The sequence below is a fragment of the Amycolatopsis sp. WAC 01375 genome (assembly GCF_003947325.1).
Classification (GTDB): Bacteria; Actinomycetota; Actinomycetes; order Mycobacteriales; family Pseudonocardiaceae; genus Amycolatopsis.
In genome coordinates this window covers 168,551-224,818 of the sequence record NZ_QHHW01000025.1, presented here as the reverse complement: position 1 = coordinate 224,818, position 56,268 = coordinate 168,551, and the positions used below count along the sequence as shown (strand labels likewise).

The 56,268-nt window shown below is 68.7% G+C and carries 53 protein-coding genes, 2 tRNA genes and 1 other RNA gene (2 of these 56 only partly in view); 30 read left to right on the top strand and 26 right to left on the bottom strand.

Annotated elements, in window-relative coordinates; genetic code table 11:
- Positions 1-691, bottom strand: the 5' portion of a protein-coding gene (locus tag DL991_RS15305; protein WP_125784959.1) for a glycosyltransferase family A protein. The gene continues 326 nt to the left of window position 1, outside the view; only the first 691 of its 1,017 coding nucleotides appear in the window; the start codon lies at positions 689-691; the stop codon falls past the left edge of the window.
- Between the two features lie 61 nt (positions 692-752).
- Between DL991_RS15305 and DL991_RS15300 the strand changes: the two genes are divergently transcribed.
- Positions 753-1,865, top strand: coding sequence for a UDP-N-acetylglucosamine 2-epimerase (locus DL991_RS15300; protein ID WP_125784958.1), 1,113 nt, complete (start codon positions 753-755; stop codon positions 1,863-1,865).
- Positions 1,866-2,043: 178 nt separating this feature from the next.
- On the opposite strand, the gene recR is transcribed toward DL991_RS15300, so the two are convergent.
- Positions 2,044-2,640, bottom strand: a complete 597-nt coding sequence (gene recR / locus DL991_RS15295) for a recombination mediator RecR (protein WP_125784957.1) — start codon at positions 2,638-2,640, stop codon at positions 2,044-2,046.
- A 1-nt stretch (position 2,641) separates the two neighbouring features.
- On the bottom strand, positions 2,642-2,998 hold the full coding sequence (locus tag DL991_RS15290; protein ID WP_125784956.1) for a YbaB/EbfC family nucleoid-associated protein: 357 nt from the start codon (positions 2,996-2,998) through the stop codon (positions 2,642-2,644).
- A gap of 89 nt (positions 2,999-3,087) precedes the next feature.
- Between DL991_RS15290 and DL991_RS15285 the strand changes: the two genes are divergently transcribed.
- On the top strand, positions 3,088-3,930 hold the full coding sequence (locus DL991_RS15285; RefSeq protein WP_125785022.1) for an N-acetylmuramoyl-L-alanine amidase: 843 nt from the start codon (positions 3,088-3,090) through the stop codon (positions 3,928-3,930).
- On the opposite strand, the gene DL991_RS15280 is transcribed toward DL991_RS15285, so the two are convergent.
- Positions 3,927-4,280, bottom strand: coding sequence for a helix-turn-helix transcriptional regulator (locus DL991_RS15280; RefSeq protein ID WP_125784955.1), 354 nt, complete (start codon positions 4,278-4,280; stop codon positions 3,927-3,929). The genes DL991_RS15285 and DL991_RS15280 overlap by 4 nt on opposite strands.
- Before the next feature lie 247 nt (positions 4,281-4,527).
- Here DL991_RS15280 and DL991_RS15275 point away from each other — a divergent pair, with 247 nt between their 5' ends.
- Both DL991_RS15275 and DL991_RS15270 read left to right on the top strand, forming a co-directional pair.
- Positions 4,528-5,508 carry a helix-turn-helix transcriptional regulator gene (locus DL991_RS15275; protein WP_125784954.1) on the top strand — a complete coding sequence of 327 codons (981 nt, stop codon included), beginning with the start codon at positions 4,528-4,530 and terminating at the stop codon, positions 5,506-5,508.
- A complete protein-coding gene (locus DL991_RS15270) occupies positions 5,505-6,266 on the top strand; it encodes an endonuclease/exonuclease/phosphatase family protein (protein ID WP_125784953.1) in 762 nt (253 codons plus the stop codon). Before DL991_RS15275 ends, DL991_RS15270 begins: the two co-directional genes overlap by 4 nt.
- A gap of 17 nt (positions 6,267-6,283) precedes the next feature.
- Here the strand turns inward: DL991_RS15270 and DL991_RS15265 are convergent, their stop codons facing one another.
- Positions 6,284-8,341, bottom strand: a complete 2,058-nt coding sequence (locus tag DL991_RS15265; RefSeq protein WP_125784952.1) for a DNA polymerase III subunit gamma and tau — start codon at positions 8,339-8,341, stop codon at positions 6,284-6,286.
- A gap of 29 nt (positions 8,342-8,370) precedes the next feature.
- Here DL991_RS15265 and DL991_RS15260 point away from each other — a divergent pair, with 29 nt between their 5' ends.
- A complete protein-coding gene (locus tag DL991_RS15260; protein WP_125784951.1) occupies positions 8,371-9,204 on the top strand; it encodes a spermidine synthase in 834 nt (277 codons plus the stop codon).
- A 502-nt stretch (positions 9,205-9,706) separates the two neighbouring features.
- Here the strand turns inward: DL991_RS15260 and ffs are convergent.
- Positions 9,707-9,801: signal recognition particle sRNA small type (gene ffs, locus DL991_RS15255), an RNA gene on the bottom strand.
- A 46-nt stretch (positions 9,802-9,847) separates the two neighbouring features.
- Between ffs and DL991_RS15250 the strand changes: the two genes are divergently transcribed.
- Positions 9,848-10,744: a serine/threonine dehydratase gene (locus DL991_RS15250; RefSeq protein WP_125784950.1), complete on the top strand. Its 897-nt coding sequence runs from the start codon at positions 9,848-9,850 to the stop codon at positions 10,742-10,744.
- Here the strand turns inward: DL991_RS15250 and DL991_RS15245 are convergent.
- Both DL991_RS15245 and DL991_RS15240 read right to left on the bottom strand, forming a co-directional pair.
- Positions 10,716-12,197 carry a HAMP domain-containing sensor histidine kinase gene (locus DL991_RS15245; RefSeq protein WP_125784949.1) on the bottom strand — a complete coding sequence of 494 codons (1,482 nt, stop codon included), beginning with the start codon at positions 12,195-12,197 and terminating at the stop codon, positions 10,716-10,718. The two genes, DL991_RS15250 and DL991_RS15245, sit on opposite strands and share 29 nt — an antisense overlap.
- Entirely contained in the window at positions 12,175-12,924 is a 750-nt protein-coding gene (locus tag DL991_RS15240; RefSeq protein WP_125784948.1) for a response regulator transcription factor, read from the bottom strand. The genes DL991_RS15245 and DL991_RS15240 overlap by 23 nt, the downstream gene beginning before the upstream one ends.
- A 170-nt stretch (positions 12,925-13,094) precedes the next feature.
- On the opposite strand from DL991_RS15240, the gene DL991_RS15235 reads away from it, so the two are divergent.
- Positions 13,095-13,679: a hypothetical protein gene (locus DL991_RS15235; protein ID WP_125784947.1), complete on the top strand. Its 585-nt coding sequence runs from the start codon at positions 13,095-13,097 to the stop codon at positions 13,677-13,679.
- Here DL991_RS15235 and DL991_RS15230 read toward each other — a convergent pair.
- Positions 13,673-14,659: a hypothetical protein gene (locus tag DL991_RS15230; protein ID WP_125784946.1), complete on the bottom strand. Its 987-nt coding sequence runs from the start codon at positions 14,657-14,659 to the stop codon at positions 13,673-13,675. The two genes, DL991_RS15235 and DL991_RS15230, sit on opposite strands and share 7 nt — an antisense overlap.
- A gap of 53 nt (positions 14,660-14,712) precedes the next feature.
- On the opposite strand from DL991_RS15230, the gene DL991_RS15225 reads away from it, so the two are divergent.
- From DL991_RS15225 to DL991_RS15215, 3 genes are all read left to right on the top strand, one after another.
- Positions 14,713-15,882 (top strand): sensor histidine kinase, encoded by a 1,170-nt coding sequence (locus tag DL991_RS15225; RefSeq protein WP_125784945.1) that lies wholly within the window; start codon positions 14,713-14,715, stop codon positions 15,880-15,882.
- Positions 15,879-16,535, top strand: a complete 657-nt coding sequence (locus DL991_RS15220; RefSeq protein WP_125784944.1) for a response regulator transcription factor — start codon at positions 15,879-15,881, stop codon at positions 16,533-16,535. Before DL991_RS15225 ends, DL991_RS15220 begins: the two co-directional genes overlap by 4 nt.
- A gap of 67 nt (positions 16,536-16,602) precedes the next feature.
- Positions 16,603-16,809, top strand: a complete 207-nt coding sequence (locus tag DL991_RS15215) for a hypothetical protein (RefSeq protein ID WP_125784943.1) — start codon at positions 16,603-16,605, stop codon at positions 16,807-16,809.
- 262 nt (positions 16,810-17,071) lie between these two features.
- Here DL991_RS15215 and DL991_RS15210 read toward each other — a convergent pair whose 3' ends face one another.
- Positions 17,072-17,590, bottom strand: coding sequence for a nitroreductase/quinone reductase family protein (locus DL991_RS15210; RefSeq protein WP_233598857.1), 519 nt, complete (start codon positions 17,588-17,590; stop codon positions 17,072-17,074).
- 117 nt (positions 17,591-17,707) lie between these two features.
- On the opposite strand from DL991_RS15210, the gene DL991_RS15200 reads away from it, so the two are divergent.
- Entirely contained in the window at positions 17,708-18,397 is a 690-nt protein-coding gene (locus DL991_RS15200; RefSeq protein WP_199753958.1) for a TetR/AcrR family transcriptional regulator, read from the top strand.
- On the opposite strand, the gene DL991_RS15195 is transcribed toward DL991_RS15200, so the two are convergent.
- Positions 18,381-19,004 carry a TetR/AcrR family transcriptional regulator gene (locus DL991_RS15195; protein ID WP_125784941.1) on the bottom strand — a complete coding sequence of 208 codons (624 nt, stop codon included), beginning with the start codon at positions 19,002-19,004 and terminating at the stop codon, positions 18,381-18,383. The genes DL991_RS15200 and DL991_RS15195 overlap by 17 nt on opposite strands.
- A 25-nt stretch (positions 19,005-19,029) precedes the next feature.
- Positions 19,030-19,233, bottom strand: coding sequence for a hypothetical protein (locus tag DL991_RS15190; RefSeq protein WP_125784940.1), 204 nt, complete (start codon positions 19,231-19,233; stop codon positions 19,030-19,032).
- A 143-nt stretch (positions 19,234-19,376) separates the two neighbouring features.
- Between DL991_RS15190 and DL991_RS15185 the strand changes: the two genes are divergently transcribed.
- Positions 19,377-20,927 carry a 3-hydroxyacyl-CoA dehydrogenase gene (locus tag DL991_RS15185; RefSeq protein WP_370306326.1) on the top strand — a complete coding sequence of 517 codons (1,551 nt, stop codon included), beginning with the start codon at positions 19,377-19,379 and terminating at the stop codon, positions 20,925-20,927.
- A gap of 220 nt (positions 20,928-21,147) precedes the next feature.
- On the opposite strand, the gene DL991_RS15180 is transcribed toward DL991_RS15185, so the two are convergent.
- The 5 genes from DL991_RS15180 to DL991_RS15160 all read right to left on the bottom strand — a co-directional run bounded on the left by DL991_RS15180 (position 21,148) and on the right by DL991_RS15160 (position 30,190).
- On the bottom strand, positions 21,148-23,970 hold the full coding sequence (locus DL991_RS15180; RefSeq protein WP_125784939.1) for a PQQ-dependent sugar dehydrogenase: 2,823 nt from the start codon (positions 23,968-23,970) through the stop codon (positions 21,148-21,150).
- Positions 23,971-24,056: 86 nt separating this feature from the next.
- Positions 24,057-26,714, bottom strand: coding sequence for a PQQ-dependent sugar dehydrogenase (locus DL991_RS15175; protein WP_125784938.1), 2,658 nt, complete (start codon positions 26,712-26,714; stop codon positions 24,057-24,059).
- Positions 26,715-26,907: 193 nt separating this feature from the next.
- Positions 26,908-27,558, bottom strand: a complete 651-nt coding sequence (locus DL991_RS15170; protein ID WP_125784937.1) for a L,D-transpeptidase — start codon at positions 27,556-27,558, stop codon at positions 26,908-26,910.
- Positions 27,559-27,652: 94 nt separating this feature from the next.
- A complete protein-coding gene (locus DL991_RS15165) occupies positions 27,653-28,537 on the bottom strand; it encodes a serine/threonine-protein kinase (RefSeq protein WP_125784936.1) in 885 nt (294 codons plus the stop codon).
- Positions 28,538-30,190: an N-6 DNA methylase gene (locus DL991_RS15160; RefSeq protein WP_125784935.1), complete on the bottom strand. Its 1,653-nt coding sequence runs from the start codon at positions 30,188-30,190 to the stop codon at positions 28,538-28,540.
- Between the two features lie 77 nt (positions 30,191-30,267).
- Here DL991_RS15160 and DL991_RS15155 point away from each other — a divergent pair, with 77 nt between their 5' ends.
- Entirely contained in the window at positions 30,268-31,014 is a 747-nt protein-coding gene (locus DL991_RS15155) for a PP2C family serine/threonine-protein phosphatase (protein ID WP_125784934.1), read from the top strand.
- A gap of 72 nt (positions 31,015-31,086) precedes the next feature.
- Positions 31,087-31,171 (top strand) — tRNA-Ser (locus tag DL991_RS15150).
- Positions 31,172-31,263: 92 nt separating this feature from the next.
- Here DL991_RS15150 and DL991_RS15145 read toward each other — a convergent pair.
- Positions 31,264-32,337 carry a tyrosine-type recombinase/integrase gene (locus DL991_RS15145; RefSeq protein ID WP_233598856.1) on the bottom strand — a complete coding sequence of 358 codons (1,074 nt, stop codon included), beginning with the start codon at positions 32,335-32,337 and terminating at the stop codon, positions 31,264-31,266.
- Between the two features lie 334 nt (positions 32,338-32,671).
- Positions 32,672-33,544, bottom strand: coding sequence for a TIR domain-containing protein (locus DL991_RS15140; protein ID WP_158634426.1), 873 nt, complete (start codon positions 33,542-33,544; stop codon positions 32,672-32,674).
- A 683-nt stretch (positions 33,545-34,227) separates the two neighbouring features.
- On the opposite strand from DL991_RS15140, the gene DL991_RS15135 reads away from it, so the two are divergent.
- Genes DL991_RS15135 through DL991_RS15120 form a run of 4 tightly spaced genes read left to right on the top strand, consistent with a single transcriptional unit; the run spans position 34,228 to position 37,858 of the window.
- Complete coding sequence (locus tag DL991_RS15135) at positions 34,228-34,488, top strand: hypothetical protein (protein ID WP_005167132.1); 261 nt, start codon at positions 34,228-34,230, stop codon at positions 34,486-34,488.
- Positions 34,489-34,491: 3 nt separating this feature from the next.
- The gene (locus tag DL991_RS15130; protein WP_125784931.1) at positions 34,492-34,737 is read left to right on the top strand and encodes a hypothetical protein; all 246 of its coding nucleotides are present in this window, start codon (positions 34,492-34,494) and stop codon (positions 34,735-34,737) included.
- Between the two features lie 15 nt (positions 34,738-34,752).
- Positions 34,753-37,494: an FtsK/SpoIIIE domain-containing protein gene (locus tag DL991_RS15125; protein WP_125784930.1), complete on the top strand. Its 2,742-nt coding sequence runs from the start codon at positions 34,753-34,755 to the stop codon at positions 37,492-37,494.
- Positions 37,487-37,858 carry a hypothetical protein gene (locus tag DL991_RS15120; protein WP_125784929.1) on the top strand — a complete coding sequence of 124 codons (372 nt, stop codon included), beginning with the start codon at positions 37,487-37,489 and terminating at the stop codon, positions 37,856-37,858. The genes DL991_RS15125 and DL991_RS15120 overlap by 8 nt, the downstream gene beginning before the upstream one ends.
- Before the next feature lie 358 nt (positions 37,859-38,216).
- On the opposite strand, the gene DL991_RS15115 is transcribed toward DL991_RS15120, so the two are convergent.
- Entirely contained in the window at positions 38,217-40,640 is a 2,424-nt protein-coding gene (locus DL991_RS15115) for an endonuclease/exonuclease/phosphatase family protein (RefSeq protein WP_199753956.1), read from the bottom strand.
- A 385-nt stretch (positions 40,641-41,025) separates the two neighbouring features.
- On the opposite strand from DL991_RS15115, the gene DL991_RS15110 reads away from it, so the two are divergent.
- Positions 41,026-42,354, top strand: a complete 1,329-nt coding sequence (locus tag DL991_RS15110; protein WP_125784928.1) for a BNR-4 repeat-containing protein — start codon at positions 41,026-41,028, stop codon at positions 42,352-42,354.
- A gap of 127 nt (positions 42,355-42,481) precedes the next feature.
- Positions 42,482-42,607, top strand: coding sequence for a hypothetical protein (locus DL991_RS43750; RefSeq protein WP_255431296.1), 126 nt, complete (start codon positions 42,482-42,484; stop codon positions 42,605-42,607).
- An 81-nt stretch (positions 42,608-42,688) separates the two neighbouring features.
- On the opposite strand, the gene DL991_RS15105 is transcribed toward DL991_RS43750, so the two are convergent.
- The gene (locus tag DL991_RS15105; RefSeq protein WP_199746176.1) at positions 42,689-43,147 is read right to left on the bottom strand and encodes a limonene-1,2-epoxide hydrolase family protein; all 459 of its coding nucleotides are present in this window, start codon (positions 43,145-43,147) and stop codon (positions 42,689-42,691) included.
- A gap of 94 nt (positions 43,148-43,241) precedes the next feature.
- Here DL991_RS15105 and DL991_RS15100 point away from each other — a divergent pair, with 94 nt between their 5' ends.
- Positions 43,242-43,787 carry a DUF305 domain-containing protein gene (locus DL991_RS15100; RefSeq protein ID WP_125784927.1) on the top strand — a complete coding sequence of 182 codons (546 nt, stop codon included), beginning with the start codon at positions 43,242-43,244 and terminating at the stop codon, positions 43,785-43,787.
- A gap of 42 nt (positions 43,788-43,829) precedes the next feature.
- Positions 43,830-43,917: transfer RNA gene (locus DL991_RS15095), tRNA-Ser, on the top strand.
- A 46-nt stretch (positions 43,918-43,963) separates the two neighbouring features.
- On the opposite strand, the gene DL991_RS15090 is transcribed toward DL991_RS15095, so the two are convergent.
- From DL991_RS15090 to DL991_RS15080, 3 genes are all read right to left on the bottom strand, one after another.
- Positions 43,964-44,170: a CsbD family protein gene (locus tag DL991_RS15090; RefSeq protein ID WP_125784926.1), complete on the bottom strand. Its 207-nt coding sequence runs from the start codon at positions 44,168-44,170 to the stop codon at positions 43,964-43,966.
- Positions 44,171-44,254: 84 nt separating this feature from the next.
- Positions 44,255-44,707 (bottom strand): nucleoside deaminase, encoded by a 453-nt coding sequence (locus DL991_RS15085; RefSeq protein ID WP_125785017.1) that lies wholly within the window; start codon positions 44,705-44,707, stop codon positions 44,255-44,257.
- Positions 44,708-44,730: 23 nt separating this feature from the next.
- Complete coding sequence (locus tag DL991_RS15080) at positions 44,731-45,213, bottom strand: tRNA adenosine deaminase-associated protein (RefSeq protein WP_199746177.1); 483 nt, start codon at positions 45,211-45,213, stop codon at positions 44,731-44,733.
- 76 nt (positions 45,214-45,289) lie between these two features.
- Here DL991_RS15080 and DL991_RS15075 point away from each other — a divergent pair, with 76 nt between their 5' ends.
- The 8 genes from DL991_RS15075 (at position 45,290) to DL991_RS15045 (ending at position 52,317) form a co-directional block, all read left to right on the top strand.
- The gene (locus tag DL991_RS15075; RefSeq protein WP_125784924.1) at positions 45,290-46,519 is read left to right on the top strand and encodes a M20 family metallopeptidase; all 1,230 of its coding nucleotides are present in this window, start codon (positions 45,290-45,292) and stop codon (positions 46,517-46,519) included.
- Between the two features lie 33 nt (positions 46,520-46,552).
- Positions 46,553-47,023 (top strand): heme-degrading domain-containing protein, encoded by a 471-nt coding sequence (locus DL991_RS15070; protein ID WP_199753954.1) that lies wholly within the window; start codon positions 46,553-46,555, stop codon positions 47,021-47,023.
- A gap of 306 nt (positions 47,024-47,329) precedes the next feature.
- Entirely contained in the window at positions 47,330-48,250 is a 921-nt protein-coding gene (locus tag DL991_RS15065) for a dihydrodipicolinate synthase family protein (protein ID WP_125784922.1), read from the top strand.
- Between the two features lie 450 nt (positions 48,251-48,700).
- Positions 48,701-49,726: an acyl-CoA desaturase gene (locus DL991_RS15060; RefSeq protein WP_199753952.1), complete on the top strand. Its 1,026-nt coding sequence runs from the start codon at positions 48,701-48,703 to the stop codon at positions 49,724-49,726.
- Positions 49,723-49,905 carry an RGCVC family protein gene (locus tag DL991_RS15055; RefSeq protein ID WP_125784920.1) on the top strand — a complete coding sequence of 61 codons (183 nt, stop codon included), beginning with the start codon at positions 49,723-49,725 and terminating at the stop codon, positions 49,903-49,905. Before DL991_RS15060 ends, DL991_RS15055 begins: the two co-directional genes overlap by 4 nt.
- A 9-nt stretch (positions 49,906-49,914) precedes the next feature.
- Positions 49,915-50,073 carry a DUF6307 family protein gene (locus tag DL991_RS42935; protein WP_199753951.1) on the top strand — a complete coding sequence of 53 codons (159 nt, stop codon included), beginning with the start codon at positions 49,915-49,917 and terminating at the stop codon, positions 50,071-50,073.
- Positions 50,074-50,310: 237 nt separating this feature from the next.
- The gene (lysA, locus tag DL991_RS15050) at positions 50,311-51,654 is read left to right on the top strand and encodes a diaminopimelate decarboxylase (RefSeq protein ID WP_125784919.1); all 1,344 of its coding nucleotides are present in this window, start codon (positions 50,311-50,313) and stop codon (positions 51,652-51,654) included.
- 168 nt (positions 51,655-51,822) lie between these two features.
- Positions 51,823-52,317, top strand: a complete 495-nt coding sequence (locus tag DL991_RS15045) for an Lrp/AsnC family transcriptional regulator (protein ID WP_125784918.1) — start codon at positions 51,823-51,825, stop codon at positions 52,315-52,317.
- Between the two features lie 383 nt (positions 52,318-52,700).
- Here DL991_RS15045 and helR read toward each other — a convergent pair whose 3' ends face one another.
- Complete coding sequence (gene helR / locus DL991_RS15040; RefSeq protein ID WP_305016687.1) at positions 52,701-54,905, bottom strand: RNA polymerase recycling motor ATPase HelR; 2,205 nt, start codon at positions 54,903-54,905, stop codon at positions 52,701-52,703.
- 177 nt (positions 54,906-55,082) lie between these two features.
- Positions 55,083-56,268, bottom strand: partial view of a LamG-like jellyroll fold domain-containing protein gene (locus tag DL991_RS15035; protein WP_125784917.1) — the 3' portion only. 629 nt of this gene lie beyond the right edge of the window; only the last 1,186 of its 1,815 coding nucleotides appear in the window; its start codon lies beyond the right edge, outside the window — the gene reads right to left on this strand; it ends in the stop codon at positions 55,083-55,085.

Sequence of the window (56,268 nt, the reverse complement as noted above, 5' to 3'; positions counted from 1 at the left end):
ACGAATCCCGGCCGTGGTAGGTCGCGGAGAAGCCGGGCGCGAGGAAGATGCGGTGACGTTCGGCGATCCAGCGCAGAACACCCGTGTCGTCACTGGCGAAACGGACGTCTTCGAAGAGCGACTCGAACGCGTTGGACGAATCCTCGAGAACGTCCTTCGGCGCGGAAAAGAATCCCGTGCCTTTAGGGAAGACGTCGAACTCTTCGATACCGAAGGACATCAACCGCGGGTTCGCGCAATAACGGCGCCACGGGATCTTGACCAGCCCGGCCATGAATCCCGCATACGGATTGTGTTCGGACGCGACGTTGACGTGACCGTTCCACACCGTGCGTTCGGGATGGTCCACGAGCTGGTCGCGGAGGAAGGTGAGCGAGCCGGAGTCCACGATCACGCGGCTGTCGAGCAGCAGGATCTGCCGCCCGGACGCCTTCGCGATCCCCGCCCGGCGTGCCTCGAACCGGCCGCTGTTCGGCTGGGTGAGCACGGTGATGCCGTACAGCTCCTGCAGCTTGGCGAGCTTGTCGCCGGTGCCGTCGGTGCTGCCGTCGTCGACCACGACGACCTCGACCGGCCAGTTCGCCGCCTGTGCCGACGCGATCAGCGCCCCCACACTGCGGTCGATCCAGTTCTGCTCGTTGTAGACCGGGATCACCACGGACAGGGCCGGGAGGAGCGAATTCGCACTCACCCCGGCGAGGCTACCTTGCGCGGCCCACCAGTATCCTTCGGGCACCGCAGACCCCGACAGAATGGCTGTTCCGGTGATTTCCTTCATTCTCGGCACCACGGCGGAACTGATCAAAATCGCGCCGGTCTACCACGGCATCCTCGAACGCGGGGTCCGGCCGAAGATCTGGTTCACCGCCCAGCACGTCGACGAGGTCTCGGACGTTCTCGCCGATCTGAACCTCCCCGAGCCCGACGTCTGGCTGGTGCCGAAGGAGAAGGCGCACAACCTGGAGTCGCCCGCGCAGGTGCCGGGCTGGGCCGCGCAGGTGCTGCGCACCGCGTGGAGCCGCCGCGCCGAACTGAAGGCCGCGCTGGTCGAGGACGGCCGTCCGCCGCTGGTGCTGGTGCACGGTGACACGTTCACCACGCCGTACGGCTCGCTCATCGGGAAGCGGATCCTCAAGTCGCGGGTCGGGCACGTCGAGGCGGGCGCGCGGTCGGGCAGCATCATGTCGCCGCTGCCGGAGGAGCTGAACCGGAAGATCGCCGCGAAGATCGTCGACATGCACTTCGCGCCGAGCGCGCGCGAGGTGAACAACCTCCGCAACGCGCGCGGTGTCGTCGTCGACACCGAGGCGAACACCGCGATCGACGCGATGCGGATGGCCATCAACGGCCCGCTCGACGTCGAGGGCCTGCCGGAGAAGTTCGGCCTCGCCACCCTGCACCGGTTCGAACTGGTCTCGCGCGCGGACAAGTACCGCGAGGCGCTGGAGATCCTGCGCGAGCAGAGCAAGCAGATGCCGATCCTCTACATGGCGGGCGCGCCCGAGCGCGAGAAGATCCGCTCGCTCGGCCTGGCGAACCTCTTCGACGAGAAGAACTTCATCCTCCAGCCGAAGATGCGGTACCTGAAGTTCCTGCCGCTGGTCGCGCGCGCCGAATACGTCGTCACCGACTCGGGCGGCCTGTCGGCCGAGTGCTACTACCTCGGCCTGCCGTGCGCCGTGCACCGCGAGCGCACCGAGACGCCGCAGCACCTCGGCGAGACCGTCGTGCTGACCGAGATGCGCGGGGACAAGCTGCAGAACTTCCTCGACACCTACCAGAACCGCCGCGGCGAGTCCTGGGTCGACAAGTTCCACCCGTCGGAGATCATCGTCGACACCCTGGCCCGCCTGGGCTACTGCTGACGCTTCGCGCGGCCTTCACGGACGCTATGAAAGGTCCTTTCCTCGCAAAATTTGCGAGGAAAGGACCTTTCATAGCGTCGGGACCTGCTAGCCCGCCGACCGTGTCGCGAAAGCGGCCCAAGTACATGAAGGCCCCCTTCCTCGCGCCTAGCGCAAGGAAGGGGGCCTTCATGTACTTCTAGAGAGCCCGCCTGCCGGAGAGAGCGCGCCCCAGCGTCAGCTCGTCCGCGAACTCCAGGTCACCGCCCATCGGCAGCCCCGACGCCAGCCGCGTCACGGTCAGGCCGGGGAAGTCGCGAAGCATCCGCACGAGGTACGTCGCGGTCGCCTCGCCTTCGGTGTTCGGGTCGGTCGCGATGATGATCTCGCTGATCTCCGCGCCGCCGATCCGCGCGAGCAGCTCACGCATGCGCAACTGCTCCGGCCCGATGCCGGACAACGGGTCCAGCGCGCCGCCGAGTACGTGGTAGCGGCCCTTGAACTCGCGCGTCCGCTCGACGGCGAGGACGTCCTTCGGCTCCTCGACCACGCAGATGACCGTGAGATCGCGGCGGGTGTCGCGGCAGATCCGGCAGGTCTCCTGCTCCGAGACGTTGCCGCAGACCTCGCAGAACTGCACGCCTTCCTTGACCTTGCCGAGCACTTCCTGCAAGCGCGAGATATCCGCGGGATCGGCCGCCAGCAGGTGGAAGGCGATCCGTTGCGCGCTCTTGGGGCCGACGCCGGGCAGCCGCCCGAGCTCGTCGATCAGATCCTGGACGACACCCTCGTACAAGCTAGCCGCCGAGCCCGGGGAAGCCGCCGAGGTCCGGCATTCCGCCGCCGAGGCCGCCGGCGAGCGGGCCGAGTTTCTGTTCGGTGAGCTTCTGCGCGTTGGCAGAGGCGTCCCGCACGGCCGCGACGACCAGGTCGGACAGGGTCTCGACGTCGTCGGGGTCGACCACCTTGGGGTCGATGGCCAGCGCTTTGAGCTGACTGTCGCCGGACACGGTCGCGGTGACCAGGCCGCCGCCGGAAGTGCCGGTCACCTCCGTGTTGGCCAGCTCTTCCTGGGCCTCGACGAGCTTCTGCTGCATCTGCTGTGCCTGCTGCATGATCTGCGACAGGTCGAAGCCGCCACCGGGTTGCACCATGATCCGATCGGTCCTCTCCTGGAAAATCCCGTGCCGCCTACCAGCCTAGCCGTCACCCGTGTGGCACCGTGGGCGCCGTGCGACGACGGATGGGCCTCATGGTGGCGATCGGCTTGACGCTGTTCACGGCGTGCGGGGTGGACACCCCCGCGTCCTCGCCGTCGAGTCCGTCCGCTCCGGGGACCACCACGGTCTTCACCACGCTTCCGCGGCCGAGTCCCACGACGAGCGCGCCGCCTTCGAGCGCGCCTCAGCCGCCTCCGAGCACCCGGCAGCCGAAGACGGGCAAGGTCGTCGTGCTCGATCCCGGCCACAACGGCGGCAACTCCGGCAAGCCCGGCGAGATCAACAAGCAGGTCCCGGCGGGACGCGGCAAGACGAAACCGTGCAACACCACCGGAACCTCGACGAATTCCGGCTATTCCGAGCACGCGTTCACCTGGGATGTGTCGCAGCGGATCTCGCAGGCCTTGGCGGCCAAGGGAATCCGCGTCATCCTCACCCGGCAGAACGACACCGGGGTCGGGCCGTGCGTGAACGAACGCGCCGCGATCGGGAACGACGCCGAGGCGGACGCCGTCGTGTCGATCCACGCGGACGGCTCGAATTCCGCCGGAGCGCACGGTTTCCACGTCGCCTATTCCGCCCCGCCCCTGAACGCCCAGCAGGGCGAGCCCTCGGTGAAACTCGCGACGGCGTTGCGGGACGGCATCCGCGCGGGCGGCTTCCCGACGTCGACGTACCTCGGTTCGAACGGGCTCGCCCCGCGCGGCGACCTCGGTGGTCTCAACCTCTCGACCCGCCCGGCCGCGCTCGTCGAATGCGGGAACATGCGCAACGCCGCCGAGGCGGCGGCGATGGCGAGCGAAGAAGGACGTCAGCAGTACGCGGCCGTCATCGCGAAGGCCATCGAGGACTACCTAGCGGGCTAGGGCTCGGCTAGGCGCTTCCACCGCAGGCGCCGAGGCCACCAGCCCGTCCGGTTCCGTTTCCCGGGCGCCGGAACGGAAGGCGCGGACGCGGCGTCCCTCCCCCTTGCCGCGTCCGCGCCTTCCCACAACCGGAAGAGCTTCGCCCGCTCGTCGCGCCCGGCCCGGCAGACCGTCGCGATCCGTTCCAGCGGACCGAAGGCGACCGGAACGGTGGCACCGCTGCAGTAGCGATGCACCGTCGACCGGCTCAGCCGCGCCTTGGCGCCGATCCGTTCGTAGCTGTGGCCACTACGCCGTTTCAGCTCCACGAGCAGTTCCGCCAGGGCGCGGCCGTGCTCTCCAGCTGTCATGGACCCTCCCCGAATGGTGCCTACGAAGCGTCACCGATGGCCGCGCACGGGGACACACCTTTTCGCCCCAGCGAAAACCCTGCCGCCGCCTGCCGTCCCAGAGACGTCTCAGGCGTCCACGTTCCCGCAGGTCAGCGCCGCGTTTTCGTCTCACTCTCCCGGATCGGGGCGAACTGCTTGCCGGGCGGCGTCAGGCACGTTTGAGTTACCGCCGGGGAATGAAATGCCGTCTTGAGGGGGACATGGCATGACACTGCGCATGATCTTCGACCGGGAGGATCTCCAAGCGATCCGGATCGCCGAAGCACCCGACCCGTTGTGGGAACTGGTTCTCGGTTCACATCAACTGCGGGAGAACCACCCGTCGGCCTGGCGTCAGCGAGTCCAGCTGGACGCGCGGCAGAACGAAGAAGCGGCACGATCACTGAAGACGCTGTTCACGCTGGTTCCGCCGAAGGGGAACTTTCCCGACTTCCTGACCCCACCCAGCTCGGCGGGATCGTTCGAAAGCGGGCTCGAAGCGGTGGCGTGCACACCCCGCCGCCGGTTGAGCGCCGATCTCCGGACCGTGTTCACCGGCGCCGCGCCGCACTGGGTGAAACGGCTCGCCGACGGCGATCGCGAGGAGGTGCATGGGGTCGTCGGCGCCCTGCGCGACTCCTACGAACTGGTGATCGCGCCGTTCTGGCACGGCATGCGCGAGACCGTCGCCGCCGATCGCGCCCGCCGCGTCCGCACGTTGGCCACCGAGGGGGCGGGAGCGATGATGCGGGGCATCCCCGGCGTGCGCGGCTGGGACGGCGAGGTGCTGGAGATCGCGTACCCCCGGGAGCGGACCGTCCACCTCGGCGGCCGGGGGCTGACCTTGATCCCGAGCCGGTTCTGCGCGAACACACCGGTCACCTTCATCGATCCGGCGCTGCCGCCGGTGCTGCTCTACCCCGCCCGCGTGACGAGTGCCCGTCCGGCGGACACGTCCCCCGAACTGGTGGCGCTCCTCGGCCGGACCCGTGCCGAGAGCCTCGGCGCGCTGCGCGTACCGCGTACGACCAGCAAGCTGGCCACCTGCCTCGGCACCTCGATCGGCACGGCCAGCAAACAGGCCGCCGTGCTGCGCGAGGCCGGGCTCGTCTCCAGCGCCAGGCAGGGCGGCGCCATCCTGCACCACCTCACCCGCCTCGGCACGGCACTGCTCACCGGGGAACTCCACGAAGGGACCTCTCCATGAAATCGGTACTCGCCGTCGTCGCCCTGCTCCTCGGCACGGCCGCCCCCGCCGCCGCGGCGACGGACTTCCCGGTGTTGCAGATGAACCTGTGCCGCAGCGGCGTCGCGAAATGCTTCGACCAGGGCGGGACGAACCCGATGGCGAAGGCCGCGAGCACGATCGTCGCGGTGAACCCGGCCGTCGTGACGGTGAACGAGGCCTGCTCGTCGGAAACGACGAAGCTGGCCGCCGACGTCAAGGCGCGGTCGGGCCGGGTCTACACGGTCGTGTGGCAGCCCGTCGGCAAGAAGGAGAACGGCCGGACGACGCCGTATCCGTGCACGTCAGGGCGTGGCGAGTACGGCATCGCGGTGCTGGCCAGACAGGACCTCGGCGCGGTGAAGGCGCGCGAAGGCGGCTACTACGGGCCTCAGGACGGCGGGGCGGAACAGCGCGCCTACCTGTGCGCGAAGTTCGGCACGGTCAACGCGTGCACCACGCACCTGTCGACGAAGCGGCCCGCGGTCGAACAGCAGTGTCAGGACCTGAAGGGGCTGCTGGCGAAATACGGCACCGGCACCGTGTTCGGCGGTGACCTGAACCTGCGCTACCCGGGTGATCCGAGCGCGCAGGCGTGCGTTCCCGCCGGGTCGTTCCGGAAGGGCGACGGCAGCGTGCAGCACATCATCGCCGGGGGCGCCTTCGGCTTCGGCAGCTCCGGGAAGACGTCGATCCCCGGCACCGATCACCCGGCCTGGCGGGTCACCCTGACCCGCTGACCCCCGCATCCAGGTGACTACTTGCGTTCGTCGAGGGGGCGGGCGTTGAGGTGGTCGGCGAGGAGTTTCCGGGCGATCTCTTCCGGATCCTTCTCCGGCGGGAGCGGCGGAGGCGGCGGCGCGGGGCTCGCGTCCTCGTTGTAGAGGTCCTCGTCCTCCTCCGCCGGCTCGGGCGGGAGCGGGATGTCGGGCTCGGTCGTGACCACCTTCGACCGCTGGGGCTCCGGCTTCGGCACGGAAGGCGCCGGAGCGGCGGAGGGCGCTTCGGCTGACCGGCGGGTGAAGGAGCGCTCAGGCGCGGACGGCGGCGGCGCGGCCTTGGGAGCGGCGGCCTGCCTGGGCTGCGCGGCGCCGTGGACGCACCGGATCTGCCAGTCGTCTTCGAAGACCGCCTTGAACGCGGCCGCGATGCGCTCCGTGTGCAGCGGTTCGGAAAGCCTGCGGACCACCGGTTCCGCGTTGTGCGTGAGCGTGACGGCGTTGCCTTCGACACTCACCACACTCGCCTGCGTGAGCATCGCGCCGGTGACGGTGCCGCCCGGGATCTTGCGGATCGCGGCCTGCACCTGCGGCCACCGGGCGCGGATCCCGTCCACGTCCGTCGAGCCACCCGAAGGCGCTGCCGCCGCCGCGGGCGCGGCCGGCGGCGGGGTGGGCGCGGACGGGCGTTGCGGGGCCGGCCGTTCGGCGACCGGTTCCGGCCGCGTGACGGGCTGGGATGCCGGTGCGGCCTGCGGGGACGGCGCGGGCTGCTGAGCGGGTGCGGCGGGGCGTTGCGACGGCCGTTGGAACTCGCGGACGGGTTCACCCGAAGTCGCGGCCGGGACGGGCGCGGACTGCGCCACCGGAGCAGCCTGAGGGGCTTGCGCGGCCGGAGCAGCCTGTGCCGGAGCACTGGCGACGGGCGCCGGGGCCGAGGCGGCACGCCGCTCGAGCCGTTCGAGACGGGCGAGCAGCGCGTCGGTGCCCTCGGCGACCGACGGCAGCAGCATCCGCGCCGTCAGCAGTTCCAGCACCAGCCGCGGCGAGGTCGCGCCCCGCATCTCCAAGAGTCCATTGTGGACGATGTCGGCGTAGCGCGAGAGCGTGGCGGGCTCCAGTTTGCCCGCCTGCTCCTTCATCTTCTTGAGTTCGTCGTCCGGCGCGGCGACCAGCCCGCGCTCGCCCGCGTCCGGCACCGAGCGCAGCATCACCAGATCGCGCAGGCGGTCGAGCAGGTCGGTGGCGAACCGGCGCGGATCGTGCCCGGCCTCGGCGAGGCTCTCGACCGTGCCGAACACGGCCGCCGCGTCGTCCGCGGCCAGCGCGTCGACCATGCCGTCGATGAGCGCGACGTCGGTGACACCCAGCAGCGACACCGCGCGCGAGTAGTCGACGCCGTCCGGCCCGGCCCCCGCCAGCAGCTGGTCCAGCACCGATTGCGTGTCCCGCGCCGAACCACCGCCCGCGCGGATGACCAGCGGATACACCGCGGGCTCGACCTGCGCGCCCTCGGCGGCGACGTTGCGTTCCAGCAGTTCACGCATGGAGCTGGGCGGGATCAGCCGGAAGGGGTAGTGGTGCGTCCGCGACCGGATGGTGGGCAGCACCTTGTCCGGTTCGGTGGTCGCGAAGATGAAGATCAGGTGCTCCGGCGGCTCTTCCACGATCTTCAGCAGGGCGTTGAAGCCCTGCGTGGTGACCATGTGCGCCTCGTCGATGATGAAGACGCGGTAGCGCGAGTCCGCCGGGGCGTAGAAGGCCCTGTCCCGCAGCTCGCGGGCGTCGTCGACGCCACCGTGGCTGGCGGCGTCGAGTTCGGTGACGTCGACGCTGCCGGGGCCTTCGGGCGCGAGGTTGCGGCACGAGTTGCACTCGCCGCACGGATCCGGCGTCGGGCCCTTCGCGCAGTTCAGTGAACGCGCCATGATGCGGGCGCTCGACGTCTTGCCGCAGCCGCGCGGGCCGGAGAAGAGGTAGGCGTGGTTGATGCGCCCGGCGGCGAGCGCCGTACGCAGCGGATCGGTCACATGCTCCTGCCCGACGACCTCGGCGAAGGTAGCCGGACGGTACTTTCGGTATAGAGCTAGAGCCACGCGGCGAGACTACCGGGAGGGCACGACAGGTGAGACCGGCACCGACCCCCGGCAAGTATCCGGTCCGCTTCGGCACGGCCGAGCTGCTCCGGGACGCCGACCGCCCGAACGCCTGGATGATCTCGGTCGACGGCGTCGCCCAGTCGCACGTCAACCTCGACGACCCCACGGATCTCGAGTTCGACTACATCCGCCGTATCGCCGACGTCGTCGACTGCCTCGGCGAGGGCCCGCTCGACGTACTGCACGTCGGCGGGGCGGCCTGCACGCTTCCGCGCTACATCGCCGCCGCGCGGGCGCGCTCGCGGCAGCTGGTCTTCGACGCCGACGGCGAGCTCGTCGCGCTCATCCGCGAGCAACTGGGTCTGAAGGGCCTGAAGGTCCGAGTCGGCGACGGCCGCGAAGGCGTCTCCAGCAGGTACGACGCTTCGGCCGACCTGGTGATCGTGGACGCTTTCGAGCGCGGAGTCCTGGCCGGTGGACTCGCGACCGTCGAGTTCACGAACGAGGCCGCGCGCGTCCTCCGGCCGGCCGGGACCTACCTCGCCAACGTCTCCGACGGCCCGAACCTGCCGTTCCTCCGCCGGTTCCTGGCGACACTGGCGACGTCGTTCCCGCACCTCGCGCTGCTCGCGGAGCCGGGTGTCCTGCGGGGCCGCCGGTTCGGGAACATCGTCGTCGCCGCTTCCCGCGTCGAACTGCCGGTGACCGAGATGACCCGCCGGGCCGCGTCGTCCGCCTATCCGGCCCGCTGCGTCGCTGGTGAAGACCTCCGCGACCTGCAAGGCAAAGCGAAACCCATCACCGACGCGGACGCCCTGCCGTCACCTGTGCCGCCGAAGGACGTCTTCGGGATCTTCTAGAACGCACGTGAAGGTCAACCGTGTCGTGTTCGCGGACTGGCCGGCAGTGCTCGAGCGGCTGGCAAGTCCGGAGTCGCCGGGCCGCGAAGACCCCTTCTCGCACCTGGCGCAGGGCCCCGGAAGAGTCGCATAACCACTGATCAAGCGGGCAGCGAGGCGGCGGCGGGCTTGTCACGGTGACCTGGCGCCTCCTCGACTGTCCACAGGGGACAGTTCCGGGGTGGCAGTGCCCGATTCGAGCGTTTTGCGGAGGGTCGCGAGTGTTTGGGAGGGTTAGAACCCTCTCTTGGATACCTGCGCGTGGCTTGCGGCTTTGCTCGCGTGCAGTACATGAAGGTGTGAAGGTCGAGTTCCCTCGGCTGAGCCGAGGCAAGGAGTCCTTCACGCGCCGCCGTTCGCTGCTGAGGCTCGTGATGGCCTTCCGGGTCGCCCCAGCGACCGACCGTGGGGGTCCGGGGGGGCGAAGCCCCGCCGGGCGGGCGTGGGGTTGCACCCCACAAAAATGAGGGGATCCCGCGCACCCGTCAGAGCTTGCTTATCCTTGCTGCCTTCCGGCCCTGGGGAGGTTCACAAGATGGACGCCGCGCGGGATCCGAGGACCAGTGTAGTCACTCCCGTCCACGCATGGAGGACAGTGGGGGGTATGAGTACTCCGACCTGGGTAGATGTCCTCAAGGCCGCCGATGCCGTCCACCCGTTCGTGCGACACACGCCGCTGCTGCGCGCCGAGGTCGACGGGCGGCCGCTGGTGCTCAAGCTGGAGCATCTGCAGCGGAGCGGGTCGTTCAAACTGCGGGGCGCGGTGAACGCGCTGCTGAGCGGGCCGTTGCCGGAGCGGGTGCTGACGGCGTCCGGCGGCAACCACGGGCTGGGCGTGGCGACGGCGGCTTCGCTGCTGAATCTGCCCGCGACGGTGTACGTGCCGGAGTCGGCTCCGCAGGCGAAGGCGGCCAGGATCGAGGCCGCGGGCGCGAAGCTCATCCGTCACGGAGCGACGTACGCCGAGGCCGCCGCGAAGGCGCTCGAAGCCGCCTCTGAGCCGGGTACGCGGTATCTGCACGCGTACGACGATCCCACCGTCGTCGCCGGTCAGGGCACTGTGGCGGCCGAAGTGGTCCAGGACGCGCCGGACGTCGACGCGTTCTTGGTCGCGGTCGGCGGTGGCGGACTGGTCGCGGGCACGTCGCTGGCCGGGTTGCCGACGTACGCCGTCGAGCCGGAGCGGTGCCGCGCGCTCGACGCGGCGCTGGCGGCGGGCGAGCCGGTGGACGTGGAGATCGACTCGGTGGCGGCGTCGGCGCTGGGCGCGACCAGGATCGGGAACGTCCCGTTCGCCGTGCTCCGCGAGCGGGTGACCTCCGTGCTGGTCAGCGACGCGGAACTGCTCGCCGCGCGGGACCGGCTCTGGGAGGAGTTCCGCCTCGCCGTCGAACCGGCCGCGGCCGTCCCGTTCGCCGCGTGGCTGGCCGGACGGACCGAAGGCGAGCTGCCCTGCGTGATCCTGTGCGGCGCTAACAGTGACTGGACACCCGGAGCCTGACTCGGAACTCTGTCCGCCCCGGACGGCTGGCGACCCCGACCTGTCCACCGTGCGCGGAGACGACGGCCGCGACGATGGCCAGCCCGAGTCCGGTGCTGCCCGCCGCCCGTGACCTCGAATCGTCGCCGCGGGCGAAGCGTTCGAAGACGTCCGGGAGGATCGACGGCGGAATACCCGGACCACTGTCGGCAATGGACAGTGTCACCACCGAGTCCACTATGGATAGAGAGGTGGCGACCTCGGTGCCGGCCGGGGTGTGCGTGCGCGCGTTGCCGAGCAGGTTGATCACCACCTGGTGCAGTTGATCCGCGTCGCCGAGTACGGTGATCGGCTCCGGCGGCACCTCCAGCAGCCACTTGTGCTCCGGCCCGGCGACGTGCGCGTCGGCGACGGCGTCCGCGACCAGCCGCGACAGATCGACCGGCTGGTGCACCACCGGACGGCCGGAGTCGAGCCGCGCGAGCAGCAGCAGATCCTCGACAAGGCCGGTCATCCGCGTCGATTCCGACTCGACCCTGCCCATCGCGAACGCGATGTCCGGCGGCACCTCGGAGCCGGACCGCCGGGTGAGTTCCGCGTAGCCGCGGATGGCCGCGAGCGGGGTCCGCAGTTCGTGGCTGGCGTCCGCGACGAACCGGCGCACCCGGCTCTCGCTGGCCTGCCGGGCGGACAAGGCGCTCGCGATATGGCCGAGCATGCGGTTGAGCGCGAAGCCGACCTTGCCGACCTCGGTGCGCGGATCGGTGTCCACTTCGGACACTCGCTCGGACAGCGCGACCTCGCCGCGATCCAACGGGAGTTCGGCGACCCTGGTCGCGGTGGCGGCCAGGCGGTCGAGAGGTTTCATGGTGCGCCGCACGGTCACCGCGCCGAGCGCACCCGCGAGCACGATGCCGCCGATGGCCACTCCGCCGAAGATGAAACCCAGGTTCCACAACGTGTCCGTGACGTCCTTTGTGGGCAGTCCGGTGATCGCGACGCTGCCGTTGGCCGCCGATTTGGCCACCACGCGGTACTCCCCGAGTGCCCCGAGGTCCACGTCGGTGGGCTTGTCGGTCGGCGTCGACCGCAGGAGCACGGACATCTGGGCCGGGCCGAGCGGGTCGTGGGGGAACGGATCGGCGATCTTCGCGTCGTAGCTGGACCGCAGCACCGCCGCGATCACCCGCCCGTCCGGGAGGATGTTCACGAACAACGAACCGGTGCTCTGCCCGTACGCGCGCAGGCCCTCGGGAACCCGTTCCCCGCCGGGACGGCCCGGTGGCGGCGGACGGCTCGCGCGTTCACTCGTCTCGGCGAGCCGGGCGTCGAGCTGGTCGAACAGGAAGTCGCGCAACGCCAGTTCGGTCACCACGCCGACCACCAGGCAGACGAGCGCGAGAAGCCCCGCGACCTGCGCGATCAACCGCCGTCGCAGCGACCACGGCCGCCTACCCCGCGGGTTTGAGGACATACCCGGCGCCGCGCATCGTGTGGATCATCGGTTCCCTGTCGGCGTCGATCTTCTTGCGGAGGTAGGAAATGTACAGCTCGACGATGTTGGCCTGGCCGCCGAAGTCGTAGCTCCACACCCGGTCGAGGATCTGCGCCTTCGACAGCACCCGCTTCGGATTCCGCATGAGGTAACGCAGCAGCTCGAACTCGGTCGCGGTCAACGGCACCAGATCGCCGCCGCGGTGCACTTCGCGGCTGTCCTCGTCCAGGGTCAGGTCTCCGACGACGAGCGTCGAACCGCTCGGCCCGGCCACCCCGCCCGCGCGCCGCAGCAGCGCGCGCAGCCGCAACGCGACCTCCTCCAGGCTGAACGGTTTGGTGACGTAGTCGTCGCCGCCCGCGGTGAGCCCGGCGATCCGGTCCTCCACCGCGTCCTTCGCGGTCAGGAACAGCACCGGCAGGTTCGGCACCTCGGAACGCAGGCGCCGCAACACGTCCAGGCCGCTCATATCCGGCAGCATGACGTCCAGCACCACCGCGTCCGGCCGGAATTCCCTGGCGACGCGGACCGCCTCGATACCGTCGGCGGCGGTACGGATGTCCCAGCCCTCCATGCGCAGCGCCATCGACACGAGCTCGGACAGGGTCGCCTCGTCGTCGACGACCAGCACCCGCACGGCGCTGCCGTCGGCACGGCGCAGGCCCGCCTTGCCGGAACCGGACGAAGGGACGTTCACACTGGTCATGCTGCCATCGTGGGCGGCCCCGATGAGGCTTCTCTGTGTCCCGCCTGTGCGTTTCCTGTGAACGATCACCCTGCCGGGGAGCGAAACACAGCGCGTGCCCACCGACGGCACAGCTTCCGCACAGCGACGGCGCCGACCATGGCCGCAACCGACCACACGGAGGCGACCAGATGACCGAACCGACCAAACCCGCCGAACCCCCGGCGGACGAGACCGCCACCTGGGGCGCGCCTGCCCCGGCGGGTGAACCGAAGAAGACCTGGTCGGGCCGCAAGACCGCGATCGCGGCCGTGGTGGCGGTGGTGATCGCCGCCGGCGGCGGAGCCGCGATCTGGGCCGGAACCGCCGCGAACGGCGCCGAACAGGGCGGCATGATGGGCGGCCCCGGCGGCGGCCGGGTGCTCGTCGGCCCTGGCGGGGGTATGCCGCGCGACACGCTGCACGGCGACTTCGTCGTCTCCGACGGCAAGGGCGGCTACCGCACCGAACGGACGCAGACCGGCGAGATCACCGGGATCAGCGCGACGTCCATCAGCCTGACCAGCAAGGACGGCTACAAGCAGGTCTACACGATCGACGCGTCGACACGGAAGACCGGCGATCCCAAGACCGGCGAGACGGTGATGGTGAACGCCACGGTCACCGGAGACACCGCGACGGCGACGACCATCGGCAAACCGGGGCAGAACCAGCGCGGCGGACCCGGTCAGGGGCAACAGGGTCAGCAGGGGCAGGACGGCCCGCGCCGCTACTGAGCCACGACGGCGAGCAGCGCGGCGGCCGTCTCGGCGGGCTCCTGCCCGGTGGTGTCCAGGACGACGCGGTCGGTGCGGGCCTGCCGCATCCGGGCCGCCTCGGTGACCGCGCGGGCGGCCACCCGGTCACGGACGACTGGTGGCACGCCACGTAGTTCGTCACCCGCCAGCAGCGCGCTTTCGCCCTCGGCGCGGCGCCCGACGCGTTCGGTGAGCGTCGGGGCGTCCGCGTCGAGGTGGACGACGGTGACCTCCTCGAAGACCCGCCGGTGCTCCGGAAGGAATTCCCTGGCGACGACGATCAGCCGCTTCGCTCCGGCTTCGCGGTAGCCGCGCCAGACGGCCGCGAGATTCGCCGCCTCCAGTGCCGGATCCGGACCGGGGTTCGCGAACCCGAGTTGCGCTAGATCGACGTAGGCGACGGGCATCTCGCGTGCCCAGAGGTCCCGCAGCGCGCTGAAGGCGGCCGTCGATTTGCCGACCGCCGTCGGTCCGGTCACCACGGTCTCTTCGTGCCGCTGCCCGGTCGTGTCCATCGCCTCGCCGAAACCGGTGCGGTCATAGGCGTCCGCCACCGCGTACAGGCCGGGAAGCGCCGCGGCGGGTGATCCTCGGCCGAGGAACCGGCTCCGGAGTTCGTCGCGATCGCACGTCAGCCGGATGAGGGTGAGGTCGAAGTCGCCGCCATCGAAATGCGGCTCGACACCGTTTTCGGGGTCCACGATCCCGGACACGACGAGCTGCCTGGCACCCCGCGAGCGCAGGATCCCCAGCACCCGCAGCAGATTGGCCGCCTTGATCGCGTGTGCGGCTTCGCCACCGCCCGGAGGCGGGCCGATCAGCCCGAGCTGGTCGATGTCGACGTACGCGACGTTGCCGCCCGCTTCCACGATGCGCGTGTACAAACCCCAGGCGGTGGTGGACTTCCCGGCTCCCGGTGCTCCGGCCGTCCACAGCACGGGAGTCTTCGTGATCCCCATGGCTTTCGATCTTAGGAACCCCTGTCCAGCGAAAATAGGGCAGAGTTGGGCGCGTGCGGGACATCAGTGGTTCGCTGGCGAGACAGGCGTATGCGGTCGCGGCCGTCTGCCTGGCCGCCGACGCCGGGCTGTATCTCATCGGCGGACCACCGCTCTCGCTCGGCTGGCAGGTGTGGGTGCTGCTGGTAGGTGGAATCCTCGCCAACGCCGCGCTCGCCGGGCCTTCGCGGTACTCAGGCTGGGTTTCCGCCGCGCACGCCGCCCTGCTCGTCGCCGCGCCGATCCTGCTGTACCCGTACGACCACTACCTGCAGGCCACGAACGCGGGCGTGCTGATCGCGGGCTACCGCGCCGGCGCCTGGCTCGCGACCAAACCCGCGCTGGCCGCACTCGCCGCGATGCTCGCCGGTCTCGTCGCCTGCAACCTCATCCCGGTCGACCGGGGCGATCGGGACTGGCGCGTGCTGATCATCGACGTCGGCGTGAGCGGGCTGCTGCCGTGGATGGTCGGCCGTTACACGACCGCGCGGCGCGCGTACATCGCCGATCTCCAGCGCGCGGAGGAACAACGGCGGCAACACGAAGCCGAGGCCGTCCGCCGAGCCGTCGCCGAAGAACGCACCACGATCGCCCGCGACCTGCACGACGTGATCTCCCACCACGTCAGCGCGATCGGCGTGCACGCCGGCGCCGCGCGGCTCGGGCTACCGGAGGGAGAACCCGCCGTGCGGCGTTCGCTCTCCGCCGTCGAATCGTCCGGCCGGGCCGCGATGGCCGATCTGCGGCGTCTGCTGGATCTCTTGCACGGCAAGGAGAACGCCGACGCGCAGCGGCAGCCGGGGTTGGACAACCTCGACGAGCTGCTCGACAACCTCCGCACCGCCGGGCTGCCCGCGCGGCTGACCACCCACGGCGGGCCGCGGGAACTCCCGGGTTCGGTGGACATCGCGCTGTACCGCATCGCGCAGGAGGCGCTGACGAACGCGCTCCGGCACGGCCGCGGCGGGATCGTCGAGATCGACCTCGCCTACCGGCGGACGGAGGTCGTCCTCACGATCACGAACGAGATGGGCCGCCCGAACACGTCGGCCGAGTCGACGAAACGCGGTCTCGCCGGAATCCGGCAACGGGTCGCGTTGTTCGGCGGCCAGGCGGAATGCGGACCGCTCGACGACGGGCGGCACTGGCGGATTAGAGTCGGTTTTCCTTTGGAGGCACAGTGATCCGGGTTCTGCTGGCGGACGACCACGCGATGTTCCGGTCCGGGATGCGCGCGGTGCTGGACACCCAGGCGGACTTCGAATGCGCCGGCGAGGCAGCGGACGGACGCGAAGCCGTCGCACAGGCGGCCGCGCTGCGCCCGGACGTCGCCGTGCTCGATGTCCGGATGCCCAAATTGGACGGTCTGGCCGCGACCGAGGCGATCATGTCCGCGCCCGGTAACGACACCCGCGTCCTCGTGCTGACGACCTACGACTCCGACGAGTACGTGTATCGCGCGCTGCGCGCCGGTGCGAGCGGATTCCTGTTGAAGAGCCTCGCGCCCGAGGAACTCGTCTCGGCCATGCGTGTCGCCGCACGCGGAGACGCGCTGATCGACCCGACGGTGACCCGGCGGCTCGTGTCGACCTTCGCCACCAGCATCGAACCCGCGGCCGCCGAACCGGCGGAACTGGAACGGCTCACCTCACGCGAACGCGAAGTCCTCATGCTCGTCGCCGACGCCTCCAGCAACGCGGAAATCGCCGCGCATCTGCACGTGGGCGAAGAGACGGTGAAGACCCACGTTTCCCGTATCCTCGCCAAACTGGGGTTGCGCGACCGGGTGCACGCCGTCGTCTACGCGTTCCGGAACGGCCTCGTCGGCAGACGATGATCGGTTCGCCGGACGGGGCTCCCGGTGCCAGAATCACCGCAGGGCACGTCGAGGCGGGGAGCCGTGGATGAAACGCTGGGTGACGCTCACGATCGGACTGGTCTTCCTGCTGGTGGGCGGCGTCTGGGTGCTCCAGGGCGCCGGCGTGCTGACCGGCAGCTTCATGACCGGGCAGAAACTGTGGTTCCTGATCGGGCTCGTCGCGTTCCTGGTCGGGGTGGTGCTGGTGGCGGCCACCGCCCGCCGCACCCGGCGGGCCCCCACCGAGGACTAGCCGCGGCCTTTCACGCTTTCGGACCTCCGCCGGCATGCGTGATCGGAGACGGATCACGCGAGTCCCGCCTTCAATCACGTGAGTTACGCGCCCGATCACGCGAGTACCGCTTCTGATCACGTGAGTCGTCCGGGCCGGTCATGCGAGCTTGCTGTGCGGGATCGGCGAACTCGCGTGATCAGAGCCGCGACTCGCGTGACCAGAGCCGCGACTCGCGTGATCAGAGGTGCGACTCGCGTGATCGGAGACGGAACTCGCGACATCAGGCGATCTTGAAGATCGGGTAGCCGGGCGCGATCGCCAGCAGTTCTTCGTCGGAGGCCTTCGCGTCGACACCGTCGAAGAACACGCCGACCTCGAACTTCCAGCGCTTGAGGTACGCACGCAGGATCACCGGCTTCTCGTGGTCGGCGAGTTCGGTGTAGGTGAACGTCTCGGTCCGGCGCCCGACGCTCAGCTGTCCCTCACCCGCGACGCGCAGGTTGCGCACCCACTGCGTGACACCGCGCGGCGCGACCAGGTAGCGCTCCCCGTCCAGTTTCAGCAGGTTGACCGGGACCGAGCGCAGTTCGCCGCTTTTCCGGCCCCGGACCGAGAGCACCCGGCTGCCCAGGACCGAGACGCCGAGCTTCGTCAGCTTGAGCACGAACTCGTTGAACGCGTTGGTGGCCTTGGCCGGCTTGACGTAGCGAGTGGCGGCGGCAGTAGTGGCGGCGGCAGTGGTGCTGGAGGCGGTGACGCTGGGGGTGGCGGCGTCAGCGACGGGGGAAGTGGCGGTCATCTCGGCTCCTCGAAGTCTGCGAGAGCAGTGCTCTCTGTTAAGAGCAGTGAACACCAGAGCAGTGCATCATGTCAAGAGCAGTGCTCTCGTTTAGGTGCGATGCTCTATGGTGAGAGCATGGCTGCCACCCAGACCGCGCGCGAACGCGCCCGAGCCGAGCTCACCCGTGAGATCAAGGACGAAGCCCGCCGCCAGCTCGCCGAGGTCGGTGCGCTCGGCCTCTCGCTCCGCGCGGTCGCGCGGGAGCTGGGCATGGTCTCGTCGGCGCTCTACCGGTACTTCTCCAGCCGTGAGCAGCTGCTGACCGCGCTGATCGTCGACGCCTACAACGCCGTCGGTGAGGCCGCGGAGGCGGCCGACGACCCCAAGAAGTCCTCGCTGGCGAGGTGGGAGTCGATCTGGCACGCGGTCCGCGCCTGGGCGAAGGCGCACCCGCACGAGTACGCGCTGATCTACGGCTCGCCGATCCCCGGCTACCAGGCCCCGCAGGACACCGTCGCACCCGCGGGCCGGGTGGCGTTCGCGCTGGTCGCGGTCCTGCGCGACGCGAATCTCCGGGTCGAGACCGAGGTCGGCGAGATGCCTGTCGAGCTACTGCACCAGCTCGACGCCGTCACCGAGATCCTCAAGATCAACCTGGCGCCCGAGACGGCCTCCCGGCTGCTCATGGCCTGGACCCAGCTGTTCGGGATGATCAACTTCGAGTTGTTCGGCCAGTACGTCGGCTCCGTCGACCCTTCGGACGCCTTCTTCGCGCACGGGATCCGTCAGATGGCCGAGTTCACCGGGATCAAGATGACCGGCTGAGCGCGGTCCAAGACCGCATCAGCAACTGGACGGCGTCCACCACGTCCTCGTCGCCGGTCCCCTCGGGACTGAGGAAACGCTGCAACAGGAGACCGTCTTCGAGCGCGTGCAGGATCAACGCGAGGAAGGCCGGATCCGCGGGCGGTTCCGCGCCCCGCGCGGCGAGCTCGGTCCGGATCGAGGTCTCCAGCAGTGCCCTTGTCGACTTCTCGCCTTCGCCGACGAGCGGGCGCGCGTCGGGATTCCGCAGCGCGTAAAGAGCCAACTCGGTGCGCAGGGTCAGCCAGCCGGCGAGGTGTTCGGCGCGTTCGACGTTCCACGCGCGCAGGCGGTCCATCATCTCCGCGAAGGAGCCGACGCCCTCACGCAGCGCGGAGACCTCTTCGGCCTCGCGCTGGGTCCGGCGGCGCAGCAGTTCGACGACCAGCTCGTGCTTGCCGTCGAAGTTGCCGTAGAAGGCCCCTCGGGTGAATCCGGCTCGTTCGGCGATCTGCTCGACGGACGTGCCGTTGACCCCGCGTTCGGAGAACAGCTCGGCGGCCGCCGCGAGCAGGCGCTGTCTGGTCTGCTCGCGGCTTTCTTCCCGCGTCAAGCGCTTCGCCGTCACACGGCGATCTTAGAGCTGTGCCGAATCAGCTCTCAGCGGGAGAACGTCCGTTCTCCCGGCCGGTCAGCCACACCCCGCCCGCGAGAACGGCTGCGGCGACCACGACGACCACCGCGGTGAGCGACCACAAGGCCTGGCTCGCCAAGAACGCGGCGACCGCGCCGAAGAGAACGGCGACGAGGAGCAACGGCGTGGTCCGGACGGCTGTGGCGGCGGGGACGGTCACCATGGGGGCTTTCCCTTCGGGGTGGGGGCGCGAAACACTCGGTCTTCGCGGAGGAGACCGCGCCGGGTCGGTGGCCTTACGCCGAGCGGGGCACGGATCACCCTTCCGGGCGAGATACCGGCGTGGCGGCTAGCGTCACGCCGAGGATGACATCGAGGGAAAGGCGGCTCGCGGTGGAGAAGTGGGCGGAGCAGGTCGGCAGGATCCGGGTCATCGGAACCGGGGTGATGGGCCGGGGCATCGTCCAGCTCGCCGTGACGGCGGGGCTCGAGGTCGAGCTCGCCGACGCCCGGCCCGACGCCGTCGGCGAGGCCATCGACCACGTCGGCGCGATGCTCGGCAAGCTCGCCTCGAAGGGCAGGATCACCGAAGAGGCCGCCACGGCCGCGAAAGGCAGGCTGATCGCGGCCGAAGACCCGCTGGCCCCCGCCGACGGTGTCGACCTCGTCATCGAAGCGGTCCGCGAGGACCTGGAGATCAAACGCGCGCTGTTCGCCGAACTGGAACGGGTCTGCGGCCCGGACACCGTGTTCGCCACCAACACCAGCTCGCTTTCGGTCACCGGGATCGGTGCCGCGCTGACCGATCCGGGCCGCCTGCTCGGCCTGCACTTCTTCAATCCGGTCCCGCTGATGCGGCTGGTCGAGGTCGTGCCCGGCGCGCGGACGGCCACGTGGCTGCCGCCCGCCGTGACCGAACTCGTCCGCGGCTGGGGACACGAACCCGTCCTCGCCCGCGACGCGCCGGGCTTTCTGGTCAACCACGCCGGCCGCGGGCTGGGCACCGAGGCGCTGCAGATCCTCGCCGAAGGGATCGCGACCCCGGCCGAGGTGGACCGCGTCGCGCGTGACGTGCTCGGCTTGAAACTCGGCCCGTTCGAACTGCTGGACCTCACCGGCCTCGACGTCTCACATGCCGTGCTCGAAAGCATCTGGAGCGGCTTCCACGGCGAACCGCGACTGCGGCCCTCGTGGCTGACGCGTCCCCGCGTCGCCGCCGGGCTGTTCGGACGCAAGAACGGCGAGGGCTTCTACAGCTACGTCGACGGGCAACAGCAGGTGGAGCCGGAGCCTGCCGCGCCGGAGGCCCCCACCACTCCCGTGTGGGTCGACGACGAACGGCTCGGCACGCTGCTCTCGGCGGCCGGAATCCAGGTCGTGCACTCCGCCTACCCGGACACGGTCCTGATCGTCAGCCCGATCGGTTCGTCCACTGTGGACACGGCACTGGCCGCGGGCCTCCCGGCGGAACGGGTCGTCGGCGTCGACCCCCTCGGCGGCTACGGGAAACGCCTGACGCTTTCGGTCCACCCCGCACTCGACCCGGCCGCCGGCCGCACCGCCTGGGGTGCGCTCGCCGCGACCGGGCTGCCGGTGACCGTGGTCCGCGACGGCCCCGCGCCGATCGCGCAGCGGCTGCTGGCGTCGATCGTCAACACCGCCTGCTTCATCGCCGGGCAGCGCCTCGCCACACCGGAGGACATCGACACCGCCGTCCGGCTCGGCCTCGGTTACCCGCGCGGCCCGCTGACCTGGGGCGACGAAGCGGGCGCGGACCTCGTGCTGCGGGTCCTGCGCGGCCTCGTCGCGAGCACCGGCGACCAGCGCTACCGGCCGAGCGCCTGGCTGACCGAACGGGTCGCGCTCGGCCTGCCGCTCGCCTCGACGGGCACCGTCCCCGCCGACCTCCTGCGCTGAGGGTCGAGTGGGTCATGAGTATTTGGGGTCGTTCTGGCCAAGAGTGGTTCAGATACCTGGGGTGGGCCGGGTAGCGGCCAGTCCGTGAAGGACTCCTTGCCTCGGCTCAGCCGAGGAAACCCGACCTTCACACCTTCCCCAGTACATGAAGGCCCCCTTTCCTCGGCTGGTCACTCAAAACCACGGCCGAGGGAAGGGGGCCTTCACGCGCGATCAGTGCCTACCAGGGGCGGTCGGTCACCGCACCGTTGGAGGCGTTCCAGAACACGTAGCCACCCTGGAAGTTGTTCTGCCTTCCACCGGTGACGACCATTTCGTCGGTGGTCGGGTAACGCAGGTAAGAACGTTCCCAGCCGAGCGCCGCCCAGCGCTTGCGGATCTCGCCCCACACGCCGTGCGCGTCGGTCGCCATCGACCAGTAGATGGAACCGGCCTTGGTGAAGTGGGTGTACCGGCCGACGCCGTCCGGGGTCGCCGCCTCGTCCGTGGCCGGGTATCCCATGGGCCCGGCTTCCCAGCCGAGCGCCGCCCAGCGGACGCGGATCCGGCCGTAGATCGCCCTCGCGTCCGTCTGGACGGTGTAGTAGATCGAACCGGCCTTGCTGAAGTGGTTGTAGCGGCCGAGCCCGTCCGGAGTGCCCGCCTCGTCGGTGCTCGGGTAACCCAGCGGTCCCCGCTCCCAGTCGAGCGACGCCCACTTCTGCCGGATCCTGCCGTAGATCGGGTGGGCTCCGGTGTTCACGGTGTAGTAGATCGACGACTGCAGAACGCCGGGCCAGACCGGGAAGTGGTTGTACCGGGCGACACCGTCCGGAGTGGCCTGTTCATCGGTGGCGGGCGGACCGAACTTCACATGCCCACCGGCGGCGAGGTACTTCTTGAGGATCTCGCCTTCGATCTGCTTGACGCCCGTGTCCTTCGACCAGTACAGCCGCCCACGCTCGTAGGTGCGGAAGCGGACCGTGCCGTCGACGGCTTCGGGTGCGGTCGGGGCGCCGAGTCGTTGCGCCAGCGCGGGTTCGTCGCGGTAGCGCTTGTCGATCGGCGTGATGTAGTTCGCCGTGATCGTCTGGTCGACGGTGCCCATGGTGATGTTCGTCAGCCGCCCGGTGGCCCCGTTGGACCAGCCGGTGAAGGTCGACGAACCGTCGGAAGCGACCTCGGCCGCCTGGATCTCGACGGTCGCGCCTTCGACCACCATCGCCGAGGTGGCGCCGCCTTCCGGCGTGATGCCGAGCGCCGCGGCGACGTTGCTGGTGAGGGTCAGCCGGTGTTCGCGTGGCTTCGCGACATAGGTCTTCGAGACCGTGACGCCGGCGCTGTCGGTCGCCGTCGCGGTGAACTCCAGGTTGGAGTCCGTGTGGTCGGTGAACGGCATGGTGAACTCGGGGCCGGTGCCGCCGCGGTCCGGATGCGCGTGGCAGACCGCGTTCTCCGGGCAGTGCCGGACCAGCGTGGTCCAGGTGACCGGGAGGGCGCCGTCCTCGGTGTCGGTGATGGTCGCGCCGACCTTGACCTCCTCGCCGACCGCGAACAGGCGGTCACCGGGGTCGGTCATGACGAGCTTCGGCGAGTGGTTTCCGGGCGCCACGGCGATGTCCGTGCTCCCGGAGGCCTGCAGGCCGTCCTTCACCGTCAGTTTCGCGGTGAACTTCTCGGTCCCGGCCGCGTAGGTGTGGCTGACCTTCGCGCCGGTGCCGGTGGTGCCGTCGCCGAAGTCCCACTCGTAGGTCAGCGGGTCGTTGTCGAAGTCGTAGGAACCGCTGCCGTCGAAGGAGACCGTGCGGGTTTCGGGGTTCGTCTCCGAAGTCGCCACCGCGACGGGCGCCTTGTTCCCGGTGGTGTAGCTGAGCCGTCGCAGCAGGCCGGTGTAGATGTCGGCGTACACGATGTCGCCGTTGGCCGCGGCCAGGAACTTGACCGGACCGCCGATGCCGGTGAACTTCGGCGGCGTCTCCTGCGGGCGGACGACGCGGCCCTGCGTGTCGTACTTGGCCGTCCAGAGCTTCTGGGTGGCGTAGTCGCCGAAGAAGTACGCGCCGCGGTATTCCTCCGGGTACGACTCTCCATTGTAGACAATGCCGGCGGTGATGCTGTTGCCGTTGTCGACACCCTGTCCGTGGCGGATCGCCAGCATCGGCGGGGTGTTCACGGCCGAAGCGCACTGCGGCATCGCGGAAAAGCCGTCGGCGGGCTGGTTGCCCTCGAAACACGGCCAGCCGTGGTTCGCGCCCTTCTGGACGAAGTTGATCTCTTCCCAGGTGCCCCAGCCGACGTCGCCGACCACCGGCAGGCCGGTGCTGGCGTCGAGGCTGAACCGGAACGGGCTGCGGAAGCCGCTCGCGAACACCTTGGAACGCAGCGAGTTCGGGTTCGCCGCGGTGTAGTAGGGGTTGTCCGGCACGCCGGCGCCGTCCGCGGTGATGTGGAAGATCTTGCCGAAGATCTTGTCGAGGTCGTACACGTTGAGCGCGAACGGGTCGGCCGCGCCCTGGAAGCGGGAGCTGTCGCCGGTCGAGACCCACACCGTGCCGTCGGGGGCGGCCACGACACCGGTGATGCCGTGGATGTCGGTGTTGGCGGCGCCCTCGATGAGCACCTTCTCCCCGGTCAGCCCGGTCGGCCGGTCGGTGCCGGAGACGGTCCAGCGCGAGGCGCGCAGGGCGATCCCGCCGCCGGCGACGTCGACCGCGCGGGCCGTGTAGATCACGCGGGAGGTGGCGTAGTCGGGTGCGATCGCGATACCGACCAGCCCGAGGTCACCGGTGCTGCGAACGGGCAGGGTCGCGATGCTCTGCGCCTGTCCGGTGGTGGACACCCAGGCGACGTTGCCCTGCTTTCCGGTGGTGAGCATCGAGCCGTCGGGCAGGTAGGCGAAGTCGGTCAGGTCGTATGGAGCCTGCCCGCTCTGCTGGTCACGCAGGACGAAGCCGGGTGGCATAACGGGTGCGGCGGACGCGGAAGTCGACGTCAGCGGCACCAGCAAGGTCACTATCAGCAACGTCACGACGGCGTGACAGAGCGCGCGGAATTTCGAAGGCATGCAAGGGCCCCTTCCCCAGTCGAACGTCTCATCGACGGGGCCCAGGTGGGCATTTCACACTTTCGAGTGCCTTTATCGAATTGTGATCACCACTTTCGGTCGATCACCTGCCCCGTGCTCCGGTTCCACGTGACGTAGCCGCCTTGGAAGCTGTTCTGCCGTCCGATGGGGATGCCGAACTCGTCCGTCGACGGGTAGCGCAGGTACGACCGCTCCCAGCCGAGCGCCGCCCAGCGCTGCCGGATCGCCCCGTAGATCGCGTGCGAGTCGGTGGCCATCGTCCAGTAGACCGAGCCCGCCTTCGTGAAGTGGTTGTACCTGCCGATCCCGTCGGGGGTCGGCAGCTCGTCCGTCGCCGGGTAGCCGAGCGGCCCCCTCTCCCAGCCCAGTGCCGCCCATTTGACCCGGATCCGCCCGTACACCGGATGCGCGCCGGTCGACGGCGTCCAGTAGATCGAGGACTGCGAAGTGCCGGGCCAGTTCGGGAAGTGGTTGTACCGGCCGACGCCGTCCGGAGTGCCGGTCTCGTCCGTCGCCGGCGGGCCGAACTTCCGGTGCCCGCCGAGCCCGAGGTACTTCTTGAGGATCTCGCCTTCGATCTGCTTCACGCCGGTCTCGGCGCTCCAGTAGAGCCTGCCGCCCGCGTACGCCCGGTAGCGCACGGTCCCGTCGGTGATCTCGGGCCCGGTCGGCGCGCCGAGCCGTTGCCGCAGCGCGGGTTCCGCCTGATAGCGCTTGTCGATCGGGGTGAGGTAGTTCGCGGTCATGGTGAGGTCGTGCGCCGGGACGGTGACGGTCACCGTGCGCGAGGTCCTCCCGTCGGACCAGTTCACGAACGTCGAAACGCCGTCCGCGGCGACCTCCTCCGCCACCACCTCGAACGTCGCCCCCTCGGTCACCATCGCCGTGTTCACCCCGCCCTCGGCCGGGATGCTCAACGCCGCGGGAACACTGCCGGTCAGCGTCAGCCGGTGCTCACGCGGCATGGCGACGTAGGTCCTGCTCGCCGCCACCCCGGCACCGTCGGTCACCGTCGCGGTGATCTCGACGCGGGAGTCCTGGTGATCGGTGAAGGGCACGGTGAAAGCCGGTCCGCCGCCCGGCGAACCGGGATGCGCGTGACAGGTCGCCTCCTCCGGGCAGTGCCGGATCAGCGTGGTCCAGGCGACCGGCAGCGCGCCGTCCTCGGCGTCGGTCGCCGTCACCCCGACGACGACCGGTTCCCCGACCGCGAAGGTCCGCGCGCCGGGATCCGTCAGCACCGGATCCGGCGAATGGTTTCCCGGCACCACGACGACATCGGTGCCGCCGGAGGCACCGAGCCGGTCGGTGACGGTGAGCCGCGCGGTCGCACTCGTCATTCCGGCACCGTAGGCGTGGGTCACCCGGACCCCGGTCTGGCTCGTACCGTCGCCGAAATCCCAGTGGTAGGTCAGCGGATCGCCGTCGAAGTCGTAGGACCCGGCGCCGTCGAAGGTCACCGTCCTCGTCGACGGCTCGGTGCTCGACGTCGCCACCGCGACCGGTTCCGCGTTCGTCCCCGGATAGCTGAGCCGCCGCAGGTTCCCGGTGTGGATGTCGGCGTACACGATGTCGCCGTTGGCCGCCGCCGCGAACTTGACCGGACCGCCGACACCGGTGAACTTCGGCGGCCGTTGCGGTGCTTGGACGAGCCTGCCCTGACTGTCGTACGTCATCGTCCAGATCTTCTGCGTGACGTAGTCGCCGAAGAAGAAGGCGCCGCGGTATTCGTCCGGATAGGACGATCCACTGTAGACGATCCCGGCGGTGACACTGTTTCCCTCGTCGATCCCGGAACCGTGGTGGTAGGCGGTGATCGGCGGCGTGTTGACCACACCCGCGCAACCGGCGAGGCCTGCGTACCCGGGCGTGGGGGAATTCCCTTCCCAGCAAGGCCAGCCGTGGTTCGCGCCCGGCCGCACGACGTCGACCTCCTCCCAGGTGTTCCAGCCGACGTCGCCCACGACCGGCAGGCCGAGCCGCGGGTCGAGGGAGAACCGGAACGGGCTGCGGTAACCGCTGGAGAACACCTTGGAGCGATTCGAATCCGGCGCCGCGGTGGAGTAATAAGGGTTGCCGGGCACACCGGCGCCATCCGGTGTGACGTGCAGGATCTTGCCGTACAGCTGATCGAGGTCGAGTGCGCGCAACGCGCCCGGATCCATCCTGGTGAAGTCGGCGGCGTCACCGATGGAGATCCACAACGTCCCGTCCGGTGCCGCGACGAGCCCGGAGACTCCGTGGACGTTGTGGAACCCGGGAAGGTCGACGAGCACCCGTTCGTTCGCGAGGCCGGTGGGGACGTCCGCGCCGGTCACCGTCCAGCGCGCCACCCGCATGGTGAACGCGCCACCGCCCGTGTCGAACGACCACGCGAGGTAGATCCGGCGCGACGTGGCGAAATCCGGGGCGACGGCGAGGCCGACGAGACCGAGATCTCCGATGTCGTGGACGGGAAGGGACGCGACCGTCCGTGCCGGGCCGGCCACGGGCACCCAGGCGACCTTGCCGCTCTTGCCGATGCTGAGCACCGAACCGTCCGGCAGATAAGCGAAATCGGTCAGGTCGAACGCGGCCTGACCGCTCGGCTGATCACGCAACACGAAGCCGGACGGAAGGGTGGGCGCCGCGCTCGCTTCCGGAGCGCCCACCCATCCCGGGAGAAGCAGGATGGCAACCGACAAGGCCACGAGTATGCGAGTGAGTGCCCAGCTCAGCTTCATCGGCGCTTCCCCACTTCCGGCGTGTCATGGCACGTCGCCGGGGAAGGCCGGGTCATTGCGGCCTTCGGCTCAACGCAACCGAACCGCAATGATCCGCACGAGAGCGCTGCCTCACGGTGGTCGTGAGTGGCGATTCGGGTTAGAACCCGAATCGCCACTCACGACCCACCCGGCCCACTCGCCGTCGCGACCCTCAGGCCACGACCTGCACCACGTCGCCGCTCTGCAGTGTCGTGAAGTACTTCTGCGAAGCCGCCGCGGACAGGTGGATGCAGCCGTGCGAGTACACCGAGAGGCTGCCGGTGTGGAACGCGATGCCCGGCAGGAAGAACACCGAGTTCGGCATCGGCGCGTCGAACTGCTTCGAGTGGTAGTTCTTGACCTTGGCCGAGACGTGGAAGACCCCGGTCGGCGTTGCGTGGCCCTTCTTGCCGGGCAGCTGCTTGACCGGGCCGTAGATGACCTTGCCGTCCTGCAGCAGCCACGTCTTCAGCGCGGAAAGGTCCACGCAGGCGCTCACACCCGGCGAGGCCAGCGCGGCCTTGCAGGGGACCGCGGCGGCGTTGGCGGCGGGCTTGGCCGCCGGTTTCGGCGTGGGTTTCGGCGTCGGCTTGGGCTTCGAGGACGTCGGCTTCGGCTTGGAGCTGGAGCTACTGGGCGTAGGCGTCTGCGAAGACGTGGCAGGCGCCGACGTGACAGGCGCCGACGTGGTCGTGGTCCCGCCCGCCGGGTCGCCCTGCGCGACGGCGCCGCCACCGGGCGCGCTGCCGCCGGCGTCGCCGGAACACGCGGTCAGCACCAGCGCCGTGGCCAGTGCACTCACCCCCACCAGGAACTTCTTCACGACCCGTACCCCCGTTTGCCCGTAGTCCCGCTGACATGGGTAAAGACGGAGGTCGCCCGTCCGGGGTTGTTGATCGGAAGGTCACGATCGCGTCTCAGGGCACGCGGCCGACGACCCGCGCGTACATCCGGCCCGGATTGGCGCCTTCGTCCAGGTATCCGGGCAGCGGCGGCAGGTCCCGCGCGAACACGGCCAGCCGCCCGAACAGTTCGTCCGCGTCGGACGGACGCCGTTCCGGGTCCTTCTCCAGGAGATCCGCGAGCAGCACCCTCAGTCCATCCGGGACACCGTCCACTTCGGCCGGGCTCTCCTTGACCTGCTTCTCGAAGACCGCGTACGCCGTCGGGCCGGTGAAGAGCTGCCTGCCGGTCAGCATTTCGTGCAGGACGCAGCCCAGCGCGTACAGATCGCTGCGTGGCCCGGCGATCCCGCGCTGGATCTGCTCGGGCGCCATGTACGCGGGGGTGCCCAGGATCTGCCCGGCGCGGGTGAACTGGGCGACGTCGGTCTCACGCAGCATCGCGAGCCCGAAGTCGAGCACCTTCACGCTGCCGTCGGGACACAACATCAGGTTGGTGGGCTTGAGATCGCGGTGGCAGATGGAAAGCGCGTGCGCGGCGGACAGCACGGCGCAGGCCTGCGCCGCGATCGCGGCCGCCCACGGCACCGGCAGCGGCCCGTGTTCGGCGGCGAGATCGGCGACGGTCACGCCCTCGATGAACTGCATGACCTGGTACAGCCGCTCGTCGTAGGTGCCGAAGTCGTACAGCGTCGGCGCCCCCGCGTGTTCCAGGGTCGCGAGGATCCGCGCCTCGCGGATGAACCGCTGCTCGAGTTCGGCGTCCGGACCGCCGGGAAGCCCGAGGAACTTCACCGCCACGCGGCGGCCGAGATGCCGGTCGTGGCCCGCGTAGACCGCGCCCATCCCACCCCGGCCGAGCGGCAGCTCGTCGAGTTCGTAACGGTCCGCGATCAGCACCTAATTCCCCGGCCTCAGTTGACCTTCCGTCAGACCGGTCAAGCCTAGCCGTACCAGCTCCAGGCCCGATTCCGCCGCCTCGCGCAGGGCGTCCTCGAAAGCGGCGAGCCGGGTGAACGCCGCCCCGTAGGCCCGCTGCGTCTCGATGGGCAGGCGCGGGATCCGGGTGCGCTTGAGGTCGATCCTGGTCGACGAGGTCGGTGCGACCTGCCCGGCCGCGCGCAGGCAACCGGCGAGGAACGCGGCGTCCAGCCGTTCGGGATCGGTGCGGTACTTGGACATCGTCGGCTCCACCGTGACCGTCTCTCCACTGTGGACATACGCGGGTACGGCGGGCGACGCGACGACATCGCCCTCTTCCACCGATTCCGGCACGATGAGCAGGCCGGACTTCAACAGCTCGCCGATCGTGGTGAACGCCGGCTTCTCGTCGGAAACCGCCAGCGACGGCAGTTCCGGCCGGATCCCGTCGAACCGCTTCCGGACTTCCAGGAACGCCTCACCCGCGTGTTCGTCCCGCGCCTGATACCGCAAGGGAGAAAGGTCGATCTCCTCGTCGAGCAGGTCGATGATCCGGACCGCGCCCGGCACCTCGACGCCGCGCAGATGCGCCGTCCACTGTTCCTCCACAGTGGACGGATCGGCCAGCAGAAGCACCCTGGACGGCGGCCGCTCGCCGGGCTCCGGCCGCCGCAACAGCCAGAGATCCGCCCCGCCGACCGTGACCACGGCGCGCAAAGCCCCGGCCCGCAGCAGGTTCCCGCGGATCCGCCGTCCGGTGCGGCGTCCGGCGGCGGCGGGCGGCATCCGGATCGCGACCAGCCCGCCGGGCTTCACATGTGCGAGACAGTGCTGGACCCACGCCAGTTCCGGTTCGCCGCGCGGCGGCTGGCCGTACTCCCAGCGCGGGTCGCCGACCAGGTCGTCATAACCCCATTCGCGTTCGTTGAACGGCGGATCGCAGACGACGGCGTCCGCGAGAACACCTTCGTAGGAGTCCATCGACAGCGCGTCCGCGCCGTACATCTCCATGTCGGCCCCCGCGAGCAGCAGCCGATGCGCGGCGATGCACGAGGTCGCCGGATCGTCGACCTGGCCGAGCAGCCGGGTCCCGCCGGAGGCGAGCAGCAGGGTCCCGAGCCCGCACGCGGGGTCGAGCACGACGCCGGGTTCGGGACCGATGAGCCGGGCCATCAGCGCGGCCACCGGCTCGGGAGTGACGGACAGCCGGCGGGAGTGCGCCTCGACGTAGCGCTCGCACAGGAACTCGAAGGCCCCCCGCGGGCCCTGCTCGTCGGCGAAGCGGTCCACCAGTTCGAACAGCTCGACATCGTCGTAGCGGGGCGAGAAAGTCCACGCGCCGGGCCGCGACAGGTACGACCCCACCCGGCCGACCCGCAGGCCGAGCGACAGGTCGTCGCCGAGGTTCCGCAGCCGCTGCCAGATCCGGTCCCCGAGCGAGATCTCGACCGGTTTGCCGCGCTCACGCAGCCAGTGTTCGACGTGGACCAGGGAAAAGAGGGGGCTCGACGCCGTCCCGCCGACGGGCGGCGGAAAATCTCCGTACCGTCTACGCCAGTTGCTCACCGCGGCGCGGCCGACGCCGGCGATCCGCGCGATGTCCGCCGCGCTGACGGTGGCTTGCTCCTCCATCGGCGCATCGTAACCGACAGCTGAGCATTCCAGCCTTTTGTTTGTGAACTCAGTACACAGCTGCTTTACTGGGGTCCATGAGGTACACCCTTCGGTACGCGGCCGGCTCGGACGTCGGGCGGCGCCGCCAGGTCAACCAGGACTCGGTCTACGCCAGCGCCAGGATGCTCGCGGTCGCCGACGGCATCGGCGGCCAGCCACACGGCGAGGTGGCCAGTGCCGAGGCGGTCGGCGTCCTGTCTCGGCTCGACGCGGACCTCCACGGTTTCGACCTCGCGGAAGTCGACCTGGCCGAGGTGCTCTCCGGCGGCTTGCGCACCATCGACGACCGGCTCGCCGCGACGGCCGAGCGGGACCCCGAGACGCGGGGCATGGGCACCACCCTGACGGCGTTGCTGTTCGACGGCTCGCACTTCACGGCCGCCCACATCGGCGACTCCAAGGGATATCTCCTCCGCGGAGGAACGCTTCAGCGCTTCACGCGCGACCACACCCTCGCGCAGGCACTCGCGGACGACGGCCGCATCGACCCATCGGAGGTCGAGGGGCACCCTCGTGGCTCGCTGTTGATGAAGGCGCTCCTGAGCACCGGGAGCGGCGAAGCGGACATCTGGGCCTTCGACGCCGCCCCCGGAGACCGTCTCCTGCTGTGCTCGGATGGGTTAACGGCAACGGTTGTCGAAACCGTTATCAAGGACGTCCTCGGCGCCTTCCAAGAGCCCGCCGAGACCGTCCCGAGGCTGATCGACCTGGCCAACGAAGGCGGCGGACCGGACAACATCACCTGCGTCGTAGCCGACGTTCTCTCCCCCGCGCCCGCCTGAACCCGGGAAGCCGCAAACGCAGGTCAGACCCGCCTTCGAGGGGGCGAAAGGGCATCCGGTAAAGTTCCCCACGGAGGATTGGCCGAGCGGCCTAAGGCGCACGCTTGGAAAGCGTGTTGGGTTCACGCCCTCGCAGGTTCGAATCCTGTATCCTCCGCCGCAGTAACCAGGCAAAACGCCGGGTGCTCCGCTTCACGGGCACCCGGCGTTTTCCGTCTCAGTCTCAGTTCCAGTCTCATTCGGCCCTCATCAGGCCACCTTTCCACCGTCGGTGTTGCCGTCCTTGGTGGTCCACAGCAGCCCGTCGACACGGCCGGCCACCCCACGCCGGATACGGTCCGTAACGTGCTGGTACCGAGCGGCCATCTTGCTGCTCGACCAGCCCATGATGGCCATGACGGTCCGTTCGGGAACCTCCAGCAGAAGCAGGACGGTGGCCGCGGTGTGCCGCGCGTCGTGCAGCCGCCGCTCATCGACTCGCGCTTCCCGCAGCAGGGCCTTCCAGTGGTGGTAGTCGGTGTTCGTGCTCATCACCCCGCCGGTCGGTGTCGTGAAGACGTAGCCAGTCTCTGTCCACATCTCAGCCGCGAGCTTGCGCTCAGCATCCTGAGCGGCCTTGTGCCGGACGAGCAGAAGCGCGAGCTGTGAAGGCAGCCCGACGTAACGTGTCCCGGCACGAGACTTGGTCTTTTTCGTCTCCTTCCTGACGTTGACCTTCTGGGGGCAGTAGCCCGCGTGCTTGCGTCCGCAGGGCGTTGTGCACCCATGCTTGTACTTCGGTCGCTGTCGACTTCGCCGTACCGCGATGTCCGGCGAGTAGAGATCGACGCAGTCCTCGCAGAACTCGACTTTGTGCTTGTCGCAGGGGCGGTCCCACCCGGCCCAGTTGACGTCTTCCCATTGGATGCCGAGCGTCTCGCCTTGACGAAACCCGAGTGCCAGCGCGATGGCCCATCGCGCGCTGTTCCGCTTTCGCGCGGCGGTTTCGAGGAGTCGTTGGATGTCGTCGACGTCGTACGGTTCGACCTCCTCCTCGTCGACCTGCGGTGCACGCGCAAGGTCCACAGGGTTGTCCGTGATGACCTTCTCGCGTTTCGCTTCGTTGAGCGCAGCGCGAATGGTTCGATGAACCTGGTGCACCCTGCCCGGTTTCGCTCCCGCGTTGAGCATCTTCCGGTAGAGCTTGTTCAAGTGCCGCGGTTCGAGGTTGTTCTCGGAATGCGCACGTTGAAGACGCAGCGCACGCAGGCCGGGAATGAGGTGGACGCGGCAGGCTACTTCATATGCTTCCCAAGCGCTTTCACTGATCGTCGGCGGCGCCATGACGTCGTACAACCAGTAGTTGAGCCAAGTTTCCACTGTCCAGTTCTGGCCGGCCTTGCGCACTTTCCCGCTGTCGCGCTCGTTCTCCAGCTCGCGAACGCGGTCCCGGACCCTGGTTTCGTCCTTGGACATGGTGTGTCGACGGTCTGGATCGCCGTTGTCCTTGAATGCGAGGACGACACGCTAACGATCCGCTACGGGCGTGGGCGGGCGCACGGGAGCCCAAATTGGCAAACATGCACGTCAGGACATCACGATCATTTCCCTGTAAATCAGGACGCAGGAACCTATGATGACATTTGACCAACTCTCACATTTCGATCCAAAAAAACGTTTAACCGGGTTTAATCTCGTCAAAATATTCAGAGTCGACCCGGACGGAAATTGTTGTACCGACGTCACGGGCCAGTTTCCTAATAGCCCTATATACCCGTTCGGGCGGACTGACTCGAAGCACAACAGTGCTTCCTTCTAGGTTGGTTTCCAAGATTACATTGGCACCGTCTCCGCCAAAGACATCGTCAACCAAGGTCCTGTACAAAGTACTTCCAAGTTCGCCAAATGTTGCGCCCCCACCAGTAGACAAACCAGGCTGCTGCTCGCCGGGGATTCGTTCAAGCTTTGCGGCAACTAAACGCTGAGCGCGAGTAATTCCACGCACCGTCGAGAGAACCTCTTCAAGCAGGTCTCGATCAGATCGCCTCACATTGGGCGAGACTGCACGCCTCGACGGATCATTATTAATTCGTTCGACGGCTTCCTTTAGCTCCGGCCACCATTTTTCCAAAGCCTTGACCAGGTGTGCGTCTTCCAAGGGCCTCTCAGCTGCCGAATTGATAGCTAGAAGAATATTTTTAATCCCATTCTTGTCAAGCATTTGAGCTTGAAATTGCCCCAGCGGGTTCTGAATGTCCGCCAATTTCAAATCAATGGCAAGGGGTATAACCCGACTTGTCGCCACAGCCTTTGCCAACGCGCCAGCTTCAAAGTTCAGCCACGGCTTTTCCTGATTTTCACTGGTTACAAAGATGATTCCAAAATCAGTACTCTCCAACTGAGATGAGATTTCAGTTTGCCAACGCGCACCGGCTTCTATACCCGTGGACATAAAGGGCTCAATCTCATTTACCAGCAGCGGCAGCCAGTCTCTCATTGCGGCAGCGATCTGCTTACTATGGTCACCGGACCAGCTAAGGAAAACCTTCATAGATTGCATCTTAGTGCCATACCCGACAGGAGTAGTCGCGACGCTCCGGATTCCTCAACGCGCTGGCGAGAAAGCATGATGAATCTAGCCCCTATGAACCTTGAGCGTTCGACGCGCAGCAGACGAGCGCCAGCCAGGGAAGTGCGGCAACCACTCACCTCGCATAGAACCCAGGCACCGCCCTCGCGCCCCAAGGTTCATCGAATCGTGACCGTCTCTCCCGATCGCCCGCCGGTGACAACGCGCGACGAGAGTCGCAGCCACCAGGTGGCCGTTGGCACCTACGGGGACTTATGCCCACACCTTCCTGCGACAGCGCGTGACCTGGTCACGCCTACGGCTGGGGCTGCATACCGATGGCCCCGACAGCCGCGCTAGTCTCAGTCCTAGTCTCATTCGCCCCGGTTCAAGGAGGTTCGTCGGAGTGCCGAGAACGCTTTGACCTGGGGCTATGGGGTACACGGACCCCCGTGTACGGAGGTACGCAGACTTGGAAAGCGTGTTGGGTTCACGCCCTCGCAGGTTCGAATCCTGTATCCTCCGCCGTCAGCAAGGCCCCGGACGTTCCGACGTCCGGGGCCTTGTTGATTAGTTAGCAGGACCTTCACTTAACAGAGTCAGTTGATCACGCTAAGTTCAATGGTGGTCGTTCCAGCCCCCGACGTCCCAAGGAGTCCGCCAAAATGGCCGGAGTCGAAGAGATCCGCGCTGGTATCGCGCTCGCGAACGAGAAGGCATCCGCGAGCATCGCCGCACTTCAGCAGGCAGCGCAGTCTCTCGAAGAAGCCCAGCTTTCGCTTTCCCAGGCCACCCAGGGCAGCACCCAGCACGAGGTGAGCCAGGCGCACGGGCTTCTCGCCGAGGCCCTGCAGGGCATCACCGGTATGCAGAGCACCATCCAGGCGGGCATTTCGTCGGCCGAGTCCTACTCGACCCGCCTCTAGCGCATGTACCTCGAAGAGCTGCACCAGCTGCTGACAGCCGTCCAAACCGGCCTCGCCGACGGACGTGCCCATGCCGAGCGGGCCAGAAGCCTGCTCGAGGAATCCAGGCGCGCTCTTGTGGAACCACAGGCCCAAGCCGTTCCATGGGTGCCGTCGCAGCTGGCGCAGGCCGACGAGGGGATCGAAAACCTCCTGACGCGCCTTTCCGCCGCTGACGACCTGGTCAGCGGTTACCAATCACGCCTCTGAGATCGGCGAGCCGGTATGGGCAGCAAAGCGAGTGAACAGCGCAATCGCGTCGTTACGGCGCTGGAGCGGGTCCGGCACCAGATCGGGCTCGTCCTCGGCGCCGCCGCCGGCGCCCGCCAGTCCGCCGAAGCGGAACTGGCCAAGCTTCGACTGGAACAGCACATAGTCCGGGTGGGGATGAACAACTCCACCTCGGAGCAGTACACCGAATGGTCGCGGCACCCCGCCGCGAACGAGGTGTTCGGCCTGCTCGGCAACGTGCGTGGCCAGTTCTACGCGGACTGGGAAGCGGGCCCGAACGAGCTGCGCGAACTAGTCGCGAACAACGCGCCGGGCCCCGCGAGCCGGGAGCCTGGCAACTGGCTCGGCCGCGTCGGCGGGAATCCCGGCATCACCGCGCCGGGGTTGTGGCGCATCGGTTCGGCGACCGTGCCGGGCCGGGATGTCCCGCGCACGTTCGACGTCGCGCTGCCGCTGCTCGACGAGTCGCATCTGTCCATCACATCGGCGCCGAAGACCCGGGCCGCGGTGGACGGCATCGTGCAGAACCTGCTGACGCGGATCCTGAGCACGTTCGAACCCGGCGCGGTGCGCGTCCACCTGTGGGACGTCGGCCAGCTGACCGCGATCCTGCCCGACCTGTATCCGCTGAGCCGCACGAGCGCGCTCACCCTGTACGACCCCGGACGGCTCGAAGACCTCCTCGACGAGCTGGCCGGGCACATCCGCCGCATCCACGCGACCGGGATGCAGGCGGGGCACACGTCGCTGCGGGAGATCCGGCGGGCGAGCGGCCAGCGCGTCGAACCGTTCCGCGTCGCGGTGCTCTACGGCAACGGCGAGACGCTCGAACCGGAGCGTGCCCGCGAGCTGAAACGCGTCGCCACCGGGGCACTGGCCGCCGGGATCTGCCTGATCCTGATCGACGTGCCGACCATGCTGTCGACGTCGGTCGAATCGCTGAGCCTGCACGACGACCGGCACGCGACGAGCAGCATGACCGGCCCCGACCTGATCGTCGACCTCGACCCGCCGATGCCGTCCGGGCAGGTCATCCGGGCCGCCGGGCGGATCGCCGAGGCGCTGATCGCCAAACAGGGCGGGCCCCGCGCGTTCGCCGACCTGCTGCCCACCGAACTGGGCAAGGAGAGTTCGGCGCGGGAACTCCGGGCGCCCGTCGGGTTCTTCGAGGGCGAGCCGGTGGAGGTCGTCATCGGTGACGCCAGCCCGCACGTGCTCATCGGCGGGCCGAGCGGTTCGGGGAAGACGAACTTCCTGTACTCGCTGCTCGGCAGCTTCGCGGCGCGGTACTCACCGGACGAACTCGCGCTCTACCTGCTGGACTTCAAGGAAGGCGTGTCGTTCGCCGGGCTCGCGCCGGGGCGGCGGGACGCCAGCTGGCTGCCGCACGCCAAACTCATCGGGGTCAACGTCAACACCGACCGCGAGTTCGGCCTGGCGCTGCTGCGGTTCCTCGCCGACGAGCTGCGCCGCCGGTCCGCCGCGGCGAAACTGCACGAGGTCACCAACCTCGCGGACCTGCGCGAACAGGATCCCGGCGGGCACTGGCCGCGGATCGTCGCCGTCATCGACGAATTCCAGTACCTGTTCGCCGGCCGCGACGGCGTGACGGCGACCGCGACCCAGCTGCTGGAGGACATCGCGCGGCGAGGCCGGTCCCAGGGCATCCACCTGGTACTGGCGAGCCAGGACGTCGCCGGGATCGAGGCCTTCTGGGGCAAACCGGCGGTGTTCGAGCAGTGCACGCTGCGGATCGCGATGCCGAAGGCGCGGCGCGTGCTGTCCGAGACCAACAACGCGGCGGTCTCGGCGCCGAAGTGGCATGCGGTGATCAACCACGATTCCGGTGTGGCACACGGGAATCAGCTCGCCCACGTGCCCGACGCGAGCAGCAAGGACGTCTTCAACAAGCTGCAGCAACGGCTTTGGGAACAGTACTCGGAGTCGTTCAAGCGGCCCCGGCTGTTCGACGGCGCGCATTCCCCGGTGCTGGAACAGTTCCCGGCGTTCGCCGAGCTGAAGCCGACGGACAAACCGCGCGCGCTGCTCGGCCAGTCGATCGACGTCGACGAGGCCGCCTGCGGGGTGGATCTGCCGAAAGCACCGGGCCGGAACGTCGCCGTCCTCGGCGCGGCCACGGCGGAGGCACTGTCCATCATGGACTCCGCCGCTCGATCGCTGGCCCGCCAGTATCGCTTCGAGTCGGTGGAGTTCGTGCTCTCGTGCCCCATCGAAGCCTCCGTCCCCGCGGTGGCCGAGCTGGCCGAGCGACTGCGCGCGGAGGGACACGAGGCGACCCTGGTCGACGATTTGCCCGCCCGGGTAATCGATATCGCGGAGAAACTGTCCTCTTTGGACAAAGCACAGGTGCTGCTGCTGTACGGCGTCGACGCCTCGATCCCCGCGCTGGAGGCGAAGGCGCCCGGTCAGCTCAAGAGCGGTTTGGATCAGCTGCGGGTACTGCTGAAGCAGGGCCCGACGCACGGCGTCCACACCATCGGCTGGTGGCGCAGCATCGCCCGGCTGAAGGACACCCTCGGTTTCGCGGGCACCGACGACATCGGCACCTGGGCGGCCTTGGACGTCCAGGGCAACGAACTGTCGCCGTTCGCCGCGGGACAGGTCGTGCACTGGTCGCCGCGGGCGGGCCGGGCACTGTTCTTCGACCGCACCACCCACGGCGCCCCTGAGGTGATCATCCCGTTCCAGCGTCCGGAAGGGCTTCTCGATGGATGACGGCATCACCGCGGCCATGCGGTACAAGGAGATCGTCGGCCGCGCGCGGACTTCGGCGGAGAACCTCCGCAACTGGGAGATCGGCCGCGCGGACGAACTGGAGGCCCGGCTCGCCGAGGCACAGCAGGCCGTCGCGGACGCCGCCGAACGCGAGCAGCGCGCCGTCGACCGGTGCACCCGCTGGTGGAAAATGGCGCAGCACAACGTCGAAGGACTTTCGTGGCTGCCCGACGACGAGGACCCGAGGCCGGTCCCGAACGCGCGGCCCAGCTACCTGGAGAAGTACCTGGAAGAGGTCAAGCCGAGCTACCAGGAACTCGTGCAGGCCGTGCTTTCCCTGGGCTGGCGCGCGAAACGCTCCTGACCACGCAATTAGTCACCTACTTGCGAGATACACCTGAGCAAGTAGGTGAGTTCCGCCTCCCGTCACACGAGATCCGCCCCTGATCACGCGAGTCACGCCTGGACACAGCGGCAGTGTCGCGAAAGTGGCTTTCGCGACACCGGGGGCCGCCACTCACGACTACCAGGCTGGCCACGAGCCACCACCACGTAGCGAAGGCCTCCTTCACTACCTTCAGGGTAGTGAAGGAGGCCTTCACGGACTTTCGCGGATTACGGCACCCGGGCACGTGTGCGCGCGGCTGGAACTCGCGCGACTGGAGCCGGAACTCACGTGCTTGCCGCCGGATCACGCATGAAAGCCCCGATCACGCGCGCTACTACGGCCTCCCGAAGACGCGCTCCAGGTAGTCCGCCAGGTCGTGGAACGCGTCCAGGACCGGGTTGCCGGCGCTCGGCCGGAATCGCAGCACCTGCGGGTCGTGGTCGCTGGCCTGCTTCGCGAACTCCGCGTTCAGGTGGACGACGTCGTAGTCGAGCCCGCGCGGCGCCTTCGACGCCAGGATGTGGTCCAGCACCTGCGACTGGCCCTCGAAAACGTAGCTGTACCGCTCGTTCTCGGGCAGCGAAGCGATGAGGTCCTTCAGCGCGCCACCTGCGGTCAGCTTCTGCACCGCGGGCGAGAACGGGTAGTCGTTGATGTCACCGGCGACCACGATGTTCGCGTTCTTGTCCGACGCGAGCAGCTTGTCGACGAAGCCGCGGAGCACGGTCGCCTGTTTGACGCGCTGCACCTCGGAACTCCGGACCGGCGGCTGGTTGCGGCCGTGCGTCGGCTGGTCGCCGCCCTTGGAGTTGAAGTGGTTCGCGATGACGAACACGGTGCGGCCCTGGAAGACGAACTCGCCGACGAGGGGCTTGCGGCTGGCCTCCCACGCTTCGTTCGCCGGGTCGACGCGGCCGGGCGAGACGGTCAGGTGGGTCTTGCCGCGTTCCTTGACCACGTCGACCGGGGTGGTCGCGTCGCCGCCCTCGCGGTCCACAAAGGACACGCGCGCCGGGTTGAACAGGAAGCCGACGCGGATGTTGCCACCCGGCTGCCCCCCGTCCTTGCCGTTCACCGGATCGATCTGGCGCCATTCGTAGCGCGGTCCGCCGGCGGCGACGATCGCGTCGACGAACTTCCGCAACGTCTGATCGGCGGCGACGGTGCCGTCGTTCACCGGCCCGTTGTTGTCCTGGATCTCTTCCAGGTTCAGGATGTCCGGCTTCGCCAGATTGGTGGCGATCGCCTTGGCCAGCTCGCCGAACTTCTCCGCACCGTCCAAAGCGGACAGATTCTCGACGTTGTAGGTGGCCACCGAAAGCTCACCACCGCGCTGCGCGCGGGTGCTCTCGCGCCGCAACCCGTTGTCCTTGGCGGCACCGAGCTTCGTCGCGAACAGCGTGTAACCGCCGAAGTTGCTGTACTCGACCGGCCCGGAGGTCTCACCGGTGAGCACGTCGCCGGTGTTGACCTTCGGGAACGGCTGTTCGGCGAACGGGATCAGCGAAGCGACCTTGAGCACGCCGGTGTTGAGCCGGTCGTAGTCAAGGTACACCGCGCCACCGCGGACGCTCGGGTTCTGCTTCGGTTTGGTGGTCACGTAAAGCTCGTTGAACGACGACGTCGGGCCGACGACGCGCGCGTCGGAGACGCTGACGATCTCGCTCTCGTGCGTCTCCCAGAAGTCCAGCGAGTACTTCGCCGGCTCCAGCGGCAACGGCTCGATGGTTCCGCCGGGAGCGGGGGCGACGGTGTCCGGAACCGTTTCCGGCGTGACGACGGTCGCCGCGGGCAAAGCGTTTCCGCTCGAATCGACCGTCCACTGTGCACTCGTCAGTTCGGTGAGCGACTGGTACGGCGAGGTCGCGGGCGCGTCCGGGTAGAACTCGCGGACGGTGCCGGCGGCGGTCACCGCGTCGCCGACGGCCACGGCGGGAGTGGTCGAGCCGGTGAAGACGAACAGGCCCTCGCTGGTGCGCGGGTCGGCGTCGGGCGCAGTGTCGGTGAGCCAGAACCCGCGGGCCGAGCCGAAGCTCCGGATCGCGGTCACCACACCGGTGACCCCGGCGACCTTGCGGTCCTTGAACGGCGAGATCCGGGTGGTGCCCTGGATCTCGTGGATCTTGGCGGTCACCGGCGGCGGGCCGGTCTCGCCCGGCGTCTCACCCTTGCCGTTCGTCGGGGTGGGCGCCCCGGAGGTGAAGTCGGCGGCGTTGTCGTCGGTGTCCGCGAGCGTCGTCCCCCTGGCGACGGACGCGGTGTTGGACGGCGCGGGCGCCGCCGCGCCCTCACGGATGGTGGCTGTCGAGCCGAAACCGACCAGGTCCTTGATCCGGGTGTCGGCCGCACAGTCGGCGGCCGTCTTGCAGGTCAGCGCCGTGGTGCCCTGGACGAGCGCGATGGTGCCGGCGGTCGCGGACAGGGCCAGCGAACCGGTGGCGTCCGGCGTCGGCAGCGCGACGGTGCCGCCCGCGCCCTTCGACTGGGCCACGAGGTACCGCGCGCCCGGCGCGACACCGCCGGTCAGCGGCGTGACCTGCCAGCTGCTCCCCGACGCGGGCGCGTACTGGACGCTGAAGCCGTCGAGGCTCACGGCGGCCGCGCCGCGGTTGGCGAGTTCGACGAAGTCGTTGGTCAGCGTGGCGCCCGAGTTGCCGCCACCGCCGTAGACCTCGGCGATCACGGCGTCGGCGCTGGGCGCGGCGAGCGCGGCCGGAGCGGATACACCGCTCACGACCAGCCCGGAAGCGACGGCCACGGTCAGGGCCCTTCTCCGGGCGGCACGTCGGGATATGGTCACGCTGAGTCCCCTTTTCGCAAGATCGGTCGAGGAATACTCCCCCGGACAAGTGAAATGAGGAAGACGACAAGACAACGATTCGTCACCGCTAGTGTCGCGTGACCCTGCTTGCCTTACGCCGCTGCGGCCCACGCGGCCCCTGGCTGCGCCGAAGAAAACCCCTGGTACAACCAGTACAAGCGGCTTTCTTCGACTTGCCAGGAACCACGTGGATCCACAGCGGACGCAAGGCGGCAGGATCACGCGACACTAGTCCGTTCGGACCCACACTTTCGTAGTTCCCAGCGCCGGTTTCGCGTGAGATGATCGGCTTCCGCCGCCTGTCACACCAGGAGGCGTCCTCATGCGCAGACTGCTTTGCGTGCTCATCGCGGCAGGTCTCGTGACCCCGATCCCCCAAGCGGCCGCCAAGCCACCGGAGAAGACCTCGTTCGAGGTGATGACCCCGGCGAGCACGGTCGCGTCCCGCACCGACCGGCGGCCGAACGCGGGCGGGATCTTCGACCCCGTCGCGCGCAAGACGTTCATCTCGTGGTCCGGTAAGGCGGCGGACACCTACGTCCAGGCCTACGACCACCGGACCGGCGCCTGGACCGCGCCGAAGAAGATCGCCGACGGCGAATCCGATCCGCACAACTACCCGACGATGCTCCTGGCGGGCGACGGGCACCTGCTGATCTTCCGCGGCATGCACAACACGCGGACCGTGATCAGCCGCGCGCCGCGCGCCCATTCCCTCGAGGGCACCTGGACGGACACCGAGGTCCCCGAGGGTGACGCGGCGAGCTACCCGATGCCGGTCAAGACCGCCGACGGCACGCTGTTCCTGTTCTATCGCGAGACGACCAATCAGGTCACGCCGGGCGCGAACACGGACTTCCGGCCGATGAAGTACCTCGTCTCCCGCGACAACGGGCGGACGTGGAGGAACTCCGTGCAGCTGACCGGAAAGCAGTGGGCGTTCGGCTCGCTGGGCAGGGCCGACCACATGGACGAGGTCTACGTCGGGCAGCTGCGGTACCTGCCGTCCGCCGGGCGGATCCAGTTCGTCTACACCCTCGCGGGCGGCGGGCCGGCACAGCACAAGCACGACGTCTACCACCGCAACGTCCACTACCTGTCGTTCGACGTCCGCACCCTGCACTTCTTCTCCGCGGCGGGCCGCGACCTCGGCACGCAGGTCGACGACGCCGAGCAGGAGCGGTACCTCAAGGTCGCCGAAACCCCGCTCGAACTCCCCGGCGGGCTCAAGTCGCCGGATTACATCCTGCAGGTCGGCACCCAACGCGACGGCAAACCGTTCGTCACGTGGTTCCAGTTCGACGCCGCGGGTTCGCCGCGCGATTTCGCGGGCGCGTGGAACGGCCGGGACTGGGAAGTGCGCGAAGTCGCGAACGGACTCCGTTTGCGCGAGATCGAACAGCTCAATGGCGGCACTTGGCGCGTTTACGGTACCCGCGACGGACAACCGAACATCGAAACGTTCCTGCTGGAGAACGGCCGCGTGTGGAAGCCAGAAACCGTGATCACCACACCGAAACCGGTCCAGCGCGTGGAAATGATCACCGGTTTCCGGGACCCCGCGCGCATTCTGGCGACCGGCGCGTCCAGTGCGCGTGACGTGTCCGTGGCCGACGGTGACATTTATGTAGCGGGAACCCCGCACAAATAGCCCATTGGGGTTTCCCTGCCTTAAATGAACCTCAAGTCCGGGTACACCCGGCCATTTCCGGCGCTACCTTGGATCACGTGAGCGAGGACACATTCTCCCGCTCACGTGACCCGAGGGGGTGTGTCGGATGGGATTGCTCATCGCAGGCATGGTCGTCGGATCGCTGCTGGCCTTCGCCCTGATCGTCGATCTTCGCGACCGGAGGCGCGGCGGCTCGCGCGAAATCCGCCGGAACGCTCACCGGGGAGGGTGAGCAGGGGGAACTGGGGGCGCACCGCCGGTGCACGGGACCCGTCGGGGGAGGACGGAGCCCGTACACCGGCGGTGTGTCATTTCAGCCGTCCTTGCCGCTCGCGAGTTCCTGCCTGCTCTTGTACTTCCCGATGAGCGACTTCGCCCCGGCGACCGCCGCCTTGCCCGCGCCCTTCGCGCCGGCGGCCAGGAAGGTCGTCCAGTCGAAGTAGTCGCGCCACAGCACGATCCGGCCGTCGCGCACCTCGAACGTGCCGCACACCCAGAACTCGGCCTCCCACGAACCGCGGCGCAGGACGTCGGTGCGTTCGGTGAGCACGATCGGGCCGTCGGCGGCGATGTGGTGGGTGCGCGCCTCGAACCCGCTGCCGTAGCGGGCCATGGTGCGCAACTGCTTCTCCACCGCCGAAAGGCCACGGGCAGGCGGCAGCGGGACGTTCTGGTAGACGATGTCGATCGCGACGAAGCCCAGCGCGCGGTCGATGTCGAACTCTTCGAGGGCCTGAAGGAAACCGGTCACCACGGTCTTCGGATCCGTCATGCCTGCCAAGGCTAATCCGATTTTGAACCGCCGGAAGGTCACAGCCGTATCACAGGAGGAGAGGGGCCGGTTTCCCCTGACTACGGAGGTATCGATGCGACGGCGACTGCCGATGGCACTGTTCGGGCTGGTCGTGTGGGTGCTCGCGGGCTGCTCGACGGCCACGGGCGCGGCGCCGACGACGCCGGGCGCCAACCAGGCCGACATCACCTTCTCCCAGCAGATGGTGCCGCACCACCAGCAGTCGATCCAGGTCGCGAACCTGGCCGCGGAACGATCCGCGTCCGAGTACGTGAAGGCCACCGCGGCCAAGATCGTCAAGGCCGAGTCGGCCGAGGTCCAGACGATGACCGGCTGGCTGCAATCGTGGAACGCGGCCGTGCTGCCCGCGGCGGGCCACGCCGGGCACACGATGCCGGGGATGATCACCGCCGGACAGGTCGCCTCGCTGCAGAACCTGACCGGCGCCGAGTTCGACAGGACGTGGCTCCCGCTGATGGCCGAACACCTGCGCAACGGCGTCGAGATGGCCAAAACCGTGCTGTCGTCGGGACAGCACGGCGAGACCAAGGCGCTCGCTCAGGAGATCGTCGAGAACCAGACGGCGGCGATCGACGAGATCACCGCTCAGCTTTCTTGACCCCCTGAAGGCCCCGGAAGGCCCTCCGGTATTGTTCTCGGCGGTGGCGTGTCCGAGCGGCCGAAGGAGCACGACTCGAAATCGTGTGACGGTTAATACCCGTCCGTGGGTTCAAATCCCACCGCCACCGCAGCGAAGAGCCGGTCTCCACGGAGACCGGCTCTTCTGCGTCCGGACTACTTGTTGAACTTGTCCTTGAGTTCCTGCACGCCACCCTCGGCGCGGTCGCGCAGGTCGTGGCCGGCCTCCTTGACCTGGCCTTCGGCCTGGTCGGCCCGGCCCGAGTTCGCGAGGTCCTGGTTGTCGGTCTTCTCGCCGAGCTTCTCCTTGGCGGCGCCGATGGCCTGCTCGGCCTTGTCCTTCGCCTTGTCGAAAACGCTCATGGCGGGTGTTCCTCCTTCGACTGCGGCCACCGTTTGCGGCCGCCTGCCTCAGGGTTACCCGGGTCGCCGGATCCGACACATCTGTCACCCGGTGCGGTTACCCCGTTGCCCGTGGAAGAAGTCTTCGAGCAGGGCCGCGCATTCGGCCTCCAGGACGCCGCCGACGACTTCCGCGCGGTGGCTGAGCCGACGGTCGCGGACGACGTCCCACAGCGACCCCACGGCCCCGGTCTTGGGCTCCCATGCGCCGAAGACGACCTTCGCGACCCGGGCCATCACGAGGGCGCCGGCGCACATCGTGCACGGCTCCAGCGTCACGGCGAGCGTGCAGCCTTCGAGCCGCCAGCCGTCGCCGTAGAGCTTGGACGCGGCCCGCAGCGCGAGGATCTCCGCGTGCGCCGTCGGGTCGCCCAGTTCTTCGCGGGCGTTGCGCGCCGAGGCGAGCGGTGTCCCGTCCGGGGAGAAGACGACGGCGCCGATCGGCACGTCGTCGCCCGCACCTCGCGCCGCGCCGATCGCCGCCCGGACGGCGGCGATGTCGGCGGCGGAGGCGGCGGGGCTCAGATCTCGTCCAGGATCTTGGTGAACTCGGGGGCGAATCCGCACCGCTGCGCGACCATCTGGAGTTGTTCGTCCGGATAGAGGTCGACCTCGCCGACGATCACCTGGAGTTCGGCCCCCGGCAGTCCGAGATCGGACAGGATCTCCAGATCGCCTTCCGGCCAGACCGCGTCGTCGTCCTCGTCCGGCGGGTCGACTCTCAGCACGTCGAGGACGTCGGCGGCGATGTCGTAGTCGAGCGCCGCGGCGGCGTCGGACAGCAGCAGCGACGGCCCTCTCGGACTCGGCCGGACGATCACGAAGAACTCGTCGTCGACCGCGAGCAGCCCGAAGGCGGCCCCTGTCGAACGAAGTTTTCCGAGCTCAGTGATCGCAGCGTCGAGTTCGGCCAGGGCCCCGGGATCAAGGGAGCTGCACCGCCATCGACCGTCCTCCCGCACCACGGCCACCGCGAACCCCGTGATCGGCTCTTGCACCGCCATGCGCACACCGTATTCCGCCCGCTTTCGGAACGCACGCACGGTGCGCCCGAAGCGCCGCATGCGCCACTATCGAGACATGACCGGACCGACCGACCTGCCCACCCTCCCCGATGCGCGCTTCGCCGGATTGCTGGAGGAAGCCCGCGCGCTCCAGACGAAAACCGTAGAGCTCCGCCGGGAGATCCACCGGAATCCGGAGATCGGCCTCCACTTGCCGAAAACCCAGGCCTCGATCAGGGCCGCCCTCGAAGGCCTCCCGCTGGAGATCACCGATGGCAAATCCACCACCTCGCTGACCGCCGTCCTCCGCGGCGGGAAGCCGGGCCCGGCGATCCTGCTACGCGGCGACATGGACGCGTTGCCGCTGCAGGAGGACACCGGCGTCGACTTCACCTCCGAGGAAGACGGCGTGATGCACGCCTGCGGGCACGACACCCACGTCGCGATGCTGGCGTCGGCCGCGCGGCTGCTCAGCGAGCACGTCGACGAGCTGGCCGGGTCGGTGGTGTTCATGTTCCAGCCCGGCGAGGAAGGCGAGCACGGCGCGCGCCACATGATCCACGAAGGCGTGCTCGAAGCCGCGGGCGAGCGCGTCGAGAAGGCGTTCGGCCTGCACATCTTCACCTCGGCCGCGTCCGGGGTCGTGCAGACGCGACCCGGCCCGATCATGGCGTCGGCGAACAGCTTCCACGTGAAGATCACCGGCAGGGGCGGGCACGGCTCGGCGCCGCATCAGGCGATCGACCCGGTGCCCGCCGCGGCCGCGATGGTGAGCGCGCTGCAGACGATGGTGACCCGCAAGGTGAGCGTGTTCGAGCCCGCGGTGGTCTCGGTCACCCGCATCGAGGCCGGGACCACGACGAACATCATCCCGGAGACGGCGTTCCTGGAGGGCACGATCCGCACGCTGTCCGACCGGACGCAGGCGTACGTGCGCGAGGAACTGCCGAAGGTCTGTGAAGCGGTCGGCGCCGCGCACGGCGTCCGGGTGAGCGCCGAAGTCGTCGCCGGTTACCCGGTCACGGTGAACGATCCGCTGGTCGCGGAGCGCGTGCTGGAGCTGGCGGCCGAGGTGCTCGGGGCCGACAACACCGAGGTCATGGAGAACCCGGTGATGGGCGCGGAGGACTTCTCCTACGTCCTGCAGCGGGTTCCGGGCGCGTTCGCGTTCCTCGGCGCCCGCCCGGCGAGCGTCGACCCGGACGAGGCGGAGGCGAACCACTCGAACCGCGTGGTCTTCGACGAGGACGCGATGGCCAACGGCGTCGCGATGTACGCCGCCTTCGCGCTGGACGCGCTTCGGTAGCCTTTACACAACAGTGTTGATTTAATGGATGTCATGAGCGATGACATCCTGGCCGTCCTGTCCGCACAGGAGGAGCGCCTGGTCTTCCGCCGGTTCGACAACGAGACCGCGCTGAAGCTGGGCGCCCACCTCCTCGCGGCGGCACGGGACCGCGCCCTCCCCGTGACGGTCTCCGTGCGCCGCGGCGGCCAGCGGCTGTTCCACGCGGCCCTGCCGGGGACCTCGGCCGACAACGACGCGTGGATCGACCGCAAGAGCCGTGTCGTCGACCGGTACGGGCACAGCTCGTTCCTCGTCGGCGAACAGTTCCACGCGAAGGGCACGACGTTCGAAGCCGATTCCCGCCTCGACCCGGACCTGTACGCGGCGCACGGCGGCGTGTTCCCGGTGCTCGTCGAGAACGTGGGACCGGTCGGCACCGTCGGCGTCTCGGGACTACCCCAGGCCGACGATCACGCGTTCGTCGTCGAGCAGCTGGAAACCTTCCTCGCCACACTGTCCTAAGTAGACCTCGCGGCCGAGGGGCGACCGTGTCGCGAAAGCCCCCTCTTCGCTACCGCACCCCTGCTCCCGACGTTGCGAAAGCCACTTTCGCAACGTTGAAGGTTGCCAAAGTGGCTTTCGCAACCTGCCACCCATGCCTTCCCCCATAACCCGAATCGCCACTCACGACCCACACTTTCCGGCGCCCTGGTCGCTTGAGGTACGTGAAGGGACCCTCCCGAAAGGGCCTTCCGCGACACGCCGGACTTGCCGTTCACGAGACCCGGCCTGCTAACGTGAGGTGTCACATCATATATCAGATAGGACATGCCAGTGGCCTTCTCCCGGTTCGACGAGCTGAAACGGCGGCTGTCCGGGGTGGTGGCCATCCCGGTGACCCCGTTCGACGCCGACGGCGCCGTGGCTCCGGAGTCCTACCTGAACTTGGTGGACCGGCTGATCACCGGCGGTGTCCACGTCGTGACTCCGAACGGGAACACCGGTGAGTTCTACGCGTTGGACGAGGCCGAGACGCGGCACTGCCTCGAATTGGCGGTCCGGGCCGCGGCGGGACGGGCGAGTGTGGTCGCCGGTGTCGGGCACGACGTCCGGACGGCGATCGGGGCGGCGCGGCACGCGCGCGAGGCGGGCGCGGAGCTGATCATGATCCATCAGCCGGTGCATCCGTACGTCTCGGCGGAGGGCTGGGTCGAGTACCACCGCGCCATCGCGGCCGCGGCCCCGGAACTGGGCGTCGTGCCGTACGTGCGTGATCCGAAGATCGAAGGACGGCAGCTCGCCAGGCTCGCCGACGCGGCGGAGAACGTCATCGGGGTGAAGTACGCCGTGCCGGATCCGGTTCGTTTCGCTTCGGTGGCACGGGACGCGGGGATCGATCGCTTCGGGTGGATCGCCGGACTGGCGGAGCTCTCGGCGCCGGGCTACTTCGCCGTCGGCGCGACCGGGTTCACGTCGGGGCTGGTGAACGTCGTGCCGTCGATCTCGCTGGAGATGTTCCACTCACTGCGGGACGGTGACTTCCGCGGCGCGATGGCCTGCTGGGAACGCGTCCGGCCGTTCGAGGAGCTGCGGGCCGCCGACGGCAACGCCAACAACGTGAGCGTGGTGAAGGAAGCGTTGGCACAGCTGGGTTTGTGTCGCTCCGATATCCGGCCGCCGAGCCGTGCGCTGACCGACGGCGAACGCGGGAAAGTCGCCGGGATGCTTGAGAAGTGGGGCCTTCGCTAGCGGCTTTTCGGACCGTGTCCGCACCGGCCAGGGGCGGGTGCGGACACGGCGACAGGTCAGAGGTCGTGGCCATCGACGATCGCGGCGTGGCCCTTATGGGCGCCTCGGGGCGCGCTGTAGCGCGGCGGGCGGCTGCTCACCGGACAAAGCCGGCGGGACCATGAGCGCGAAGAACGATGTGTCTGGCCGGTGCTCCTGTCTCCGATCGAGTCTCACGACCGGATGGAACCGGGGGAAATTTCCCTCGATGTCTTCGACTGTACGCCGGATCGTGCCGTTCTGGTGAATTGCTTCCGCTCCGCCGCCGTGGGACACTGGAGGCAGGCCACGGAGCGACCGTGGCGTGTTGTGGTACCAGTGCCTTTTCTCGGCCGAACCAGACCTTTTCGGTGTTCTGAAACCCGTTGCTGGATGGTCCACTTTCACGAACCAGAACGGTGTGATTCTTCCATGACCTCCACACAGACGAGGCAGGGCAGCGACTTCGCTGAACTGTCCAAATTGGTCAAAGACGCCGGGCTCCTCGATCGGCGGCGCAAGTACTACGCGGTGAAGATCGCCTTGAACCTGCTCGCCTTCGCGGGCGGCTGGGTCGCGTTCGCACATCTCGGGGACTCCTGGTGGCAGCTGTTCCTCGCCGCGTTCTTCGCGATGATGTTCACGCAACTGTCCTTCATCGGCCACGACGCGGGGCACAAACAGATCTTCCGCGGCCGCAAGGCGAACGACGTCACCGGTTTCGTCCACGGCGGACTGACCGGACTCAGCTACGGCTGGTGGGTCGGCACGCACACCCGCCACCACGCCAACCCCAACCACGAGGACGAGGACCCGGACGTCAACCTCGCCGCGCTCATCTTCACCAAGGGCCAGGGCACCGGACGGCGCGGTTTCCTGCGCTGGATGGCGAAATACCAGGCGTTCCTGTTCTTCCCGCTGCTGCTGCTGGAAGGCCTGAACCTGCACGTCTCGAGCATCACGGCGATCTTCCAGCGCGGCTTCAAGCGGCGGAAGCTCGAATCGGCGCTGATGCTGGCCCACATCGCCGCGTACCTGACAGCGGTGTTCGTGGTCCTCTCGCCCGGTGTCGGCTTCGCCTTCATCGCCGTGCACCAGTGCCTTTGGGGTGTGTACATGGGCTGCTCGTTCGCCCCGAACCACAAGGGCATGCCGACGCTGTCGGCCGGGCACACGCTCGACTTCCTGCGCAAGCAGGTGCTCACCTCGCGCAACGTGCGCGGCGGCCCGGTCGTCGACTTCGCGCTCGGCGGGCTCAACTACCAGATCGAGCACCACCTCTTCCCGAGCATGGCGCGGCCGAACCTCAAGCACGCGCAGGTGATCGTGCGGGAGTTCTGCGCGAAGCACGGCATCGACTACGCCCAGTGCGGCTGGGCGGCCTCGTACGGCTACGTACTCCGGCATCTGCACGAAGTAGGGGCGCCGTTGCGCACTCAACCGGTGGCCGCGCGATGACCTCCTCCATCCGCTCACTCGGCGATGTGGCCGAACCCGCCGCCGACGACCGCTGCCCGAGCTGCCCGCATCCCCTGTCCGCGCACGACGCGATCGCCCGCCGCTTCTGCACCGCGACCGCGGCCGGCGGGTTCAGCCGCGGCTGCACCTGTGCCACGAAACCCGAAAAAACCGAATAGAGGATCACCATGAACGCCGATACCGTCCCCGTCTCCCGCTACGAGATGCGGGTCGACACCGTGAAGAAGATCGTCAACGAACACACCGACCTCGGCAACGAGGCCGCGTTCGCCTTGGCCGTGCACATGGTGCGGGCGCTCGACACCGTTCCGGAGCCCGTCCGCTAGCAAGTGTGGCGGAGCTGAAGACGAACTCGGGAACCGGACCGAAGTCTTGCGCCCCGCCGACGCGATCGCGGACGCGGGTTCACCGTGCCCACTGCGAGTGTGGCCGCGGTTACCCGCCCGTTAACAAGGCGTCAGCGAGCCCCCGGAACGCGTCAGGGAGACGTTGCCGAAGCGGCCGTGCCGGGTCGATCGGAGTTGTGCTGAGGAGAGCACTGACCGATCGACGCGGAGGTAACCGTGACGCTCAGCGAGCTCCTGCCCAGCCTCGGCTGTGAGGCCGCCGACCACCTCGAACCCGGGGTCTGGCCGCGGAGCACCCGGCTCGGGGCCGGCGGGGAACTGCTGTTCGCCGGTACGCCGGTGTCCCACCTCGCCGCGAGGTTCGGGACACCGGCGTACCTGCTCGACGAGGACGAGGTCCGCCAGAACGCCCGCGCGTACCGCCGGGCGCTGCCGGACGCCGAGGTGGCGTACGCGAGCAAGGCGCTGTGCATCCGCGCCGTCCTGCGCTGGATCGCCGAAGAAGGACTTTCCCTCGACACCTGCTCGGCAGGCGAGATCGCGGTGGCGCGGTCGGTCGGCTTTCCCGCCGAGCGGATCCTGCTGCACGGCAACGCGAAGTCCCCCGAAGACCTCAAGGCGGCGCTGTCCTACGGCGTCCGCCGGATCGTGGTGGACTCGCTCGACGAGATCGAGCAGCTCGGCGCGCTGGCCACCGGCGCGCAGCAGGTGCTGATCCGCGTGACACCCGATGTCGCGGCTGGGACGCACGCGGCGATCACCACCGGCACCGAAGGCCAGAAGTTCGGCTTCTCGCTGCGCGAGGAGGTCCGCGACAACCTCGGCCGCGCCGTCTCCGCGGTACTCGCGCAACCCGGGCTCCGCCTGGCCGGTCTGCACTGCCACATCGGTTCGCAGGTGTCCCGGGTCGATTTCTACGAACTGGCCGCCCGCAAGATGATCGCGGTGCTGGTCACGCTCCGCGAAACCCACGGCGTCACCCTGCGCGAACTGGATCTCGGCGGCGGGCACGCCGTGCGTTATCTGCCCGGCGACACGGGTTTCGACATCGACGGCTATGTGCGCCGCCTGCGTGTCGCGCTCGCTTACGAATGCGCTTCCCACGGTTTCCCGCTGCCGAAACTGACGATCGAACCGGGCCGCGCGATCGTCGGCCCGGCGGGGATCACCGTGTACCGGGTCTGCGCGGTGAAACGCGGTTCGCGCACCTTCGTCGCCGTCGACGGCGGGATGAGCGACAACGCGCGGCCCGCGCTCTACGGGGCGGCGTACACCGCGCGCCTGATCGGCAGGCGCAGCCGGGCCGCACGGCGGCCGATGACGGTGGTCGGACGGCACTGCGAATCGGGTGACGTCCTCGCCGACGGGCTCTCGCTCCCCGACGACGTCCACCCCGGCGATCTGCTCGCCGTTCCGTGCACCGGGGCCTATCACCACTCGCTCGCGTCGAATTACAACCTCGTCGGCAGGCCGCCGGTGGTCGGTGTCTCCCGCGGTACGGCGACCCTGCTCGTCCGGCGTGAAACCGAGGAAGACCTGCTGAAACGCGACCTGGGCTGACGCGCCGTCCGAAAACCTCGACACCCGGCCTGTCGCGCGACAGAATCCTCGGCTCGCAGGCGCCGGGAAAGAGAATCGCGACAAACAACTTAACGGCGGTAGCATTCTGGACATTGATCGATACGCTGCGCGACAAGAATCGCATGCCGAAACAAAGGGAGGGACGGCATGGGTGACGAACCACGCGCGCAGATGGAGCAGCGCACACCTAGAGGTTTGGACAATACCGATCGCACTCTGATCGCTCTACTGCAAGTCGACGGGCGGGCCTCGTTCACGGCCTTGGCCAAGGCCGTCGGATTGTCGGAGGGTGCCGTGCGGCAGCGCGTCCAGCGGCTGCTGCGGGACGAGACGATGCAGATCGTCGCGGTCACGGATCCGGCGAACGTCGGGCTCGGCCGTCAGGCGATGGTCGCGATCAAGGTCCATGGCGATCCGCGGGCGGTCTCCGACCAGCTCTCCGGATTGCCGGACGTCCATTACGTCGTGCTGACCGCGGGAGGCTACGACCTGCTCGTCGAGGTCGCCTGCCGGGACGACGAACACCTCTTGAGTGTGCTGAACGACGACATCCGGCCCATCCCGGGTGTCGTCAGCACTGAAACACTGGTCTACCTGAAACTGGCAAAACAGACATACGCCTGGGGAAACCTGACCAAGTAGGCCAGGGCCGCCGCGCATCGGACCGGCGGCGGCCCGAAGGGGGCTTTCCCGCGTCTCATGCGGTGAAAGTCCCCTTCGCCTGGCAGGGACTTCGGGTTCTGGCGAGGTGGCGTGCCGGTCGCTTGATCGGTGCTCCCAATGTGGCATTGGAGACGCTGAACGGCCCCAATGCCACGTTGGGGACACCTGGCCCGCGTCGGACCCCAGACCACGAAACCTCACCTGAGCACCGGACCGCCTACCCCCTCGACAACGCGAATCACCACTCACGACCCGTGACCACGGGCTCACGGGCACCCGATTCAAGGACCGAAGGTGCAATGAAAGGCTCCTTCCTTGCAAATTTTGCAAGGAAGGAGCCTTTCATTGCACTCGCGGAGGGGCTAGACACAGCGCAGGTACGCGTCCGGCGTCCGCCGCCGCGTGTCGAGCCCGCGCAGCACGGCCGGCAGCGCCCCGCTGTACAAGACCCCGAGCCGCTGCGTCGCCCGCGTCAGTGCGACGTACAGTTCCGCCTCGCCGCTCGGGCCGTCCGCGAGGATCCGCTCCGGTTCCACCACCAGGACCGCGTCGTACTCCAGCCCCTTGGTGGCGGACGGCGGGATCGCGCCCGGCACTCCCGGCGGCCCGATCACGACCGAAGTCCCCTCGCGCCCCGATTCCTCGCGGGTGAACCCGGCGACCGCCTCTTCGATGTCCATTTCGGACAGTCGGCGCGCCCACGGCCGCACACCGCACGAACGCACCGAGTCCGGCGGAACGGCACCGGGCGCGAAACTCGCCAGCAGCGAAGCCGCCACCGCCATGATCTCCGACGGCGTCCGGTAGTTGACGGTCAGTTTCCGATACACCCATCGGTCGGCGACGTACCGGGAGAGCATCGCGTCCCACGATCGCGCGCCGGACGGCGACCGCCGCTGCGCGAGATCCCCGACGACGGTGAACGACCGGCTGGGACAGCGCCGCATCAGCACCCGCCAGTCCATTTCGGACAGTTCCTGCGCCTCGTCGACCACGACGTGGCCATAGGTCCATTCACGGTCCGCGGCGGCGCGTTCGGCCAGATCCCGTTCGTCGCGTTCGGCGAACCGGTCCGCCAGCTCCTCCGCCATCAGCACGTCCGTCGGCCGGAGCGCGAATTCGTAGTCGTCGTGGTCGTCCTCGACCTCGACGATCTCCAGCACCCGCTCGGCGTATTCCTTCCGTGCCAACCGATCCCGTTCCGCCGCCAGGCGTTCGGCGGTGCGGTCCCCGCCGAGCAGTTCGACGGCTTCGTCCAGCAGCGGCACGTCGGACACCGTCCACGCGTCGGCGTCCTCGCGGATCAGTGCCGGCTCGGCCCCTGCCGCCCGCAACCGCTCCGGCGAGGCGTAGAGGTCGGCGAGCAGCCGCTGCGGCGTCAGCACCGGCCAGAGGCGGCCGAGCACCGCGCGGAGCTCCTCGCTGGCTTCCAGGTCGCGCCGGGCGTTCTTCAGCAGCTCCGGACGCGTGTGCTCGTCGTCCCGCGGCAGCCAGCCCGCGCCGAGCCGGTCGACCGCGCGCGTGGCGAGCGCGGCGATCACCTCCCGGTCGAAGACGGGCCGCGCCTCGTTGTGCGGCAGACCGCTCTCCCTGGCCACCGCACGCGCGGCGGCCGCGACCTCGGCGTCCAACGGCACGGTGACGTCGTCGAGTTCGATCGGCTCGGCCTCGGCCGGTAGTTCCTGCCTGTCCGACACCGCCGCCGAAAGCACGTCCAGGATCGCCAGCGAGCCCTTCAGCCGCTGCACCGGCGGCGGATCCTCGCGTTCGGTGCGCAGACCGGCGACGAGGCCACCAGGCGTCGCGAAGACGACGCTGGTCTCGCCGAGCGACGGCAGGACCCGGCCGATGTGGTCGAGGAAGCCGCTGCTGGGCCCGACCACGAGCACGCCGCGGCGTTCCATGCGCTCCCGTTTCGTGTACAGCAGGTACGCCACCCGGTGCAGCGCCACCGCCGTCTTCCCGGTGCCGGGGCCGCCCTCCACGACCACGACGCCCGCGTGGTCCAGCCGGATGATCTCGTCCTGCTCGGCCTGGATCGTCGCGACGATGTCCCGCATCCCCTCGCCGCGCGGCGCGTTGACCGCGGCCAGCAGCGCGACGTCACCCCGTTCGCCCGCCGATTCCGGACGGCCGAAGACCTCGTCGGTGAAATCGAGGACGTCGCGTCCGAGGGTGCGGAATTGACGTCGCCGGGACATTCCTTCCGGGGACGCGCCCGTCGCGCAGTAAAACGCGCGCGACGCCGGCGCCCGCCAGTCCAGCACCAACGGTTCGTAGTCGTTCTCCTCGTCGAAAAGGCCGATCCGGCCGACATACCTCCGCTCTCCCGAAAGGGCGTCCAGACGGCCGAAACAAAGGCCCTCGTCGGCGATCTTCAGCCTGGCCATCTCGCTCGCCTTGGCGCCGACGGACACCTCGCGGTCGGAAAGCGCGAAGCCTTCTCCCCGCAGCGCACCGGCATACGCCTCCTTCACCCGCGCGCGTTCGGTGTCCAGCCGTCCGTAGAGCGACGCGACATACTGCCGTTCGGACCGCAATTCCTCGTCGTACCCCTGATTTGACAAGTTCCCCTCACAGCGGTTAGACTGACAACACATTCGGCGTACCGATCAGCATTCTTGATCGGGCGCCGATTTTCTATTGTCCACCGCTTGTCAAGAGTGACCCGGTATTCCGCCGGAAACGACAGTGCGCGATAATGGGGACGAACATCCGCCATTACCGCGCACCAGCCGGAGCACTCAGCCGAGCATGAACTCGCGCGGATCCAGTGCCCTCCCCACCACACGGACGTCGCCGAGCCAGCCGTGGAACGCCTGCTCGACGATCGAGTCGTAGGCGTAGGCGCCGATCAGCCAAGAGCCGCCGGGGTTCGCGATCCCCGTGGCAGGCGTCTTGGGATTCCGCAGCACCGGGCAGCCGTCGACGTAGAGCGTCGTCCGCCTGCCGTCGTTGACGGCGGCGACGTGGATCCATTCCTGCAACGCCAGTTCGTGGCTCCAGCAGGTGGAAATCCCGTTCTGGTTCACCGGGAACACCGCCCACTGGAACGCGGCACCGTCCGAAAGGGACAGTGTGGCCGACGGTTCGCCGGGGTCGTCACCGGTTTTGCCCGCCTTGCCGCCGTCACCTTGCCTGCCGAAGATCGCGGCCCAGGCATGCTTGCCGTCCTTGAAATCCGCGGGCAGTTTCACGTACGCCTCGACGGTGTAGCCGCGGGCGAACGTCTCCGCGTTCATCGGCGCGGAGTCCGCCGTGCGCAGATACCCGCCGCGAGCCGGTTTCTTGCCGCCGTCGAAGCGAAGGCTCGACCTCGACGGCTGCCGCCCGGAGAACTCGCCGGAGAACCGCAGCGCCTCGGGCGCGCTGCCGGGAAGGGTCACCCGGACCAGATCGTTGCCCCGGCCGGAAAGGTCACGGACCCCGGCTACGGGCGCACCCTCACGACCTTCGAACCGCCAGTAGGCCACGGTCCCGCGGATCAGCTGCCGTTCGGCGGGCCGCGCGGGCGGGACCGGGACCGGCGCGAACCCGGCGAACCTCGACTCGAAGTCGACCTCCAGGCTGAAGTAGTCCGCCGGTCCGGTGCGTTCGATCTCCTGTCGTTGCAGTTCGTTCAGCCGCGGCGCCTGGTCCGCCAGCCACGGCGAGAACGTGCGGACGTCGATCACGTTCCGCGCCAGGTCGAACCGGTAGAGCCGGATCATCGCGCTGCCGCCGTAGTAGCGGTCCTGGTAGTTCGTGATGTGCAGATGGACGTCGTGGCCCGCCTTGTTCTGCTTCACCGCGCGTCCCGGCGGCCAGAAGTGCCCGTTGAGGGTGAGGAAGATCTGATCGTTCCCGGCGATCAGCTCGTCCCACACCTTCTGCCCGAACTCCGAGAACTGAGCCTGTCCGGCCTCGTCGGCCCATACCAATTCATGGATG

Bases quoted from the DNA above. Each gene is read 5' to 3' on its own strand.
- DL991_RS15300 (WP_125784958.1), top strand. From the start codon at position 753: ATGGCTGTTCCGGTGATTTCCTTCATTCTCGGCACCACGGCGGAACTG.
- DL991_RS15290 (WP_125784956.1), bottom strand. From the start codon at position 2,998: ATGGTGCAACCCGGTGGCGGCTTCGACCTGTCGCAGATCATGCAGCAG.
- DL991_RS15285 (WP_125785022.1), top strand. From the start codon at position 3,088: ATGGGCCTCATGGTGGCGATCGGCTTGACGCTGTTCACGGCGTGCGGG.
- DL991_RS15280 (WP_125784955.1), bottom strand. From the start codon at position 4,280: ATGACAGCTGGAGAGCACGGCCGCGCCCTGGCGGAACTGCTCGTGGAG.
- DL991_RS15275 (WP_125784954.1), top strand. From the start codon at position 4,528: ATGACACTGCGCATGATCTTCGACCGGGAGGATCTCCAAGCGATCCGG.
- DL991_RS15270 (WP_125784953.1), top strand. From the start codon at position 5,505: ATGAAATCGGTACTCGCCGTCGTCGCCCTGCTCCTCGGCACGGCCGCC.
- DL991_RS15250 (WP_125784950.1), top strand. From the start codon at position 9,848: ATGAGTACTCCGACCTGGGTAGATGTCCTCAAGGCCGCCGATGCCGTC.
- DL991_RS15245 (WP_125784949.1), bottom strand. From the start codon at position 12,197: ATGTCCTCAAACCCGCGGGGTAGGCGGCCGTGGTCGCTGCGACGGCGG.
- DL991_RS15240 (WP_125784948.1), bottom strand. From the start codon at position 12,924: ATGACCAGTGTGAACGTCCCTTCGTCCGGTTCCGGCAAGGCGGGCCTG.
- DL991_RS15235 (WP_125784947.1), top strand. From the start codon at position 13,095: ATGACCGAACCGACCAAACCCGCCGAACCCCCGGCGGACGAGACCGCC.
- DL991_RS15230 (WP_125784946.1), bottom strand. From the start codon at position 14,659: ATGGGGATCACGAAGACTCCCGTGCTGTGGACGGCCGGAGCACCGGGA.
- DL991_RS15215 (WP_125784943.1), top strand. From the start codon at position 16,603: ATGAAACGCTGGGTGACGCTCACGATCGGACTGGTCTTCCTGCTGGTG.
- DL991_RS15210 (WP_233598857.1), bottom strand. From the start codon at position 17,590: ATGACCGCCACTTCCCCCGTCGCTGACGCCGCCACCCCCAGCGTCACC.
- DL991_RS15200 (WP_199753958.1), top strand. From the start codon at position 17,708: ATGGCTGCCACCCAGACCGCGCGCGAACGCGCCCGAGCCGAGCTCACC.
- DL991_RS15190 (WP_125784940.1), bottom strand. From the start codon at position 19,233: ATGGTGACCGTCCCCGCCGCCACAGCCGTCCGGACCACGCCGTTGCTC.
- DL991_RS15185 (WP_370306326.1), top strand. From the start codon at position 19,377: ATGACATCGAGGGAAAGGCGGCTCGCGGTGGAGAAGTGGGCGGAGCAG.
- DL991_RS15180 (WP_125784939.1), bottom strand. From the start codon at position 23,970: ATGCCTTCGAAATTCCGCGCGCTCTGTCACGCCGTCGTGACGTTGCTG.
- DL991_RS15175 (WP_125784938.1), bottom strand. From the start codon at position 26,714: ATGAAGCTGAGCTGGGCACTCACTCGCATACTCGTGGCCTTGTCGGTT.
- DL991_RS15160 (WP_125784935.1), bottom strand. From the start codon at position 30,190: ATGGAGGAGCAAGCCACCGTCAGCGCGGCGGACATCGCGCGGATCGCC.
- DL991_RS15155 (WP_125784934.1), top strand. From the start codon at position 30,268: ATGAGGTACACCCTTCGGTACGCGGCCGGCTCGGACGTCGGGCGGCGC.
- DL991_RS15145 (WP_233598856.1), bottom strand. From the start codon at position 32,337: ATGGCGCCGCCGACGATCAGTGAAAGCGCTTGGGAAGCATATGAAGTA.
- DL991_RS15140 (WP_158634426.1), bottom strand. From the start codon at position 33,544: ATGAAGGTTTTCCTTAGCTGGTCCGGTGACCATAGTAAGCAGATCGCT.
- DL991_RS15135 (WP_005167132.1), top strand. From the start codon at position 34,228: ATGGCCGGAGTCGAAGAGATCCGCGCTGGTATCGCGCTCGCGAACGAG.
- DL991_RS15130 (WP_125784931.1), top strand. From the start codon at position 34,492: ATGTACCTCGAAGAGCTGCACCAGCTGCTGACAGCCGTCCAAACCGGC.
- DL991_RS15125 (WP_125784930.1), top strand. From the start codon at position 34,753: ATGGGCAGCAAAGCGAGTGAACAGCGCAATCGCGTCGTTACGGCGCTG.
- DL991_RS15120 (WP_125784929.1), top strand. From the start codon at position 37,487: ATGGATGACGGCATCACCGCGGCCATGCGGTACAAGGAGATCGTCGGC.
- DL991_RS15110 (WP_125784928.1), top strand. From the start codon at position 41,026: ATGCGCAGACTGCTTTGCGTGCTCATCGCGGCAGGTCTCGTGACCCCG.
- DL991_RS43750 (WP_255431296.1), top strand. From the start codon at position 42,482: ATGGGATTGCTCATCGCAGGCATGGTCGTCGGATCGCTGCTGGCCTTC.
- DL991_RS15105 (WP_199746176.1), bottom strand. From the start codon at position 43,147: ATGACGGATCCGAAGACCGTGGTGACCGGTTTCCTTCAGGCCCTCGAA.
- DL991_RS15100 (WP_125784927.1), top strand. From the start codon at position 43,242: ATGCGACGGCGACTGCCGATGGCACTGTTCGGGCTGGTCGTGTGGGTG.
- DL991_RS15090 (WP_125784926.1), bottom strand. From the start codon at position 44,170: ATGAGCGTTTTCGACAAGGCGAAGGACAAGGCCGAGCAGGCCATCGGC.
- DL991_RS15080 (WP_199746177.1), bottom strand. From the start codon at position 45,213: ATGGCGGTGCAAGAGCCGATCACGGGGTTCGCGGTGGCCGTGGTGCGG.
- DL991_RS15075 (WP_125784924.1), top strand. From the start codon at position 45,290: ATGACCGGACCGACCGACCTGCCCACCCTCCCCGATGCGCGCTTCGCC.
- DL991_RS15070 (WP_199753954.1), top strand. From the start codon at position 46,553: ATGAGCGATGACATCCTGGCCGTCCTGTCCGCACAGGAGGAGCGCCTG.
- DL991_RS15065 (WP_125784922.1), top strand. From the start codon at position 47,330: ATGCCAGTGGCCTTCTCCCGGTTCGACGAGCTGAAACGGCGGCTGTCC.
- DL991_RS15060 (WP_199753952.1), top strand. From the start codon at position 48,701: ATGACCTCCACACAGACGAGGCAGGGCAGCGACTTCGCTGAACTGTCC.
- DL991_RS15055 (WP_125784920.1), top strand. From the start codon at position 49,723: ATGACCTCCTCCATCCGCTCACTCGGCGATGTGGCCGAACCCGCCGCC.
- DL991_RS42935 (WP_199753951.1), top strand. From the start codon at position 49,915: ATGAACGCCGATACCGTCCCCGTCTCCCGCTACGAGATGCGGGTCGAC.
- DL991_RS15045 (WP_125784918.1), top strand. From the start codon at position 51,823: ATGGGTGACGAACCACGCGCGCAGATGGAGCAGCGCACACCTAGAGGT.